The 41,169-nt window shown below is 68.1% G+C and carries 42 protein-coding genes and 1 pseudogene; 29 read left to right on the top strand and 14 right to left on the bottom strand.

From position 1 onward, the window contains the following. Nucleotides 1-362, top strand: a 362-nt coding sequence (locus FN976_RS28120; protein WP_186511261.1) for a hypothetical protein, incomplete at its 5' end; no start/stop codon positions are given. A 29-nt stretch (nt 363-391) separates the two neighbouring features. On the opposite strand, the gene FN976_RS28115 is transcribed toward FN976_RS28120, so the two are convergent. Continuing rightward, on the bottom strand, nt 392-874 hold the full coding sequence (locus FN976_RS28115; RefSeq protein ID WP_145897306.1) for an NUDIX hydrolase: 483 nt from the start codon (nt 872-874) through the stop codon (nt 392-394). A 59-nt stretch (nt 875-933) separates the two neighbouring features. Between FN976_RS28115 and FN976_RS28110 the strand changes: the two genes are divergently transcribed. The 3 genes from FN976_RS28110 to FN976_RS28100 are packed head-to-tail and all read left to right on the top strand — an operon-like array spanning nt 934 to nt 2,553. After that, nucleotides 934-1,692, top strand: coding sequence for a MotA/TolQ/ExbB proton channel family protein (locus FN976_RS28110; RefSeq protein WP_145897304.1), 759 nt, complete (start codon nt 934-936; stop codon nt 1,690-1,692). Beyond that, nucleotides 1,692-2,117 carry an ExbD/TolR family protein gene (locus tag FN976_RS28105; protein ID WP_145897302.1) on the top strand — a complete coding sequence of 142 codons (426 nt, stop codon included), beginning with the start codon at nt 1,692-1,694 and terminating at the stop codon, nt 2,115-2,117. The genes FN976_RS28110 and FN976_RS28105 overlap by 1 nt, the downstream gene beginning before the upstream one ends. A gap of 10 nt (nt 2,118-2,127) precedes the next feature. Continuing rightward, complete coding sequence (locus FN976_RS28100; RefSeq protein WP_145897300.1) at nt 2,128-2,553, top strand: ExbD/TolR family protein; 426 nt, start codon at nt 2,128-2,130, stop codon at nt 2,551-2,553. 12 nt (nt 2,554-2,565) lie between these two features. Here FN976_RS28100 and FN976_RS28095 read toward each other — a convergent pair whose 3' ends face one another. Further along, nucleotides 2,566-3,288 carry a hypothetical protein gene (locus FN976_RS28095; protein WP_145897298.1) on the bottom strand — a complete coding sequence of 241 codons (723 nt, stop codon included), beginning with the start codon at nt 3,286-3,288 and terminating at the stop codon, nt 2,566-2,568. Nucleotides 3,289-3,536: 248 nt separating this feature from the next. On the opposite strand from FN976_RS28095, the gene FN976_RS28090 reads away from it, so the two are divergent. After that, complete coding sequence (locus tag FN976_RS28090) at nt 3,537-4,013, top strand: pilin (RefSeq protein ID WP_145897296.1); 477 nt, start codon at nt 3,537-3,539, stop codon at nt 4,011-4,013. A 62-nt stretch (nt 4,014-4,075) separates the two neighbouring features. Here FN976_RS28090 and FN976_RS28085 read toward each other — a convergent pair whose 3' ends face one another. Further along, nucleotides 4,076-5,212: a metallophosphoesterase gene (locus FN976_RS28085; RefSeq protein WP_145897294.1), complete on the bottom strand. Its 1,137-nt coding sequence runs from the start codon at nt 5,210-5,212 to the stop codon at nt 4,076-4,078. A gap of 118 nt (nt 5,213-5,330) precedes the next feature. On the opposite strand from FN976_RS28085, the gene FN976_RS28080 reads away from it, so the two are divergent. From FN976_RS28080 to FN976_RS28070, 3 genes are all read left to right on the top strand, one after another. Further along, nucleotides 5,331-6,992, top strand: coding sequence for a Re/Si-specific NAD(P)(+) transhydrogenase subunit alpha (locus tag FN976_RS28080; protein ID WP_145897292.1), 1,662 nt, complete (start codon nt 5,331-5,333; stop codon nt 6,990-6,992). Between the two features lie 20 nt (nt 6,993-7,012). Further along, nucleotides 7,013-8,428 (top strand): Re/Si-specific NAD(P)(+) transhydrogenase subunit beta, encoded by a 1,416-nt coding sequence (pntB, locus tag FN976_RS28075; protein ID WP_145897290.1) that lies wholly within the window; start codon nt 7,013-7,015, stop codon nt 8,426-8,428. Between the two features lie 119 nt (nt 8,429-8,547). Beyond that, nucleotides 8,548-10,239 carry a long-chain-fatty-acid--CoA ligase gene (locus tag FN976_RS28070; protein ID WP_145897288.1) on the top strand — a complete coding sequence of 564 codons (1,692 nt, stop codon included), beginning with the start codon at nt 8,548-8,550 and terminating at the stop codon, nt 10,237-10,239. 10 nt (nt 10,240-10,249) lie between these two features. Here the strand turns inward: FN976_RS28070 and FN976_RS28065 are convergent, their stop codons facing one another. After that, nucleotides 10,250-11,050 carry an SDR family NAD(P)-dependent oxidoreductase gene (locus FN976_RS28065; protein WP_145897286.1) on the bottom strand — a complete coding sequence of 267 codons (801 nt, stop codon included), beginning with the start codon at nt 11,048-11,050 and terminating at the stop codon, nt 10,250-10,252. A gap of 28 nt (nt 11,051-11,078) precedes the next feature. Between FN976_RS28065 and FN976_RS28060 the strand changes: the two genes are divergently transcribed. Next, a complete protein-coding gene (locus FN976_RS28060; RefSeq protein ID WP_145897284.1) occupies nt 11,079-11,777 on the top strand; it encodes a 5'-methylthioadenosine/adenosylhomocysteine nucleosidase in 699 nt (232 codons plus the stop codon). 15 nt (nt 11,778-11,792) lie between these two features. Here FN976_RS28060 and FN976_RS28055 read toward each other — a convergent pair whose 3' ends face one another. Then, complete coding sequence (locus tag FN976_RS28055; RefSeq protein ID WP_145897282.1) at nt 11,793-12,476, bottom strand: PA4824 family protein; 684 nt, start codon at nt 12,474-12,476, stop codon at nt 11,793-11,795. A 31-nt stretch (nt 12,477-12,507) separates the two neighbouring features. Between FN976_RS28055 and FN976_RS28050 the strand changes: the two genes are divergently transcribed. After that, complete coding sequence (locus FN976_RS28050) at nt 12,508-14,619, top strand: TonB-dependent receptor (protein ID WP_222432899.1); 2,112 nt, start codon at nt 12,508-12,510, stop codon at nt 14,617-14,619. A gap of 25 nt (nt 14,620-14,644) precedes the next feature. On the opposite strand, the gene FN976_RS28045 is transcribed toward FN976_RS28050, so the two are convergent. The 4 genes from FN976_RS28045 to FN976_RS28030 form a co-directional block, all read right to left on the bottom strand. Beyond that, nucleotides 14,645-15,505, bottom strand: coding sequence for a hypothetical protein (locus tag FN976_RS28045; protein WP_145897278.1), 861 nt, complete (start codon nt 15,503-15,505; stop codon nt 14,645-14,647). A gap of 16 nt (nt 15,506-15,521) precedes the next feature. Then, entirely contained in the window at nt 15,522-16,097 is a 576-nt protein-coding gene (locus FN976_RS28040) for a hypothetical protein (protein WP_145897276.1), read from the bottom strand. Between the two features lie 651 nt (nt 16,098-16,748). Continuing rightward, on the bottom strand, nt 16,749-17,735 hold the full coding sequence (gene corA, locus FN976_RS28035; protein ID WP_145897274.1) for a magnesium/cobalt transporter CorA: 987 nt from the start codon (nt 17,733-17,735) through the stop codon (nt 16,749-16,751). A gap of 36 nt (nt 17,736-17,771) precedes the next feature. Beyond that, on the bottom strand, nt 17,772-18,989 hold the full coding sequence (locus FN976_RS28030; protein WP_145897272.1) for a patatin-like phospholipase family protein: 1,218 nt from the start codon (nt 18,987-18,989) through the stop codon (nt 17,772-17,774). A 205-nt stretch (nt 18,990-19,194) separates the two neighbouring features. Here FN976_RS28030 and FN976_RS28025 point away from each other — a divergent pair, with 205 nt between their 5' ends. The 6 genes from FN976_RS28025 (at nt 19,195) to hprK (ending at nt 23,000) form a co-directional block, all read left to right on the top strand. Continuing rightward, nucleotides 19,195-19,386 carry a hypothetical protein gene (locus FN976_RS28025; RefSeq protein WP_145897270.1) on the top strand — a complete coding sequence of 64 codons (192 nt, stop codon included), beginning with the start codon at nt 19,195-19,197 and terminating at the stop codon, nt 19,384-19,386. Nucleotides 19,387-19,406: 20 nt separating this feature from the next. Continuing rightward, nucleotides 19,407-19,574 (top strand): hypothetical protein, encoded by a 168-nt coding sequence (locus FN976_RS29075; RefSeq protein WP_186511258.1) that lies wholly within the window; start codon nt 19,407-19,409, stop codon nt 19,572-19,574. A gap of 129 nt (nt 19,575-19,703) precedes the next feature. Continuing rightward, nucleotides 19,704-20,933 carry an MFS transporter gene (locus tag FN976_RS28020; RefSeq protein ID WP_432417897.1) on the top strand — a complete coding sequence of 410 codons (1,230 nt, stop codon included), beginning with the start codon at nt 19,704-19,706 and terminating at the stop codon, nt 20,931-20,933. Between the two features lie 165 nt (nt 20,934-21,098). Continuing rightward, the gene (hpf, locus tag FN976_RS28015; protein WP_145897268.1) at nt 21,099-21,428 is read left to right on the top strand and encodes a ribosome hibernation-promoting factor, HPF/YfiA family; all 330 of its coding nucleotides are present in this window, start codon (nt 21,099-21,101) and stop codon (nt 21,426-21,428) included. Between the two features lie 132 nt (nt 21,429-21,560). Next, nucleotides 21,561-22,028, top strand: a complete 468-nt coding sequence (locus FN976_RS28010; RefSeq protein WP_145897266.1) for a PTS sugar transporter subunit IIA — start codon at nt 21,561-21,563, stop codon at nt 22,026-22,028. A 21-nt stretch (nt 22,029-22,049) separates the two neighbouring features. After that, nucleotides 22,050-23,000, top strand: coding sequence for an HPr(Ser) kinase/phosphatase (gene hprK / locus FN976_RS28005; RefSeq protein WP_145897264.1), 951 nt, complete (start codon nt 22,050-22,052; stop codon nt 22,998-23,000). Between the two features lie 74 nt (nt 23,001-23,074). Here the strand turns inward: hprK and fur are convergent, their stop codons facing one another. Beyond that, entirely contained in the window at nt 23,075-23,494 is a 420-nt protein-coding gene (gene fur, locus FN976_RS28000) for a ferric iron uptake transcriptional regulator (RefSeq protein WP_145897262.1), read from the bottom strand. Between the two features lie 37 nt (nt 23,495-23,531). On the opposite strand from fur, the gene FN976_RS27995 reads away from it, so the two are divergent. The 11 genes and pseudogenes from FN976_RS27995 (at nt 23,532) to gshA (ending at nt 35,420) form a co-directional block, all read left to right on the top strand. Beyond that, the gene (locus FN976_RS27995; RefSeq protein WP_145897260.1) at nt 23,532-24,083 is read left to right on the top strand and encodes an outer membrane protein assembly factor BamE; all 552 of its coding nucleotides are present in this window, start codon (nt 23,532-23,534) and stop codon (nt 24,081-24,083) included. 7 nt (nt 24,084-24,090) lie between these two features. Beyond that, nucleotides 24,091-24,972 (top strand): 4-hydroxy-tetrahydrodipicolinate reductase, encoded by an 882-nt coding sequence (gene dapB / locus FN976_RS27990; RefSeq protein WP_145897258.1) that lies wholly within the window; start codon nt 24,091-24,093, stop codon nt 24,970-24,972. Beyond that, nucleotides 24,969-25,628, top strand: coding sequence for a MotA/TolQ/ExbB proton channel family protein (locus FN976_RS27985; RefSeq protein WP_145897256.1), 660 nt, complete (start codon nt 24,969-24,971; stop codon nt 25,626-25,628). The genes dapB and FN976_RS27985 overlap by 4 nt, the downstream gene beginning before the upstream one ends. A 2-nt stretch (nt 25,629-25,630) precedes the next feature. Next, nucleotides 25,631-26,050, top strand: coding sequence for an ExbD/TolR family protein (locus FN976_RS27980; protein ID WP_145897254.1), 420 nt, complete (start codon nt 25,631-25,633; stop codon nt 26,048-26,050). 46 nt (nt 26,051-26,096) lie between these two features. Then, on the top strand, nt 26,097-28,724 hold the full coding sequence (gene leuS, locus FN976_RS27975) for a leucine--tRNA ligase (RefSeq protein ID WP_145897252.1): 2,628 nt from the start codon (nt 26,097-26,099) through the stop codon (nt 28,722-28,724). Next, nucleotides 28,721-29,218 carry an LPS-assembly lipoprotein LptE gene (locus FN976_RS27970; RefSeq protein WP_145897250.1) on the top strand — a complete coding sequence of 166 codons (498 nt, stop codon included), beginning with the start codon at nt 28,721-28,723 and terminating at the stop codon, nt 29,216-29,218. Before leuS ends, FN976_RS27970 begins: the two co-directional genes overlap by 4 nt. Nucleotides 29,219-29,298: 80 nt before the next feature. Next, nucleotides 29,299-30,594 carry an ornithine--oxo-acid transaminase gene (gene rocD, locus FN976_RS27965; protein WP_145897248.1) on the top strand — a complete coding sequence of 432 codons (1,296 nt, stop codon included), beginning with the start codon at nt 29,299-29,301 and terminating at the stop codon, nt 30,592-30,594. A 93-nt stretch (nt 30,595-30,687) separates the two neighbouring features. Beyond that, the gene (gene holA, locus FN976_RS27960; RefSeq protein WP_145897246.1) at nt 30,688-31,743 is read left to right on the top strand and encodes a DNA polymerase III subunit delta; all 1,056 of its coding nucleotides are present in this window, start codon (nt 30,688-30,690) and stop codon (nt 31,741-31,743) included. A gap of 7 nt (nt 31,744-31,750) precedes the next feature. Beyond that, nucleotides 31,751-33,032: pseudogene (locus FN976_RS27955) on the top strand (glutamate-5-semialdehyde dehydrogenase). Nucleotides 33,033-33,034: 2 nt separating this feature from the next. Next, nucleotides 33,035-34,045 (top strand): DUF6352 family protein, encoded by a 1,011-nt coding sequence (locus FN976_RS27950; protein ID WP_145897244.1) that lies wholly within the window; start codon nt 33,035-33,037, stop codon nt 34,043-34,045. Between the two features lie 91 nt (nt 34,046-34,136). After that, on the top strand, nt 34,137-35,420 hold the full coding sequence (gshA, locus tag FN976_RS27945) for a glutamate--cysteine ligase (protein ID WP_145897242.1): 1,284 nt from the start codon (nt 34,137-34,139) through the stop codon (nt 35,418-35,420). 6 nt (nt 35,421-35,426) lie between these two features. On the opposite strand, the gene FN976_RS27940 is transcribed toward gshA, so the two are convergent. Genes FN976_RS27940 through FN976_RS27930 form a run of 3 tightly spaced genes read right to left on the bottom strand, consistent with a single transcriptional unit; the run spans nt 35,427 to nt 37,817 of the window. Continuing rightward, on the bottom strand, nt 35,427-36,209 hold the full coding sequence (locus FN976_RS27940; RefSeq protein WP_145897240.1) for an MHYT domain-containing protein: 783 nt from the start codon (nt 36,207-36,209) through the stop codon (nt 35,427-35,429). Nucleotides 36,210-36,228: 19 nt separating this feature from the next. Further along, nucleotides 36,229-36,957, bottom strand: a complete 729-nt coding sequence (locus tag FN976_RS27935) for a transglutaminase-like domain-containing protein (protein ID WP_145897238.1) — start codon at nt 36,955-36,957, stop codon at nt 36,229-36,231. Then, a complete protein-coding gene (locus FN976_RS27930) occupies nt 36,954-37,817 on the bottom strand; it encodes a DUF4399 domain-containing protein (protein WP_145897236.1) in 864 nt (287 codons plus the stop codon). Before FN976_RS27930 ends, FN976_RS27935 begins: the two co-directional genes overlap by 4 nt. 168 nt (nt 37,818-37,985) lie before the next feature. Between FN976_RS27930 and FN976_RS27925 the strand changes: the two genes are divergently transcribed. Continuing rightward, complete coding sequence (locus FN976_RS27925; protein WP_186511256.1) at nt 37,986-38,945, top strand: MerR family transcriptional regulator; 960 nt, start codon at nt 37,986-37,988, stop codon at nt 38,943-38,945. A gap of 115 nt (nt 38,946-39,060) precedes the next feature. After that, nucleotides 39,061-40,929: a potassium transporter Kup gene (locus tag FN976_RS27920; protein ID WP_145897232.1), complete on the top strand. Its 1,869-nt coding sequence runs from the start codon at nt 39,061-39,063 to the stop codon at nt 40,927-40,929. On the opposite strand, the gene FN976_RS27915 is transcribed toward FN976_RS27920, so the two are convergent. Beyond that, on the bottom strand, nt 40,930-41,169 hold a 240-nt coding region (locus FN976_RS27915; protein ID WP_284699201.1), incomplete at its 5' end, for a type II secretion system protein N.

The following is a 41,169-nucleotide window of genomic DNA, read 5'->3' as shown; positions in this document are numbered from 1 at the left end:
CGGGCACCGCAGCGCCCGGGGCGCCGGCCCCCGCGGCACCTGGCTGGGGCGCGCCCGGCGTGGCGCCGCCAGCGGCTGCCCGGCCGGCTCCGGCCTTGCCGCCCGCCCCGCTGATCCTGCCCGCGCCGCCCAGCATCACGGTGCCGGGGCCGTTCCGCGACCGCCGCCGCAGCCTGGCGGACATGGCGAACGAGCAGCTGCGGCGCGGCAAGCCCAAGGATCCGCTGGCGGAAGGGATGGAGGGGGCCGGCCGCGACGACTGCCTGCACGGCAGCACCGGCAGCGGCACGCCCACCGTGGGCGGATTGCTGAACGCGCCCAGCGTCATCGGCCGGGCACTCACGGACAAATGCGCTCGCTGAGCGCGCCACCGCGTCCGTTCAGGCGGGCCTCAACCTACCTCGTAGACGCTCGGGTCGCAGTAGATGGACGACAAGGGCAGGCGCACGCCGGCCAGGTAGTCCTCCAGGCAGCGCAGCAGCAGCGGGCTGCGGTGCCGGTCGGCACTGGCGCGCAGCTCGTCGGCCGTCATCCAGACGGTGCGCACGATGCCTTCGTCGAGGGGCCGTTCCGGCGCGTGCGCCCCCAGTTCACCGCAGAAGGCGAACCGCAGGTAGGTGACGTCCTCGCCGTCGGACTTCTTGATGAAGCGGGAGAGATAGACGCCGACCAGGTGCGTGGGGCGGAAGTGCCACGCGGTTTCCTCCAGCGCCTCGCGCGCGCAGCCTTCGGCCGGCGATTCGCCCGGGTCCAGGTGGCCGGCGGGGTTGTTCAGGCGCAGGCCGCCCGAGGTCTCCTCCTCCACCAGCAGGAAGCGGCCGTCCCGCTCGATGATCGCCGCGACCGTGACACTGGGCCGCCATCGTTGATTCATGCGGCATTATCTTGAACCTTTGCCAGAATGGGCGTCCGCAAGACGCATCTTCCGCATCCATGCAACGACTCCTCCTCGCGTTTCCCTTGCTCCTGGCCGCTGGCGCGGCTGTCGCGCAGACCGCCGGCCTGCCGCCCATCCAGGCCCCGGCGGCCGCGGCCAACCCCTACGGACTGGGCGCGCTGTGGAGCCAGGGCGACTGGGTGGCGCGCGTCACGCTGCTGATCCTGGTGCTGATGTCGGTGGCAAGCTGGTACGTGCTCATCACCAAGCTGATCGCGCAGTCGCGCATGGGTGGCCAGGGCCGGGCGGCCAGTGCCAGCTTCTGGAAAGCCGACACCGTCCGCCAGGGCGCCGACACATTGCAGAAGGACAGCCCGTTCCGCTTCATTGCCGAGTCGGCCCTGGAGGCGGGGCGCAAGCACGACGGCCTGATCGGCCAGGTCGATCTCCACACGTGGATGGGCCAGAGCATCGAGCGCGCGGTGGGCACGGTGCACAGCCGCACGCAGGAGGGGCTGGCCGTGCTGGCCACGGTCGGGTCGACCGCGCCCTTCGTCGGTCTGTTCGGCACGGTCTGGGGCATCTACAACGCGCTGGTGCGCATCGGCGCCACCGGGCAAGCCTCCATCGACAAGGTGGCCGGGCCGGTCGGCGAGGCGCTGATCATGACGGCGATCGGCCTGGCCGTGGCGGTGCCGGCCGTGCTGGGCTACAACTGGCTGGTCCGCCGCAACAAGGTCAACATGGACGCCGTGCGGGCTTTCGGTTCGGATCTGCACACCGTGCTGCTCGCCGCGGGCACCCGGTCGGCCTGATGGCGATCCGCTACCGCGATGCGCAGCAGGGCGACGACGCCCTGATCGCCGAGATCAACACGACGCCACTGGTCGACGTGATGCTGGTGCTGCTGATCATCTTCCTCATCACCATTCCGGTGGTGAACAGCTCCATCGCGGTCACCCTGCCGCGCGAGCCGAACCGCTCGCAGGACGCGAACGCCGAGAACGTGATCATCACCGTGGATGCGCAGGGAGGCATCTACTGGTTCGAAACGCGCCTGCCCGACGCGCAGGCGCTGGGCGAGCTGCTGGGCCGCATTGCGGTGATGCGTCCCCAGCCCGAGGTGCACATCCGCGGCGACGTGCGGGCCGACTACCAGTCGGTGGGCCAGGTGGTGCTGGCGGCGCAGCAGGCCGGGATCGCCAACGTCGGCTTCCTCACCGAGCCGCCGGGGCGATGAAAGCAAGCGCATGGGCCTGAACATTCGCGCCGGCGTCGAGCCGGACCCGGAGCCGATGGTGGACATCAACACCACGCCCCTGGTCGACGTGCTGCTGGTGCTGCTGGTCATGCTCATCATCACCATCCCGATCCAGCTGCACGCGGTCAACCTCGAGATGCCGGGCCGCAACGCGCCGCCCCCGTTGACGCCGCCCCAAGTGGTGCGGCTCGATGTGAATCCCGGCCCGCAATTCGTCTGGAACGACGAGGTGCTGGCGGACCGGGCCGCGCTGGAGGCGAAGCTGCGTGATGCCGCGGGCCAGGCCGAGGTGCCCGAAATCCACGTGCGCCCGCATGCCCGGGCCAAGTACGAGGCGGTGGCGCAGGCGTTGTCCAGCGCCCAGCGCGCTGGTCTCGTGAAGATCGGCCTGGTCGGTTCTGAGCAATTCCGCTAGGGGCGCGCGCGTTCAGGCGTCGTATTCCGGCGCACCCAGCACCCACAGGAAGGACTGCAGGTCGATCATGTCCTTCGCCTTGAAACCGGGCTTGCGCGCCAGGTCACGCCGGATCACCGCCGCGAAGGTCAACAGGCTCTGGTAGCCCGCCCACGCGGGCCGGCTCTGGTAGGCCAGGTCGTAGCCATAGGCCTGGGCCGCCTTGCGGGTCACGCGGGGCTTGAAGAAGATGTGGCGGTCCGGCCGCGCGATGAAGCCGAACACGGTGGCCACCGGCCAGGTCAGCACCGGGCTGCGGCGTTGCGGCAGATCGGCCAGGGCCTCGATCCAGTCGCCGAAGCGCCGCTGCGGCGAGCCATGGCCATAGAGGAAGGCGTAGAGCTCGGTCGCGAACAGCCGGGCGCCCGCCGGCGTCTTCAAGGCGTCGCGCAGGGCCATCTTCTCGAACGAGAACAGCATGCTGGTGCGCGACTCGATGCGCACCGCGATGTCCGCGATCTGGCGGAATTCGCCGCGGGCCAGCAGCTTGCGGTATTGGGGGGCGGCCAGCTCGGCCTCCCACTCGAGACGGGCGCGTTCCTTGCCGGAACGTTCGGCCACCAGGTAGGTCTCGTCCTCGAAACCGTCCGGGTAGAACAGTTCGAAGCGGCGCCGGCAGCGGGCCGCACCGAGGTAGTTCACGTTGGAAGCCGCGGGTCCGGAAAGGGAGGAGGGGAGGAAAGCTGCTCGTGCCATGCGGCCAGTGTTCGCCGCCCGGCTGGCTCAGCCATGTGGGACGGGACGCCGCCGGCCTGTAGGCTCCAGGCGGACAGGTCGCGCGTTTAGTAACCTGGAGACATATTTGTCGTTAGTGAGGGCGCACAAACGTCATGTCCGGGCTCCCAGGTGTCCGGAACGCAGGCACAAGTACCTAAAACCTTCGTGGCACAGCCCTTGCGTCACCCCATCGCTATTCCATGCACATACACACACCGGAGAGTTTCATGAAGCGACAGCTGCAAAAGGGTTTCACCCTGATCGAATTGATGATCGTCGTGGCGATCATCGGCATTTTGGCCGCCGTGGCCCTGCCTGCTTACCAGGACTACACCAAGCGCGCCAAGATGTCGGAAGTGGTGCTGGCCGCGTCGGCCTGCCGCACGACCATCACCGAGGTGTACCAGTCGGCTTCCGTCACCTCCATCGCCGCCGGCGGCTGGGGCTGCGAGCAGACCACCCAGGCCAGCAAGTACGTCAAGAGCGTGAACACCGACGGCGTCGGCACCATCACCGTGACGGCCACCGGCTTCAACGACAGCGCCATCGACGACATGACCGTCACGCTGACCCCGTACCACGACGCCTCCGTCGTCAAGAACCCGACGACCGCCAACCACATGGGCTCCCCCGTCTACAAGTGGATCTGCGGCCCGGGCACGATGCCCGCCAAGTTCCTGCCCGGTTCCTGCCGCGGCGGTTGATGAGAGCGCCTGCGCAAGCGGGCCTCCCATGACCAGCAAAGGCCCGCTCATGCGGGCCTTTTTCATGGGGCCGCCGGTTTTGCGGCCAACCGGAGCTGCGTGATCTCCGAAGGCGCCCCCAGCCGCTTTGGCGGCCCCCAGTAGCCGGTGCCCCGGCTGACATAGACCAGCAAGCCGTCCAGCGCATGCAGCCCGGCCGTGAACGGCTGCTGCAGCCGGACGAAGAAAGACCAGGGCAGGAACTGGCCGCCGTGGGTGTGGCCCGAGAGCTGCAGGTCGAAGCCGGCCCGCGCGGCCGCCGGCGCGCTGCGAGGTTGATGGGCCAGCAAGACTTTCGTCAGCCCGGCAGGGGCGCCGCGTGCCGCCGCCACCGGATCACTGGCGTGGCGCGCATCGAAATGGCCGCCGCTGAAGTCCGTCACGCCCGCCAGCACCAACCGCGCCCCGTCATGCTCGAGCACCACATGCTCGTTGTGCAGGACCCGCACGCCCAGCCGCCGCAGCTCCGCCACCCAGCCTTCCACCCCCGAGTAGTACTCGTGGTTGCCGGTCACGAAGAAGCTGCCGTGCCGGGCCCGCAAGCGCGCGAGCGGGGCGACATGGGCCGCCAGTTCGGCCACCGATCCGTCCACCAGGTCGCCGGTGATGGCCACGATGTCGGGCTCCAGCCGGTTGACGGCGTCGACGATGGCCGCGAGATAGCGGGCCTTGATCGTCGGGCCCACGTGGATGTCGCTGATCTGCACGATCCGCAAGCCCGCCAGCGCGGGCGTCAGCTGCGGCAGTGGGACGTCCACATGGACCACCCGCGCCGTGCGCCGGGCATTGAGAAGTCCGATGGCGGTGGCGGCCAGGGCCAGCAGCGGCACCGCTTGGGCGGAAACCTGCCGCCACTGGGCCCAGGGCAGCCCGGTGAACCAGCCGTCGACCACCCAGGCCATCAGCAGCAGCGCGTCGCGCAGCAGCGTGAGCACCAGCAGCGAGGAAAAGAGGCCCATGCACAACATGCCCGCCCATGTCAGCCGGTCGGCCAGCGCGCGGCTGCGCACCCGCCGCGCCATCAAGCCCAGGGGCATGAGGATGGCCGAAGCCGCCAGCAACAGCGCCAGGGCGAGGCCGGCCGTGGGAGGCAGCGCCGGCCCCAGGCGTGAGCCGATGTAGAAGTGCAGGCCCAGCGAGACGAAGACGGCGAAGAGCATGGAGAGGGCAGACTAAAGCCAGATGCGCGGTCCCGCCGGCGGCGGCGCGTGGCAGTCTTTCATGTAAGCTTAGGTTCAGCTAATACAAGAGCGGCCACCCCCGCGAGGAGAAGCGTCCATGCAGACTGGCGTTCCCGCCGAAACGACGGCGGGCGAACCCCCTGTTGCCCCCAACCCCGAGACGAAGAAGCCCTTGCGCATCGGCGTCCCGAAAGAGACCGTGGCGCTCGAGAAGCGCGTCGCCACCGTGCCCGACGTGGTGGAAAAGCTCGTCAAGCTGGGCTTCTCGGTGGCCGTCGAGAGCGGCGCCGGCGACGCCGCCAACTTCTCGGACGAGACCTACCGCAGTGCGGGCGCCGAGATCGTCCCGACCGCCGCGGCGCTCTGGTCCACCTCCGACATCGTCTTCAAGGTGCGTCCGCCCAGCCCCGAAGAAGTGGGCCTGCTGCGGGAGGGTGCCACGCTCATCGGCTTCGTCTGGCCCGCGCAGAACCCCGAGCTGATGCAGCAGCTGGCTGCCCGCAAGGTGACCGTGCTCGCCATCGACGCCCTGCCGCGCCAGTTGTCGCGTGCGCAGAAGATGGACGCCCTGACTTCGATGGCGGGCGTCAGCGGCTACCGGGCCGTGATCGAGGCCGCCAACGCGTTCGGCCGCTTCTTCAACGGCCAGATCACCGCCGCCGGCAAGATCCCGCCGGCCAAGGTGTTCGTCGCCGGCGCCGGCGTGGCCGGGCTGGCCGCGATCGGCACGGCCGCCAACCTGGGCGCGATCGTTCGCGCCAACGACACGCGCGCCGAAGTCGCCGACCAGGTGGTTTCGCTGGGCGGTGAATTCGTCAAGGTGGACTACGAGGAAGAGGGCTCGGGCGGCGGCGGCTACGCCAAGGTCATGAGCGAGGGCTTCCAGCAGGCACAGCGCGAGATGTACGCGAAGCAGGCCAAGGAATCGGACATCATCATCACCACGGCGCTGATCCCGGGCAAGCCCGCGCCGAAGCTGATCACCGCCGAGATGGTGCAGAGCATGAAGCCGGGCAGCGTGATCGTCGACATGGCCGGCGAGCAGGGCGGCAATTGCGAACTCACCGAGCCCGGCCAGGCCGTGGTGAAGCACGGCGTCACCATCATCGGCTACACCGACCTCGTGAGCCGGCTGGCCAAGCAGTCCTCGACCCTGTACTCGAACAACCTGCTGCGCCTGGCCGAGGAGCTCTGCAAGACCAAGGACGGCGTCATCCACGTCAACATGGACGACGACGCGATCCGGGGCCTGACCGTCATCAAGGACGGGGCCATCACCTGGCCGGCGCCGCCCATCAAGATGGCCGCGGCGCCTGCCAAGCCGGCAGCGGCGGTGGCCGCGCCAAAGGCGAAGGGCCACGGCCACGGCGCCCCCAGCGAGCCGATGTCCGCGCAATCGCTGGCGATCGTGTTCGGCGTCGGCGCGCTGCTGTTCGCGTTGGTCGGCCTGTTCGCGCCGGCGAGCTTCCTGTCGCACTTCACGGTGTTCGTGCTGGCCTGCTTCATCGGCTACATGGTCGTGTGGAACGTCACGCCTTCGCTCCACACCCCGCTGATGAGTGTCACCAACGCGATCTCTTCGATCATCGCCATCGGCGCGCTGATCCAGGTCGCGCCGCCGCTGACCGGCGCGGCCGCCACCGGCCGGCCCTCCGGACTCATCCTCGGCATGGCCGTCGTCGCGCTCGCGCTCACGGCCGTCAACATGTTCGGCGGCTTCGCGGTGACGCGGCGCATGCTGGCCATGTTCCGCAAATAAGAACTCGGGATATCCGGAACATGACCGACAGCCTGGCCACCGTCTCCTACATCGGCGCCACCATCCTCTTCATCCTCAGCCTGGGCGGCCTCGCGAACCCCGAAACGGCGCGGCGCGGCAACCTGTTCGGCATGATCGGCATGGCCATTGCCGTGCTGGCCACCATCCTCGGCCCGCGCGTCACGGCCGCCGGCATCCCGTGGATCGTCGGCGCGCTCGTCGTTGGCGGGGCCATCGGCCTCATCGCCGCCAAGAAGGTGCAGATGACGCAGATGCCGGAACTCGTCGCGCTGATGCACAGCCTGGTGGGCCTCGCCGCCTGCCTGGTCGGCTTCGCGAGCTACGTCGACACGTCCACCGTGTTCGCGACGCCCGCCGAGAAGGCGATCCACGAAGTCGAGATCTACCTCGGCATCCTGATCGGCGCCGTCACGTTCTCCGGTTCCATCATCGCCTTCGGCAAGCTGTCGGGCCGCATCGGCGGCAAGCCGCTGCTGCTGCCCGGCCGCCACCTGATGAACCTGGCCGGCCTGCTGGTCGTGCTCTGGTTCGGGATCGTCTTCGTGAAGGCACCGAGCATCGACGCCGGCATGATGCCGCTCATCATCATGACGGTGATCGCGCTGCTGTTCGGCGTGCACATGGTGATGGCGATCGGTGGCGCCGACATGCCGGTGGTGGTGTCGATGCTCAACAGCTATTCGGGCTGGGCGGCGGCGGCCACGGGCTTCATGCTCAGCAACGACCTGCTGATCGTGGTCGGCGCGCTGGTCGGCTCCTCGGGCGCGATCCTCTCGTACATCATGTGCCGCGCCATGAACCGCAACTTCATCAGCGTGATCGCCGGCGGTTTCGGCACCGGTGGCGGCGCGCCCGCGGCGGCGGGTGGCGCGGCCCAGCCGGCGGGCGAGGTGTCGCCGATCAGTGCGGTGGAAACCGCCGAGCTGCTGCGCGAAGCCAAGAGCGTCATCATCGTGCCGGGCTACGGCATGGCGGTGGCGCAGGCCCAGCACACGGTCTACGAGATCACGAAGTTCCTGCGCGAGAAGGGCGTCAACGTGCGCTTCGGCATCCACCCGGTGGCTGGCCGCATGCCCGGGCACATGAACGTGCTGCTGGCCGAGGCCAAGGTGCCGTACGACATCGTGATGGAGATGGACGAGATCAACGACGACTTCCCGGCGACCGACGTCACCATGGTGATCGGTGCCAACGACATCGTGAACCCGGCGGCGCAGGACGACCCCACGAGCCCTATCGCGGGCATGCCGGTGCTGGAAGTCTGGAAGGCGAAGACCTCCATCGTCATGAAGCGCAGCATGGCCTCCGGCTATGCCGGCGTCGACAACCCGCTGTTCTACAAGGAGAACAACCGGATGCTGTTCGGCGACGCCAAGAAAATGCTCGACGAAGTGCAGGCGGCGCTGAAGGCCTGAGCCGCCGTCGAGGCGGCCTAGAGCCGCCACTCTGGAATCCCATAGGGAAAACCGGGGGAAACCCGAGGGGGGACCCGGCCGACAATCCGGCAGCCCGACCATTGGATGGAGAACACAAGATGAACGCCGTACTCAACGCCGACCGCCCCTGGCTCAAGTCCTATTCCCCTGGCGTTCCCGCCGACATCGACCCCGGCCAGTACGCCTCGCTGGTGCAGTTGATGGAGGAAAGCTTCCAGAAGTACGCCGCGCGCCCGGCCTACTCTTTCATGGGCAAGGAAGTCAGTTACGGCCAGACCGATTCGCTCAGCCGCGCGCTGGCCGCCTACCTGCAGGGCCTGGGCCTGGCCAAGGGCGACCGCGTCGCCATCATGATGCCCAACTGCCCGCAGTATCCGGTGGCCGTCGCCGCCATCCTGCGGGCCGGCTTCGTGATCGTCAACGTGAACCCGCTGTACACGCCGCGCGAGCTCGAGCACCAGCTGAAGGACTCGGGGTCGAAGGCCATCGTCATCATCGAGAACTTCGCCAACACTTTGCAGCAGTGCATCGCCAACACGCCGGTCAAGCACGTGGTGCTGGCCGCCATGGGCGACCTGCTGGGCATGGTGAAGGGCGGCATCGTCAACTACGTCGTGCGCAACGTGAAGAAGATGGTGCCCGCGTACAACCTGCCGGGCGCCGTGAAGTTCAACGACGCGATCGCGAAGGGCACCCGCGGCACGCTGAAGAAGCCCGAGATCAAGTCCGACGACGTCGCGGTGCTGCAGTACACCGGCGGCACCACCGGCGTCTCGAAGGGCGCCGTGCTCCTGCACCGCAACATCATCGCCAACCTGCTGCAGTCGGAGGCTTTCAACCAGCCGGTGATGGACAAGGTGCCGGCCAACGAGCAGCCCACCAGCGTTTGCGCGCTGCCGCTGTATCACATCTTCGCGTTCACGGTCGGCATGATGCTGTCGATGCGGGTGGGCGGCAAGCTGATCCTCATCCCCAACCCGCGCGACCTGCCGGCCGTCCTGAAGACCCTGTCGAAGGAAACCTTCCACAGCTTCCCGGCGGTCAACACGCTGTTCAACGGCCTGGCGAACCACCCCGACTTCAACACGGTCAATTGGAAGAACCTCAAGGTTTCCCTGGGCGGCGGCATGGCGGTGCAGGGCGCCGTGGCCAAGCTGTGGCTCGACAAGACAGGCTGCGCGATCTGCGAGGGCTACGGCCTGTCGGAGACGTCGCCGTCGGCCAGCTGCAACCCGACCACCAGCACCGAGTTCACCGGCACCATCGGCGTGCCCTTGCCCAACACCTACTTCAAGCTGCTCGACGACGACGGCAACGAAGTGCCCATGGGCACGCCGGGCGAGATCGCCATCAAGGGCCCGCAGGTGATGGCCGGCTACTGGCAGCGCCCCGACGAGACCGCCAAGGTCATGACGCCGGACGGCTTCTTCAAGACCGGCGACATCGGCACGGTCGACGAGAAGGGCTTCTACAAGATCGTCGACCGCAAGAAGGACATGGTGCTGGTCTCCGGCTTCAACGTCTACCCGAACGAAGTCGAGGACGTCGTCGCCAAGCTCGAAGGCGTGATGGAGTGCGCCGTGGTCGGCGTGGCCGACGAGAAGACCGGTGAAGCGGTGAAGCTGGTGGTCGTCAAGAAAGACCAGGGCCTGACCGAAGAGAAGATCCGCGAGTACTGCAAGGCCAATCTCACGGGTTACAAGCAGCCGAAGGTGATCGAGTTCCGCACCGACCTGCCGAAGACGCCGGTCGGCAAGATCCTGCGGCGCGAGTTGCGGGACAAGAAGTGACAACGGCCGGCTACGCCGGCCCCGCGAACTGCGCGCGGAACGTCGGCAAGCCGACGCCCGCCGCATCGAAGCCGCCATCCACGGCCAGCACCTGCCCGGTGATGTAGCTGGCGGCGCTGCCCGCCAGGAAGCCCACGGCAGCCGCGATCTCCTCCTCCAGCCCGTAACGCGCCAGCGGCACGGACGCGTGATAGTCGGCGCGGATCTCCGCCGTGTGCACCTGCTTCGCCATCGCGGTCTCCACGGGGCCGGGCGCGATGGCATTGCTGCGGATACCGAAGCTCGCCAGCTCGACCGCCTGCTGCTTCGTCAGGTGGATCAACGCCGCCTTGCTCGTCCCGTAGGCCACGCGCAGGGTGCTGGCCCGCAGGCCGGAGATGGACGCGATGTTCACGATGCTGCCGGCGCCGCTGGCGCGCAGCAGCGGCAGGAAAGCCTGGGCGCAGAGGAACGGCCCGTCCAGGTTGGTGGCCATCACCCGTCGCCAGTCTTCGAAGCTCGTGCCGCTGATGGGCTCGAAGATCGCAACACCCGCGTTGTTGACCAGCGCATCGGTCCGGCCGAAGCGCTCGCGGACTTTTTCCGCCGCGTCTTGCACCTGGGCCGGCAGCGATACGTCGCAATGCAACGCGAGCACGCGTTCACTGTGGTCGGTTGCGAGCAGACCGGCCGCCGCGTCGAGGCGGGGCGCATCGACGTCGATCAGGGCCACGCGATGGCCGTGCGCGAGAAACCAGCGGGCAATGGCCAGTCCGATGCCGCGCGCGGCGCCGGTGACGACTGCGACAGGAGCGTGGGTGCTTGCGTTCATGCGTTCATTGTCGCGGCACAATCCGCCCATGTCCCCCATCGCCATCGTCTCCGCCATGCACGAGGAGCTGTCCGCCGTGCTGGCCCTCATGCCCGACGAGACGATGCAGACCGTTGCCGGCCGCGACTTCTATGCCGGCCACCTGCATGGCCAGGAGGTCGTGGCGGTCCTGTCGCGCATCGGCAAGGTGGCTGCTGCGACGACCGCGACGGTGCTCATCGAGCGCTTTCAGGTCGAGCGCGTGCTGTTCACCGGCGTCGCTGGCGGCCTGGCGCCTGGGGTGAAGGTCGGCGACGTGGTGGTGGCCGACAGCTTCGTCCAGCATGATCTCGATGCCTCGCCGATCTTTCCGCGTTACGAGGTGCCGCTCTACGGCATGAGCCGCTTCCCGACCTCCGCGACGCTCAGCGACAAGCTGGCCGAGGCGGCCCGCCGGGCACTGCCAGGGGCCACGCTGCATCGCGGCCTGGTCGCCAGTGGCGACCGTTTCGTGGCGAGCGCGGCCGAGAGCCGCGTTTTGCAGGCCGCCTTGCCCGATGCGCTGGCGGTGGAGATGGAGGGCGCGGCCTTTGCCCAGGTGTGCCACGACTACGGCGTGGCGTTCGCGGCCGTGCGCACTGTCTCCGACCGGGCCGACGACGAAGCCCATGGGGACTTCCTGCGCTTCATCGAAGAAGTGGCGAGCCGCCATTCGGCCGCCATCGTCGAGGCTTTTCTGCGCGGCTGAGGCGCAGGCGGCGCGCTACTTGCGCTCCAGCAGCCAGGTGGCGCCCAGCGTCCAGTTCGACACGCCGGGGCCGGTGAGACGGTGCGCGCGGCTCAGGTCGACGCTCCAGTTTTCGCCCGCCAGCCAGCGCGCCCCCACGCGAGCGAAGTGCGTCTGCGACTCCTTGTAGCGCTCCGCCACCAGCGACCAGCCGGAGATGCCGGTCCACTCCGCGGACACACCGTAGCGGTTCTCGTCATCGCCCCGGTGCACGAAGTCGCGCCCCGCGTTCAGGTGCAGCGCCACGTTCTCGTGCGCCACCCAGGTGGCCAGGCCGGCCAACGTGGCGCCCTGGTAGCGCGGCCGCGCATGCGCGGCCCAGACGGGTGAGAGCGCGAGGCCGACACTGAAGCCTTTGGCGACTTCCTGCGCCCACTTGGCCTGCAGCCCCCATGCCGACTCGGAACCGGCGCCGCGCGGGCGCGCGTGTTCGCCGGCGACGCCGAGCTCCAGCGGGCCGACCCGGCAGCCGGCGCCGGCATGGAACACGCGCTCACCGCCGCGCGCGCGCGTGAACCAGCCCTCCAGCTCGCATTGGCCCGGCTCCAGGATGGCGGCGTCGTCCACCGCGTGGTGGCCGCCGGCGGCAAAAACAGGACTGCAACCGATGACGAAGCTGAATCCGACTGCTGAGCCGGCACGTAAGATCGTGGCAAACATCGATTTTCTTTCTTCGCCTGAGGGAGCTCCCTTGATTGTCCGTCGCTTTGGTGCGTTCAGCGTCACCCTGTCCCTTGGCCTTGTCGTCCCGCTGCAACCCGCATCGGCCCAGACATCAGGGGAGTTGAAGCCGGTCACCATCCAGAGCACGCGGGAGGACCTGCAAGGCAGCGCCACCAGCGCCAGCGAAGGCGTCGTCACCTCGAAGCAATTGCGCACCCGTCCCGTCCTGCGCGCGGGCGACATCATGGAGGCGGTCCCAGGACTGGTTGCCACGCAGCATGCGGGCGAAGGCAAGGCCAACCAGTACTTCATGCGCGGCTTCAACCTGGACCACGGTACGGACCTGGCGACTTTCGTCGATGGCGTTCCCATCAACTTCCCGACGCACGGCCATGGCCAGGGCTACACCGACCTGTACTTCCTGATCCCCGAACTGGTCGATTCGGTGCAGTACCGCAAAGGCCCCTACTACGCGCAGGAAGGCGATTTCGCCACCGCGGGCAGCGTCCGCATCCGCACGCTGCGCAAGCTCGAGCAGCCGTTCGGCCTGCTGGAGATCGGCCGCTTCGGCTACCGGCGCATCCTGGCGGCCGGCTCCGTCGTGGCCGGCGGGGGCGATCTGCTGTTCGCCGCCGAACGCGGCGGCGACGACGGCCCCTGGACCGTGTCGCAGGACCTGCGCAAGACCAACCTCACCGCCAAGTACTCGCTGGGCACGCCCGACAACGGCCTGGTGCTGGGCGCCACCCACTACGAGGCTTCGTGGATCTCCACCGACCAGGTACCCAAGCGCGCGATCGACAACGGGACCATCGGCCGCTTCGACACGCTCGACCCCACCGCCGGCGGCCGGACCCGGCGCACGGGAATCAATGGGGAATGGACACGCTCGGAGGGCGGTGTGCAGACAGCCGTTTCCGCCTACGCGCTGCGCTACAGCTTCGACCTGTTCTCCAACTTCAGTTACTACACCCGGGGCTGCGACGCCGACCCGCTGCCGGCCGCATGCAACGGCAACGTTGCACTGGACCAGTTCGAGCAGGTGGACCGCCGCAACGTCTTCGGGCTGGGCGCGCGCCAGAGCCGGCCGCTGAAGCTGGGCGGGCTGGATGGCCAGCTGAGCTTCGGTGCCGACCTGAGGCGCGACAACGTCGGTGAGGTCGGCCTCTACGACACCTTCCAGCGCGCGCGCACCTCCACCGTCCGCAGCGACGAAGTCCAGCTCACGGCCCTGGGCCTCTGGGGCCAGGCCGAGTTGCAGCTCACGCCGCAGTGGCAGGCGATCGCGGGCCTGCGCTGGGACCAGCGGGACATCGACGTCACGAGCTCCGTCGCCGCGAACAGCGGCTCGACCCGGGCGTCGCGCGCCAGCCCAAAGGCTTCGCTGATCTACAGCCCGTCGGACCGGCTGGACCTTTATGCGAACTGGGGCCGCGGCTTCCACAGCAACGACGCGCGCGGCACCGTCATCCGCGTGGATCCGCGCGACGGCGTGACGCCGGTCGAGCGCGCCACGCCGCTCGCGCCCGCCACGGGCTACGAGATCGGCGCGCGCCAGAAGTGGGGCACGACGCTCACCACGACGGCGGCGCTGTGGGCGCTCGACCTGGATTCCGAGCTGCTGTTCGTGGGCGACGCCGGCACGACGGAAGCGTCCCGGCCGTCCCGGCGCCGGGGGATCGAACTGACGGCGAACTGGCGACCCGCGCCGGCCTGGGAAGTCGACGCGGACCTGTCGCTGACGCGCGCGCGTTTCGGCGACAGCGATCCGGCGGGCGACCGCATTCCCGGCGCGATGGAACGGGTGGCGACGCTGGGAATCACTTACGTGTCCGGTCCCTGGACGGTGGGGGCGCGCGTGCGCCACTTCGGCGCGCATCCCCTGATCGAGGACAACTCGATCCGCGGCGAGGCCAGCACGCTGGTCAACACGCGCGTTTCCTACCGCTTCAGCCGCGCGGTGGAACTGTCGCTGGATGTCTTCAACCTGTTCGACCGGCGGGCCAGCGACGTGCAGTACGCCTATGCATCGCGGCTGCCCGGCGAGCCCGCGTTCGCGGACGGCGTGACACCGGCGTCGGTGCACCTGCACCCCTCGATGCCGCGCACGGTGCGCGTGGGCGTGAAGGTGAGCTTCTAACCAACCATCCGTTCCAGCCCTTTCCCTAATGCGGGCCGAAGGTGCCTGCGGGCGCCTGGATGAAGGTCGACAACGCGCGGCAGGTCTTGGGGTTCCACGGCGGGGAGCGGTTGCAGGCCTCGCGAACGTGCTCTTGCGTGCGGCCGGTGATGGTGGGTGCAAGAACGCTGGCGAAAATTCTGGCGCGCTCCACGCCCTGGACCGTATCGGTCGTGGTGTCTTCGCTGAAGCGCATCGCCTCGCCAACGGCAATTTCCAGCAAGTTCTTGCGGTACACGCCCTCGCCCTCTTCGTACCGGGTGTCGGCGCCGCGCTCGACATACAGGCTCACGAGTTCCGGCGCCTTGCACATGTGCAGGATCGGCCGATCGCGGTACGTCGCGTTGAGGTTCACCTTGCGCGAATCCAGCAGCAACGCGACGGCGGCGCGGCGGCGGGCCAGTTCCCCTGACGCGGGCGAGTAGATGAAGTCGCAGGCGTTGAAGAGGACATACGGCGGAATATCGGGCTTCACCCCCAAGGGCGAGCCGGTCAGGAAGCGCACCACTTCCAGGTTGCCGGCGCGGATGGCGGCCGGCAGCAGCGGACCGGGCGCGCACACTTCATCCTCGCTGCTCAAGCCGCTGAACATCAGGCCCTGCAGCCACCTCTCCCGCCAGCGCTGCTTCGCGAGGCCGGAGGCAAAGTGTTTGAGCGACTGAAGCAAGCTCACCTCCTTGGCTTTCGCGTCCAGCCATGTGGTGATCTCGCGCTGAACGTCCGCCGGCGTGCCCGACGTGGCTGCCTTGCCCATCGGCCTTTCGAGCCAGTCGCCGCAACCCCCTCCGATCGCGTGCGCGGCAGAGGTCATCGAGGCGGCCACAGCGATGGCCAGGGCGAGCTTCATCACGGGGGCCATAGTGTCAACGCCGCGCCTGGTGGTGGAGGTACAGGGCGCGCACCAGCGGGACCAGAGCCCAAACCGGCGCCGCGAAGATCACGATCCAGACGAGCGTCAAGAACGTCTCGGCGCCACCGGAAAGCAGGGCTGAGAGCAGCGCAAGCGCGAAGACGACAACGAAGACGATTCCCCCGACCAGCAATCGCACGACAACCGACCCGACCGCGCCAGCGATGGATGGCAGCTCGCCGCCTGGCGCGGTCGCGCTGCCGGAGGGCCGCGGCGTGCTGGCGGTGCGTGTCCGAGCGCGCTTGGGGGCAGGAAAGCGGAGCGTGAACCGCCAGTAGACCGCCGGGGGAATCGCGATCGTACCGACGATGCCGGCCACGAGCACCCACTCCGACAGGTTGAACGACGCCGAGGGCTTCTCGCTGCGGACCAGCAGGTTCACCGCCAGGCCAATCAGCAAGACGAACGCAATGACGCCGGCAACGCTGGCCGAGGCCCAGCGGATTCTCTGCTGCCGTGTGCCGCCCTTGCTGAGCAGGATGAGGAAAACGGGAATGGCAACGATCAACAGGAGAGTCAGCGACACCACGTCTTTGGCTTTCTCATGGAGACGACCAGTGCGATGACCAGGCCCACGAACCCGGCGGCATACAGCGCCAGGAAGCCGAGAATCGCGAAGGGGTTGAAGGGCAGTGGTGCTGCCGCTTGGCACGCGCCGTCGTCAGCGCAACGCTGCCCGCCACCAGCCGCGTCCGGCCGAAGATTTCAACGGTCCCCGCCATCAAGCCATTCCTGAAAATGCATACTTTGGGCTGATTCTAGCGCGGGTCTTCGGGAACGAAGATCGCCTGCGGCAGCAGGACGTCGTGGACCACCAGGCGATTGCGCCGGCGGTCCAGGCGCAGCGTCCAGACCGACTCGCCGGCCGGGAGTTCGGCCGGCAGGTCCCCCGCAAGTGAAACTCCAACAGCCGGGTCGTGCCGGCTGCGAGATGCACCGGCGCGACGGCATCCAGCCAGATCTCGCCCGAACGAGCCGGCAGGCGTGCCTCGAGCATCCCAGCGCCGATCCAGGCGGATCCGTAGTAGCGATCGACGGCAAACTCCAGGCTCCCCGTGAGCGTCGCGCTCCCTGCGATGCCCGTCACCAGCAGCGCGCCCAGCAGGCCGAAGATCAGCCCGAGAAGGCCCGCACGAACAGGTCGCCTGCGTGCGAGAGCTGCGGCACGTCGACGCGGCGGCTAGCGCAGCCAGCCGCGCTTGCGGAAGTACCACATCGGAACCAGCGCCGAGGCCACCATCAGCCCCAGCGCGAACGGATAGCCGGACGCCCAGTCGAGCTCCGGCATGAACTTGAAATTCATGCCGTAGATGCTGGCGATCAGCGTGGGCGGCAGCAGCGCGACGCTGGCCACCGAGAAGATCTTGATGATCTTGTTCTGGTTGATGTTGATGAAGCCGACGGTGGCGTCCATCAGGAAGTTGATCTTGTCGAACAGGAAGGCCGTGTGGTTGTCGAGCGATTCGATGTCGCGCAGGATGCCCCGCGCCTCCTCGAATTGGTCGGCGTTCAGCATGCGGCTGCGCATCATGAAACTCACCGCCCGCCGCGTGTCCATCACGTTGCGGCGGATGCGGCCGTTCAGGTCTTCCTGCCGTGCGATGTCGGCCAGCACCTCGCCCGCCAGCGTGTCCGTCACCTCGCCGGACAGCACCTGCTTGCTGACCTTCTCCAGCTCGTCGTAGATGCCTTCCAGCGTGTCGGCGGAATACTCCGCGTCGGCGTCGAACAGCTTCAGCAGGACCTCCTTCGCATCCTCGATCAGCCCGGGCGCCCGGCGCGCGCGCAAGCGGAGCAGGCGGAACACGGGGACGTCCTCGTCGTGGATGGAGAACAGCACGCCGTGGCTCTTCAGCGTCTGGTTCACCAGGTTCAGGATGAAGGCCACGCGCACGGTGCGCGGCTCGTCGTCGCCGGCGATCAGGAAGTCGCTGCGGATGTGCAGGTCGCCGTTGTCTTCCTCGTAGAAACGCGCCGACTCCTCGATGTCCTCGTCCATCGCGTCTTCGGGAATGGAGAGGCCGTAGTACTGCTTGACCCAGCGCTTCTCTTCCGGCGTCGGCGACTCCAGGTCCACCCAGATCGGCTGGAACCGCGACAGCTCCTCCAGCGACTCGATTTCCTCCTGGAAGAGGCGGCCGTTGGCGAGGGTGAAGATGTTCAGCATGGCAGTCGGGCGCGATTATGCCGCCCGGCCATGACTTCAGCTGGAGAAGAACGCCATCAATTCGTCCTTGCGCGCATACGCGTCCTGCTCGCCCAGCTTCACCAGGGCCTGCACGAACTGCTGCTCGAACAGCAGGTAGCTGGCCAGCGAGCCGCCGCCGCCCCGCAGCGCGCCCAGGCCGCCGAGGGCCCGCCGCAAGGTGGTGGGCAGCAGGTGGATGTGCTTGGCGGCCACGGCGTCGAGCGACTGCGTGGGCTGGATCGCCAGCACCTCGATCGCGCGATACGGCATCACGGCGGCCACTTCACGCGGCAGCTGCTGCAACGTGCGGGCGATGCGCTGGGTCTGTTCCACGTCGGCCTGCAGCGTGTCGTGGAACACGCTGGCCATGGCATGGCCGGCGATGCCACCCATGGTCGGCGCGCGCGCGCCGACGCCGGCGCTGGTGGCCGTGTCGTCGCCGCCCATGCCGGAACGCTGCGGCTGCCCGACACCGACCACCAGGACCTTGTGCGCTCCCAGGTGCACCGCGGGCGACAGCGGCGACACCTGGCGCATGGAGCCGTCGCCGAAATACTCGCGCCGGCCGTCCACCCACAGCGGGGTCGCGGGAAACAGGAAGGGAATGGCGCTGGAGGCCACCAGGTGTTCGATGGTCAGCGGCTGGAATTCGGCGCGCCGGCCAGGGCGCTGCCAGGCCTCGTGCTTGCGGTCGTTGCCGGTGTGGCAGAAGGTCCAGTGGACGCCCGTGCTGTAGCTGGACGCGGTGACCGCCACGGCGTCGATGGCGCCGGCCTGGAAGGCTTCTTCGATGCCGCCCAGCGAGATCGCGTGGTGCAGCGTGTCCACCAACGGCATGTTGTCCAGGATCGCGCCCTGCTTGCGCGCCTGCCCCCACAGCTTGACGGCGGCCAGCAGCCGGCTGAAGCGCACCCAGCTCGGCACGCCCTCCATGCGGTAGACGTGGTCCGAGTCGATCCGGCTCCAGAACTGGCTCAGCAGTTCGAAGGAACCCAGGCCGGCGGCCGCGGTGCTGGCCAGGTAAGCCACGTTGAGCGCGCCGGCCGACGTGCCCACCAGCACCTGGAAAGGGAAGCGGCCGGGCCGGTCGGGCTGGATCTTCAGCATGGCGCCGACCGCCTGCAATACGCCGACCTGGTAGGCCGTGCGGGCCCCGCCGCCCATGAGGACCAGCGCATGGACGAGGCGGTCCGGGCGGGTGAGGCCGGCGTGGATGATGGTTCCGAGGCTCATGAAGGCCTGCCCATGGTAGAGCTTGCCGGGCCGGTGGCAACTAGCAACTGCCCGCTCCCGGCCCGATCGAGCTCGGCTGTGGGGTTCGCAGGACAAGTCCTACATGGCTGGGCCAGAACGTCCGACAGAACGGCCGAGAAGCGCCCCCTACATTGACTGGACCGGAGGCGAGGCCCCCGGGAGAGCAAGCCTTGAAGGAGCCGAGATGATCCAGCTAGCGACCGACCCGAACGCCAGCCGCCTGAACTGGCGGCCCGCCGCGGCCGAAGCCAAGACGGACAGCCCGCTGGCCCGCAAGGGCCGCACCGGCCACGCGTGGCCCTTCATCAGCCGCCAGGCCGACCGCCCCGCCACCGCGCAGCCCGCCAAGCGCACCCCCAGCAGCCACGGCAGCTGAGCACCGAACAGGAGCCGACCATGTACAAAGAACCCAAGTCCACCAACCGCTACAACGACACGCCCCGCGACAAGCCGCAGGCCGAGCGCGTGGAGCACGCCAACCTCGAGCGCCCCGGCGCGCAGGCCCACCCCCGGGCTGGCGGCTGGAACCGGCTCGACGCCGCGGCTGCCTGGCGCCTGCGCTGACGCCCTGGCGCCGTCGCGCCCGGAAAGCGGCCCTGCGGGGCCGCTTTTTATTTGGGGCGGCGTCCAGGCCCGTGGGCCTGCGCGGCCCCACACCGGCCGGCGTTTTGCTTTTTCTGTTGCAATGCCCGCTTGACTCCCGCTCCCACGCTGACACCGCGCCGTGAACTGTGGCTGCTGATGACCCTGGCCGGCATCCAGTTCACCCACATCCTCGACTTCATGATCATGATGCCGCTGGGGCCCCAGTTCCGGGCCCTGTTCGGCATCAGCGACGCCCAGTTCGGCTTGCTGGTGAGTGCGTACACGCTCGCCGCCGGGGCCTCGGGGCTGCTCGCCTCGACCTACGTCGACCGCTTCGGCCGCAAGAAGCTGCTGCTCACGCTCTACGTGCTGTTCGGGGTGGCCACGCTGGCCTGCGGACTGGCGCCCAGCTATGTGCTGCTGATGGCGGCACGGGTGGCCGCCGGCCTGTTCGGCGGCGTGCTGTCCGCGCTGTGCCAGACCATCGTGGCCGACACGATCCCGTTCGAACGCCGCGGCCGCGCCATGAGCGTGGTGATGACCTCGTTCTCGGTTTCCACCGTCGCCGGCGTGCCTCTCGGCCTGTTCCTGGCGGCGCATTTCAGCTGGCATGCGCCGTTCTTCGGGATCGCCGCGCTGAGCGGCGTGCTGGTCGTGATGGCGGCCCTGACCATGCCGCGGCTCGACCACCACCTGCAAGGGGTGCGGCCTTCCACCTGGAGCGGCCTGTCGCAGGTGCTGGCGGACCGCAACCACCAGAAGGCCTTCGCACTCACCGCGCTCATGATGTCGGCCGGGTTCACCGTGGTGCCCTACATCACCCTCTACATGACCGCCAACGCCGGCCTGCGGGCGGAAGACATCCCCTACATCTACCTGTGCGGGGGCGTCGTGACGCTCTTCAGCGCGCGCTGGTTCGGCCGCGCGACGGACCGCCTGGGCAAGGTGCGCACCTTCCGCTGGCTGGCGCTGGGGGCCGTCGTTCCCATGGTGGGCGTGACGCTGGTCGGCGGGCTGCCGCTGGCGGCGATCCTGGTGGTCACCACGCTGATGTTCATGTTCATGAGCGGCCGGATGATCCCCGGCATGGCGATCATCACCTCGGCGGCCGAGCCGCGGCTGCGCGGCACCTTCATGACGCTCAACGCGTCCGTGCAGGCTGCGGGCATGGGCATCGCGGCCTTCGTGGGCGGCCAGTTGATCAGCCGCGACCCGCAGGGACTGGTGCGCAACTATTGGCAAGCCGCGCTGGTCGGCGCTTTGGCGAGCTGCGCGGCCGTCTGGCTGGCGCCTCGCCTCACCCTCCATGGTGCCACCGCCGCGCCGGCAAAAAGCTGAGCCACATCAAGCACTTGCGCGGTGCTTTCAATTTGCTGCATCGCATGAGCGGAATTCGATTGCTTTTCAGGGGGGGCGGGGGCATAGTGGATCGACGACACGGTTTTTCCTTCTCCGGGCGTCATCCTGGCGCCCACTTCCCACCCGAGTGCAACAGGAGGCTCCATGAACCTGACGATCAGCGGTCACCATCTCGAAGTTACCCCGGCTCTGCGCAACTACGTGACCACCAAGCTCGATCGAATCACCCGCCACTTTGACCAGGTCGTCGACATCAAGGTCCTGTTGACCGTCGAAAAGCAAAAGGAGAAGGAACGAAGGCAGCGCGCCGAATGCAAGATCCACGTGAAGGGGAACGACATGTTCGCCGAGAGTTCCCACGAGGACCTGTACGCCGCGCTCGACGAACTCGTCGACAAGCTGGACCGCCAGGTCGGCCGGCACAAGACCCGCCTGCAGGACCACCACTGCGCTTCCCCCAAACGCCTCATGTGAAGCACGGGTAAAAGGCACCAGACAGAGGCCCCATCCGGGGCCTTTTTCATGCCCGTTGTCCTCCTGTGGCGCGGGAGGCACGTTTTGTTGCAGTGCACCGTCCCAGGTGCATAATCGCCCCCAGCCACCGCCATGAATCGCCTCGCGTCCATTTTGCCGTCCACCCAGGTCCTGGTGGGCGTCGATGCCACCAGCAAGAAGCGCGCATTCGAAGAGGCCGGCCTGCTGTTCGAGAACCTCCACGGCCTCTCCCGCGCCCTGATCACCGACAGCCTGTTCGCGCGCGAAAGGCTGGGTTCGACCGGCCTGGGCCATGGCGTCGCCATTCCGCACGGCCGCATCAAGGGCCTGAAGGCGCCGATGGCTGCGCTGTTCCAACTCGCGCACCCCATCGGCTTCGACGCGCCCGACGAACAGGCGGTGAACCTCCTGATCTTCCTGCTGGTGCCCGAGGCGGCGACTCAGAAGCACCTGGAGATCCTGTCCGAGATCGCCGAGCTGCTGAGCGATGCGCCCCTGCGCGACAAGATCAAAGCGAGCCCGACCGCCGCCGACCTGCACCAGCTGATCGCCAGCTGGCAGTCGGCTCAACCCGCCTGAGCACAGCCCCGGCGCCCAGGCTTGAAACCCACCGTCGTCAGCGCCGACGTCCTGTTCGAAGACCACCGGGCGCAGCTCAAGTGGGAATGGGTCGCCGGGCTGGGCGCCTCCGAACGCCGCTTCGACGAGGTGGCGGTGCGGGCGGCGCGCTCCGGCGCCGACCTGGTCGGCTACCTGAACTACATCCACCCGTACCGCGTGCAGATCCTGGGGGTGCGCGAGGTGGCTTACCTTTCCAACGCCACGGCCGAGGACTGCGCGCGCCGCATCTCCCGCATCGTCACGCTGGAGCCACCGGTGCTGGTGCTCACCGACAGCCAGGTCGCGCCGGACGCGCTGCTGTCGATGTGCGAGCGGGCGCAGATCCCCATGTTCGCCACGCAGGAGCCCTCGGCCTTCGTGATCGACGTGCTGCGCGCCTACCTGTCCAAGCATTTCGCCGAACGCACGTCGATGCATGGCGTGTTCATGGACATCCTGGGCCTGGGCGTGCTGATCACGGGTGAATCCGGGCTGGGCAAGAGCGAGCTGGGGCTGGAACTCATCACCCGCGGCAACGGACTGGTGGCCGACGACGCGGTGGACCTCTATCGCGTCAACCAGACCACCATCGAAGGCCGCTGCCCCGAGCTGCTGCAGAACCTCCTGGAGGTGCGCGGCATCGGCCTGCTGGACATCCGCGCCATCTTCGGCGAGACGGCGGTGCGCCGGAAGATGCGGCTGCGCCTGATCGTGCACCTGGTGCGCCGCGAGACGATGGAGCGCGAATACGAACGCCTGCCCTACGAGCCGCTCACCCAGGACGTGCTGGGCGTGCCGGTGCGCAAGGCGGTGATCCCGGTCGTGGCCGGCCGCAACATCGCCGTGCTGGTCGAGGCGGCGGTGCGCAACACCATCCTGCAACTGCGAGGCGTCGACACTTACCAGGAATTCGTCGAGCGGCACCGCCGGGCGATGGAGCAAGGCGGGTAGAGAACGCGTTGTTGCTGGGGTGGGGGGGGGGGGGGGGCGCGCCCCCCCCCCCCCCCCCACCCCCGCAACACCGGCTAGCGTTTCGATGCGCAGTTCGCGCAGAGTCCGTACAGCGACATCGCATGGTCCTGCAGGATCCAGCCCTTGGCCTTGGAGACGATCTGCTGGCGCTTCTCGATCTCGGCGTCGTAGAACTCCTCGACGCGCCCGCACGAGGTGCAGACCAGGTGGTCGTGGTGGGTGCCTTCGTTGAGTTCGTAGACGGCCTTGCCGCTGTCGAAATGGCTGCGCGACAGGATGCCGGCCTGCTCGAACTGGGTGAGAACCCGGTAGACGGTGGCCAGGCCGATGTCGGAGCGCTCCTCCAGCAGCACGCGGAAGACATCTTCGGCCGTCATGTGGCGCTGCGTCCCGCGGTGGAACACATCGAGGATTTTCATCCGCGGCAGCGTCGCCTTCAGGCCCGTGCTCTTGAGTTCGTCCAGATTGGTCATGGCTACAATGCGCCGATCATATCGCCAGCCCTTCCCCATGCATTTCCCGCCTGATCGCACGCCGCGAATCGCCCTGGCCGCCGCCGCGGCGCTGGTCCTGGCCGGCTGCGGCTCCTTCAACATGAAGGAGCGGGTGACCGGCCTGTTCTCGCCTTACAAGATCGAGATCGTGCAGGGCAATTTCGTCTCGCGCGAGCAGGTCGAGGCCCTCAAGCCCGGCATGTCGCGCCAGCAGGTGCGTGACATCCTGGGCACGCCGCTGGTGACCAGCCTGTTCCATGCCGACCGCTGGGACTACGTCTTCACCCTGAAGCGCCAGGGCGTCGAGCCGCAGCAGCGCAAGCTGACGGTGTTCTTCAAGGGCGACGCCATGGACCGCGCCCAGGGCGACACCATGCCCAGCGAAGCCGAATTCGTCGCCACGCTCGACAACAAGCGCAAGACCGGCGCCATCCCGCCCATGGAAGCCAGCGAGGACAAGCTGCGCGAGTTCAGCGGCAAGTCGGGGGCGGCATCCACCCCCATGCCGGCGACGCCGCCGACCGCTCCGGCCGCCAGTTACCCACCGCTCGAACCGCCGGCGCGTTGAGCCGTCCATGGCCAAGTCTCCGGAAACCCTGAAGAAGGTGGCGGTGGCCGGTGCGACGCAGCCGCCTCCCGCCGCGGCCTCCCAGCACCGGATCGCCGTCGCCGGCGCCTCCGGCCGCATGGGGCACATGCTGATCGAGGCCATCCGCCATGCCGACGACTGCCTGCTGGCCGGCGCGCTCGACATCGCGTCCAGCCCCAGCATCGGCAATGACGCGGCGGCCTTTCTCGGCCACGCGAGCGGGGTGCCGGTGTCGGCCGATCTGCGCACCGGCCTGGCCCGGGCGCAGGTGCTGATCGACTTCACGCGGCCCGACGGCACGATGGCGCACCTGAAGGCCTGCCGCGAACTCGGGGTGAAGGCCGTGATCGGCACCACCGGTTTGAGCGATGCGCAAAAAGCGCAGATCGCCGACCTGGCGCGCGACATGGCCATCGTGATGGCGCCCAACATGAGCGTGGGTGTCAACGTCACACTGAAGCTGCTGGAAATGGCGGCCCAGGCGCTGGCCACCGGCTACGACATCGAGATCATCGAGGCGCACCACCGGCACAAGGTGGACGCGCCCTCGGGAACGGCGCTGAAGATGGGCGAGGTGATCGCCGCGGCCATCGGGCGCGACCTGAAGCAATGCGCGGTCTACGCGCGCGAGGGCATCACCGGCGAGCGCGACCCCTCCACCATCGGTTTTTCGGCCATCCGCGGCGGCGACATCGTCGGCGACCACACCGTGCTGTTCGCCGGCACCGGCGAGCGCATCGAGATCACGCACAAGTCATCCAACCGCACGTCCTATGCGCAGGGCGCCCTGCGCGCGGTGCGGTTCCTGGCGGACAAGAAGACGGGGCTGTACGACATGTTCGACGTCCTGAACCTGCGCAACTCATGAGCCTCTGGGCGCTGCTGAGCCAGGGCGACTTCGTCACCCAGGGCGTGGCGCTCCTCCTGCTGGCGATGTCGGTCGCGAGCTGGGTGGTGATCCTCTGGAAAGCGCGCCTGCTGCACCGGGCCAGTGGCGACGTCGCCCGCAGCACCGCGGCTTTCTGGCAATCCGCATCGTTGCAAGAGGCGACACAGAAGGTCGGCGCGTTCGACCGTGAAGCCCTGGTGCTGCCGCTGATCGCCGCCACCCAGGTGCAGGCGCCGGGCTCGCTGGCCGCTTCCGGTGACAAGTCGCAGCAACTCACCCGCGTCCTGCGCGACGCCTTGCACCGCGTGCTGGACAAGCTGCAGTTCGGCCAGGTGCTGCTGGCCACCGTGGGCTCGACCGCCCCGTTCGTCGGCCTGCTGGGCACCGTCTGGGGCATCTACCACGCGCTCACCGGCATCGCCACCGCGGGCCAGATCACCATCGACAAGGTGTCGGGCCCGGTGGGCGAGGCGCTCATCATGACGGCCGCCGGCTTGGCCGTGGCCATCCCCGCCGTGCTGGGCTACAACATCTTCGGCCGGCTGATCGGCCGCATCGAGGCCGACCTGGAGGGCTTCGCGCGCGACCTGCGCGAGCTGCTGACCCACGGAACGGCGCCCGCCGGCGGCAGCTGACCATGGCTTTCGGCCGCCTCGAACGCACCCAGCTGCCACAGCCGATGAGCGAGATCAACGTCACGCCCCTGGTGGACGTGATGCTGGTCCTGGTGGTCATCTTCATCATCACCGCGCCGCTGCTGACCAGCGCCATCCGCCTGGAGCTGCCCAAGGCCGAGGGCGGCCAGGCCGGCGACGCGCCCCGCTTCGTCACGCTGGCGCTCGACAAGGCGGGCGGGCTGTTCCTGAACGACAAGCCGGTCACGCCGGCCCAGCTGAAAGAGCAGCTGACGGCCACTGCCAAGCGCAATCCCGACACCGAAGTCCAGCTGCGCGCCGACCAGGCCGTGCCCTACGGCCGCGTGGTGGAGGTGATGGGCGCGGCGCACGCGGCGGGGCTCACGCGCATCGGTTTCGTGGCGGAGCCGCTGGGGAAATAGCCCGCCGGCCAGGGAAGGCGGCCCCGCCGCCTACAATTTCCCCATCATGCAAGACAAGTACAACCACCTCGAGGTCGAGCGCGCCGCCCAGGCCGGCTGGACCGCGCGCGATGCCTATCGCGTGACCGAGGACGCAGGCAGGAAGAAGTTCTACGCCTGCTCGATGCTGCCCTACCCGAGCGGCAAGCTGCACATGGGGCACGTGCGCAACTACACCATCAACGACATGCTGACGCGCTACCTGCGCATGAACGGCTACAACGTGCTGATGCCGATGGGTTGGGACGCCTTCGGCCTGCCGGCGGAGAACGCGGCGCTGAAAAACAAGGTACCGCCGGCGAAGTGGACCTACGACAACATCGCCTACATGAAGCAGCAGATGCAGGCGATGGGCCTGGCGATCGACTGGTCGCGCGAGGTCGCCACCTGCGACCCCAGCTACTACAAGTGGAACCAGTGGCTGTTCCTGAAGATGCTGGACAAGGGCATCGCCTACCGCAGGACCCAGGTCGTCAACTGGGACCCGGTGGACCAGACCGTGCTGGCCAACGAGCAGGTGATCGACGGCAAGGGCTGGCGCACCGGCGCGGTCGTCGAGAAGCGCGAGATCCCCGGCTACTACCTGAAGATCACCGACTACGCCGAGGAGCTGCTCGACCACGTGCAGCAGAAGCTGCCCGGCTGGCCCGAGCGCGTGAAGCTGATGCAGGAGAACTGGATCGGCAAGAGCGAGGGCGTGCGCTTCGCTTTCCCGCACGCCATCCGCGGCGATGACGGCGAGCTGATCGGCGATGGCCGCATGTACGTCTTCACGACGCGGGCCGACACCATCATGGGCGTGACCTTCTGCGCAGTGGCGCCCGAGCATCCGCTGGCAGCTCATGCGGCCAAGACCAACCCCGAGCTCGCCACCTTCATCGAAGACTGCAAGAAGGGCGGCACCACCGAGGCCGAACTCGCGCTGCGCGAGAAGGAAGGCATGGACACCGGCCTGGTCGTCCAGCATCCGCTGAGCGGCGAGGAAGTGCCGCTGTGGGTGGGCAACTATGTGCTCATGAGCTACGGCGATGGCGCGGTCATGGGCGTGCCTGGCCATGACGAGCGCGATTTCGAGTTCGCGATGAAGTACCGGCTGCCCATCATGCAGGTGGTTCACGTGGACGGCGAGCGCTACGACTACAAGCAGTGGCACGAGTGGTACACCGACAAGGTCAACGGCGTCACCATCAACTCCGACATCTACAGCGGCTTCGGGTACCAGGAAGCGGTGAACGCCGTGGCGCACGCGTTGCAGCAGAAGGGCCTGGGCGAAAAGAAGACCACCTGGCGCTTGCGCGACTGGGGCGTCAGCCGCCAGCGTTACTGGGGCACGCCGATTCCCATCATCCATTGCGCCGAGCACGGCGCGGTGCCGGTGCCGGAGAAGGACCTGCCGGTGGTGCTGCCGCAGGACTGCGTGCCCGACGGCAGCGGCAACCCGCTGAACAAGCGCGAAGACTTCCTCGCCTGCGCCTGCCCCGTGTGCGGCAAGCCCGCGCGGCGCGAGACGGACACGATGGACACCTTCGTCGACAGCGCCTGGTACTACATGCGCTATTGCGACCCGAAGAACGACCAGGCGATGGTGGCGGAGGGCGCCGACTACTGGATGCCGATGGACCAGTACATCGGCGGCATCGAGCACGCCATCCTGCACCTGCTGTACGCGCGCTTCTGGACCAAGGTGATGCGCGACATGGGGCTGGTGAAGGTCGACGAGCCATTCACCAAGCTGCTCACGCAGGGCATGGTGCTGAACGAGGCCTTCGTGCGTGTCGACACGGGCAAGCACTACTACTGGGCGCACGACCTCGACATCGTGCGCGATGAACACCAAAAGGTGGTCTCCGCGACGGCGAAGTCGGACGGCCAGCCGGTGACCTACGAGGGCTGGACCACGATGTCCAAGTCCAAGAACAACGGCGTCGACCCGCAGGACCTGATCGAGAAGTACGGCGCCGACACGGCCCGCCTGTACACCATGTTCACGGCGCCGCCGGAGGCCACGCTGGAGTGGAACGACGACGCGCTGGAGGGCAGCTACCGGTTCCTGCGCCGGGTCTGGCAATTCGGCGTGAAGCTGAACGTCGCTGGCGTGGTCGCGGACAAGCTCGCGGGCAATGCCTACGGCAAGGCGGCCCAGGCCCTGCGCCGCGAAATCCACACCGTGCTGCGCCAGGTCGACTACGACTACCAGCGCATGCAATACAACACGGTCGTCTCCGGCGCGATGAAGATGCTCAACGCGCTGGAGGACTTCAAGGGGGCGGCGGAGCCGGGCGCCGACGCCGCGCTGCGCGAAGGCTTCGGCATCCTGCTGCGCGTGCTCTACCCCGCCACGCCGCACATCACCGCGGAACTGTGGCGAGCCCTGGGCTACACCGCGCAGTCCGGCGACCTGCTCGATGCCCCCTGGCCCAAGCTCGACGAAAGCGCACTGGTGCAGGACGAGATCGAACTCGTGCTGCAGGTGAACGGCAAGCACCGCGGCTCCATCCTGGTGCCGGCGGGCGCCGACAAGGCGGCGATCGAGAAGATCGCGGTCGCGAGCGAGGCTTTCACCAAGTTCGCCGCTGGTGCCGCACCGAAGAAGGTCATCGTCGTGCCCGGGCGCCTGGTGAACGTGGTCCTATGAACCGCCGCCTCCTCGTGCTCGCGGGTGCGGCCGCGCTCCTCGCCGGCTGCGGCTTCCAGCTGCGCCAGGCACCGGACTTCGTGTTCCGCTCCATCGTCATCGGCGCCGGGCCGACCTCGCCGCTGGGCAACGAGCTGCGCCGCAGCTTCGCGGCCGACGGCAAGGTCGAAGTCATCGTCGATCCCACGCGCATGCTCGGGGCCGACGTCGTGCTTCACGTGCTGCAGGAACAGCGCGAGAAGGTCGTGGTCGGCCTGACCGCCACCGGCCAGGTGCGCGAGTTCCAGCTGCGCACGCGGGTCAAGTTCAAGGTGGTGACGCCGAAGGCGAAGGAGCTGATCCCGGACACCGAGCTCCTGCAGACGCGCGACATCAGCTTCAACGAATCCGCGGTGCTCTCCAAGGAAGCCGAGGAAAACCTGCTTTACCGCGACATGCAGTCGGACATCGTGCAGCAGTTGATGCGCCGCCTGGCGGCGATCAAGACGCTGTAAGACGCGGCCAGCGGAAGGCGTCCTACAGCGCTGGCGCCGGGGTGGTGCCATACCTGAGGCATCCCGTCGCAGGAGCACGCATGGCCGCCGCCCCCTCGACCGGCACAGCTGCCGGCATTCCCGACTACATCGGCCAGGAGGCCCGCTTCGGCGCGCGCAACTACGCGCCGGTGCCGGTCGTCGTCGATCGCGCCCTGGACTGCCTGGTCTGGGATGTCGAAGGCCGCGAATACATCGACATGATGAGCGCGTATTCCGCCGTCAGCCATGGCCACCTGCACCCGCGGCTGGTGGCCGCCGCGCAGCGGCAGCTGGCGCGCGTCGCCGTCACCTCCCGCGCCTACTACGGCACCACGCTGGGCCCGTTTCTCGAGAAACTCAGCGAGGTCACCGGCTTCGAGCGCGCGCTGCCCATGAACACCGGTGCCGAGGCGGTGGAGACGGCGATCAAGTGCGCGCGCCGCTGGGGCCATCGCGTGAAGGGCATCGTGGATGGCCGCCAGCAGATCCTGGTCGCGCGCGGCAACTTCCACGGCCGCACCAGCACCATCATCGGCTTCTCCAGCGAGGCGGGGTACCGTGTGGGCTTCGGCCCGTTTGCCGACGGCTTCCAGCACTTCGATTTCGGCGACATGGAGAGCATCAAGGCGGCCGCGACCGCGGACACCTGCGCCGTGCTGATCGAGCCGATCCAGGGCGAGGCCGGCGTGCTGCTGCCGCCGCCCGGCTTCTTCCTGCAGCTGCGCGTCTGGTGCACCGAGAACAACGTCCTCCTGATCGACGACGAGGTGCAGGCCGGCCTGGGCCGCACGGGCAAGTGGTTCGCCTTCGAGCACGAAGGCATCCGGCCCGACGCGCTGATCCTCGGCAAGGCGCTGGGCGGCGGGCTGCTGCCGGTGAGCGCCTTCGTGGCCGATGCGGCCGTGATGGACGTGTTCACGCCCAACAGCCATGGCTCCACCTTCGGCGGCAATGCGCTGGCCGCGGCGGTGGCGCTGGAGGGCCTGCGCGTGCTGGAGGATGAAAAGCTGGTCGAGCGCAGTGCCGAATTGGGCGCCTACCTCATCGCGCGGTTGCGTGAAGTGCAAGCCGAAGTCCGGCCGCTGATCCGCGACGTGCGCGGACGCGGGCTGTGGGTCGGCGTCGACATCGACCCGGCGTGCACCACCGCGCGCGACCTGGTGGAGCGGCTGGCGGCCGCTGGCGTGCTTTCCAAGGAAACGCATGACACCGTGATCCGCTTCGCACCGCCTTTGACGATCAGCCACGAGCTGGTCGACCGGGCCGTGGAGACTTTCCGGCGCGTGGCACACGAGAGCCATCGCAAACTGGGTTTGGCAACCATCCCACCGACGCCGGAACATGTCGCTGCGTAGGCTGGGGTGAGCCCGCAAGGCGAACCCCCCCTTGCGCCCCGGCAAAAACCCGGCGGGTCGCCGCGCGGGCCGACCCCCCCCTACACTGGAGGCATGCAGCTCGCGCCCGCCCAACTGACCCCGCACCTGCAGCGCGGCCTGAAGCCGCTGTACACCCTGCACGGCGACGAGCCGCTGCTGGTGCAGGAGGCCGCGGATGCCATCCGCGCGGCGGCGCGCGTGCAGGGCTACACCGAGCGCACCGTGCACACCGTGGCCGGCGCGCACTTCGACTGGAGCGCCGTGCTGGCGGCCGGCGGCTCGCTCAGCCTGTTCGCCGACAAGCAGATCGTCGAAGTCCGCATCCCTTCCGGCAAACCCGGCAAGGACGGCAGCGCGGCCCTGCAGCAGCTGGCCGAAAGCGCGGTGGGCAACGACTCGACACTCACCCTGGTCCTGCTGCCCAAGCTGGATTGGGCCACCCTCAAGGCGGCCTGGTTCACGGCGCTGGAAGGCGCGGGTGTCGCGATCAAGCTGGATCCGGTCGAGCGTGGCCAGTTGCCGCAGTGGCTGACGCAGCGCCTGGCGCAGCAGGGCCAGCGCGTCGCCGCGGGTGAGGAGGGCCAGCGGACCTTGCAGTTCTTCGCGGACCGCGTCGAAGGCAACCTGCTGGCGGCGCACCAGGAAATCCAGAAACTCGCCTTGCTCTACCCGGCGGGTGAGCTGGGCTTCGAACAGGTCGAAGGCGCGGTGCTCAACGTCGCCCGCTATGACGTCTTCAAGCTCTCCGAGGCCGTGCTGGCCGGCCAGGCCGTGCGGGCGCAGCGCATGCTCGACGGCCTGCAGGCCGAGGGCGAGGCCGAGGTGCTGGTGCACTACACGCTCTCGGAGGACATCCGCGCCCTGAAGCGGGTGAAGGATGCGATGGCGGCCGGCCGGCCCCTGCCGCTGGCGCTGCGCGAACAGCGCGTCTGGGGCCCGAAGGAGCGGCTGTTCGAGCGCGTGCTGCCCAAGCTGTCGATCGCCGCCGTGGACGGCCTGCTGCAATCCGCCCACATCGTCGACGGCATCGTGAAGGGCCTGAAATCGCCCGGTTGGCCCAGCGACGGCTGGCAGGCGCTGCACCGGCTGGCCATGGACCTCTGCAGGGAATGCCGCGCTCCGGGATAATTCAGGGATGAACGCGCTGAACATTGCTGAATTGATGCACAGCCTCGGCTTGCAGGCGCGGGAGGCCTCCGCGCGCATGGCGGCGGCGAGCGCGGCCGAGAAAAGCGCGGTGCTGTCGACCCTCGCGAAGCTCCTGCGCGAAAACATCCAGGCTCTGCAAGCAGACAACGCCAAGGACCTGGAGCGCGCGACGGCGGCAGGCTTGTCCGCGCCCATGATGGACCGCCTCAAGCTCACGCCCAAGATCATCGAAACGCTTGCCGTCGGCTGCGAGCAGCTGGCCGTGATGCCGGACATCATCGGCGAGATCCTCGGCCTGCAGCAGCAGCCCAGCGGCATCCGCGTGGGCCGCATGCGGGTGCCGCTCGGCGTGTTCGGCATGATCTACGAGAGCCGTCCCAACGTCACCATTGAGGCCGCCAGCCTCTCCATCAAGAGCGGCAACGCCTGCATCCTGCGCGGCGGCTCCGAGGCCATCGATTCCAACAAGGCGCTGGCGCGCCTGGTGCGGCAGGCGCTGGCGCAGGCCGGCCTGCCCGAAGACGCGGTGCAGCTGGTGCAGACCACCGACCGCGAAGCCGTCGGCCACCTGATCACGATGCCGCAATATGTCGACGTGGTCATCCCGCGCGGTGGCAAAGGGCTGATCGAACGCATCAGCCGCGACGCCAAGGTGCCCGTCATCAAGCACCTGGACGGCAACTGCCATGTGTACGTGGATGATCCGGTCGACATCGCAATGGCCGTGAAGGTCGCCGACAACGCCAAGACGCAGAAATACAGTCCGTGCAACGCCAGCGAAGGCCTGCTCGTCGCACGTGGCGTGGCCCTGGATTTCCTGCCGAAGATCGGCGCGATCTACGCCGCCAAGGGCGTGGAGATGCGCTGCGACGCGGAAGCGAAAGCGATCCTCGCGGCGGTGCCGGGCGCGAATCTGCAGGAGGCCACCGAACAGGATTGGTCCGAGGAATACCTCGCGCCCATCATCAGCGTGAAGGTGGTCGCCGGCATCGACGAAGCCATCGCCCACATCAACCGCTATTCCTCGCACCACACCGACGCCATCCTCACGCGCGACCACCTGCATGCGGCAGCGTTTCCTGCGCGAGGTGGATTCGGCCAGCGTGATGGTCAACGCGAGCACCCGGTTCGCTGACGGTTTCGAGTACGGGCTGGGCGCGGAAATCGGCATCAGCACCGACAAGTTCCACGCGCGCGGCCCGGTCGGTATCGAAGGCCTCACTTCGCTCAAGTGGGTGGTGCTGGGCAACGGCGAAGTGCGCGGCTGAAAATGCACGACTTCTGGCCAGCCTGCGGGTACCGCCTGCTGGATCACGACAGCGACGGCCACCTGGTCGTGACCGATGCCTTTCTCGCCAGCCTGCTGGCGCGGCCTGAGCTGGCACCGGTGCCGGAGTCGTGCGCCGCCGAACTGGCACTGCACGCGCGCCTGCTCGCGAGCCCGCGCGACATGGTCACCGAGCAGGTGGCGCAGGTGCGCGACGAGGACGCCCGCGCCAACTACGCCGTCTGGTTGCGCTTCCGGGATCGGCTGCTGGCCCGGCCGACGCTGGAAGGCAGCTACCTCGCGCTGTTCCAGGGCGACGTCGACGTGCCGCCGGTGTTCGTGCACCAGCTCACCCAGATCCTGCTGCGCAACGTGCTCGGCGACGACGCCACGGCGCTGCAGGCGCGCGCGGCCGAGATGCTGTTCCGGCCGCAGAAGATCGCGATCCAGGAGGACGGCCAGGTGATGGCGGCCGACGACCAGACGGTCGAGCGGCACGCCCTGGCCGGCACCTTCGGCACCATTGGTGAGTTGTTGAAGCAGGGCGGCGCCGTGCTGCGGACCGCCGAACTCGACGTCCTGCGCGAAGACAACGCGGATGTCTACTGGGAACGCAGCGAGGCGCACGACCTGGTGGTGAGCCTGACGCACGGCCAGCCGGCGCTGGACGCCTTGTGCCGGGTGATGGAGCGCTGGGTGCGGCACTTCCTTGGCGTGACGGTGACCATCGCCACGGAACGCGAGATCGACGACGAGCAGTGGGTCTGGCACGTCGGGCTGGATGCCCAGGCCAGTGCCGTGCTCAATGCGCTCTACCAGGGTGAAGAGGTGACGCAGGAGCAGATGGCCCGCATGCTGTGCCTGTTCCGCCTGGAATTCGCCCAGGCATCGGACATGCGCGCGGAAGTGGCGGGCCGGCCGGTCTACCTGGCCATGGCGATGGATGCCGACAAGCGGTTGAAGCTCAAGCCCCAGAACCTGCTGCTCAACCTGCCGCTTGCCCGGCAGTCCTGAAGCCGCTGCCAGCCCGGCCGTGGGCTTGCAAGGCCGGGGCCCAGCCCCCAGGTTCTAGAATCAGCTCATAACTCCAAGGCACAAGAGCCGCATGGTCCCCCATCTCATCACGGCCCTGACCGGCCCGACCAACGAGCTCGAACAGCGCGTGCTCGACTCGATGCCCGCCATCGAGCGCTGGTTCCGGCTCGAGTGGATGGAGCACACGCCGCCTTTCTACACCGCCGTCGACATCCGCAATTCGGGCTTCAAGCTGGCCCCGGTGGACACCAACCTCTACCCGCGCGGCTGGAACAACCTCACGCCCGAGATGCTGCCGCTGGCGGTGCAGGCGGCCATGGCGGCCATCGAGAAGATCTGCCCCGAGGCCAAGAACCTGCTGATCGTGCCGGAGAACCATTCGCGCAACACGTTCTACCTGTCGAACGTGCTGCAGCTGAAGCGCATCTTCCACATGGCCGGCCTCAACGTGCGGATCGGCTCCATCAGTCCCGACATCAAGAAGCCCACCACCATCGAACTGCCGACCGGCGAGACGGTGGTGCTGGAACCGGTGGTGCGCAGCAAGCGCCGCCTCGGACTGAAGGATTTCGACCCCTGCACCATCCTCATGAACAACGACCTCACGGCGGGTGCGCCGGGGATCCTGGAGGACTTGCACGAGCAATACCTGCTGCCGCCGCTGCATGCGGGCTGGTCGGTGCGGCGCAAGAGCCGCCACTTCCGCAGCTACGAAGAGGTCGCCAAGCGTTTCGGCAAGCTGCTGGGCATCGACCCCTGGCTGATCACGCCCATGTTCAACCGCTGCGGCGAAGTCGATTTCACCCAGGAGCAGGGCATGGAGTGCATGCGCACCAACGTCGATGCGCTGCTCGCGAAGATCAGGAAGAAATACAAGGAATACGGCATCAACGAGAAGCCGTTCGTCATCGTGAAGGCCGACAACGGCACCGACGGCATGGGCATCATGACCGTGCGCGACGTGAAGGACCTGGACCACCTGAAGCAGAAGACGGTCAACAACAAGGACGGCCAGCAGGTGACGGACGTCATCATCCAGGAGGGCGTGCTCACGGCCGAACGCATGAACGAGGCGGTGGCCGAGCCCGTGGTCTACATGATGGACCGCTACGTGGTGGGCGGGTTCTACCGCGTGCACGCGGAACGCGGCATCGACGAGAACCTGAATGCGCCCGGCGCCAGCTTCGTGCCGTTGGCGTTCGCCGAGAGTACGCGCTTACCCCAGCCGGGCCAGAAGCCGGGCGCCAGCGCGCCCAACCGGTTCTACATGTACGGCGTGATCGGCCGGCTGGCGATGTTGTCGGCCAGCTATGAGCTGGAAGCGACCGACCCGGACGCCGAGACCTACGACTAGCCCTGGCTACCGGCGCGGCGTTCCGGCGGCCGCCAGCCGGTTGGCCCGGTGCCGATGTTCCAGGCGCTGGAACATCTGGTCGATGAAGATCACGAAGGCCATGCCGAAAGCAGAGATGCTCACGATCAGCGGCAGCTCCAGCGAGGTCATCAGCCAGTCGCCCTGCGGAAAGTTGAGCGACGCCGGCGTCGTGCAGATGAAGCTGCCCGCTTCCATGCCCGTGTAATGCATCGCGCAGACGGCGGTGGCCATCAGCACGGACGCCAGCAGCCGGGCCTGGAGGCTGCGCACGGCGAAGGCCAGCCAGAGCGCGGCCGTGGCCGCGAGGACGGCGATCACGATGGAGGCCGCGACGAGCGGCCAGGACCACTGCAGGAAGCCGCCGAAACGCATGCCCGCCATGCCGAGGTAGTGCATCGCGCTCACGCCGAGCCCGAGCAGCACGCCGGCGCCCAGCATGCGCGCCAGGCTGTCCGGACCGCGTGCCACCCACAGCAGGGCCATCGCGCTGCAACCGACAGCGGCGATCAAGGAAACCAGGGTTTCGGGCAGTGCATAGCTCACCGCCATGTCGACGCGCAGGGAGAGCATGCCCACGAAGTGCATCGCCCAGACGCCGATGCCGCCCAGCGCGGTGCCGCTGGTGACCGCGTTGAACACGCTGATGCGGCGGCCGGCGCGGACGATGCCGGCGGAGGCCGTGAGCGCGACGAAGGCGCCGACGACGGCGATGACGAAGGAAAGCGCCACGAGCGAGGGCGCGTAGCTGGCGGGCATGAGGAGGTTCATGGAAGTGCGAGGTTCAGGGTCAGGGTTGGGCTGCCATGGGGGGCAGCGGCAGGGGAAAGCGCGACTGCCGCACCCGCGCGACGCGCAGGTTCACCAGGCGGGTGGCAATGGCGTACTGCAGGCGGCCGAGCCAGCCTCGCGTGCCGGCCGGCCGCGTGGCATGGAAGGCGGCGGGCTCGTGCCAGGCACCGTGGTGGTCCACCACGTCGCCGGCGCGGAACTGCTGCAGGCAATCGCCCTGGCCGTCCCAGGCGCCAGCTGCTTCCTGCACGATGCCCCAGCCGCTGTCGAGGCCGTGGTCGTGCAGCAGGTGCTTGGCGTGGGCGAACAGCACGGGGTCGACGACGTAGCCGTCGGTGCTGTGCCAGCCGTCGGGAAGCAGCACTTGCCCCACGGCGTGCGGCAGCACGGCCGGCCCCCGGTCGAGGATCCCCGCGAGGAAGCGCGGCCGCACGTCGACGAACACCAGGCGGGCGGGCAGGCCGGCGGCGCGGCACAAGGCGGTGAACAGCACGCCCTTGGAGTGGCAGTCACCGCTGCCGCGGCGCAAGACTTCGCTGGCGCGCACGCTGTGGCCATCGGCGCTGGCCGAGAACGGCAGCCCTCGCACGAACGCCTGAATAGCGGCCGCGCGTGCCGGCAGGGATTGCCGCGCCTGCGTCAGCTTCTGGGCCGTGATGCGCAATTTCGGGTCGCTCAGGTCGAGCTGGCGCGTCTCGACCAGCCACGGGTCGGCCGCCGGGCTCACCGCTGGGCCACTTTGGCTGCCGGCACGACGCGCTCGCCGTTTTCCCGCACCACATCACTGCGGATGCGGATGTCTGGCGCGGCGGAGATGACCTTGCCGGTGGCGTTGTCGACCAGTTCCAGCTTCATCTGGTAGTCGCCCGCGGGCGGCTCCAGCCAGGTTTCGGTCTGCCCGCCGCGGAAGGCCAGCACTTCGGCCCGCGCGCCCTTGCGCTGCAGGGTCAGCCGGAAATGCCCGGTCCCCGGCGCCTTGGCGTCCGCATGCGAGACGTTCAGCCCGCTGGCATGGAACACCACGCGGAAAGCGTTCTGCAGCGCCGCGCCGTCGGCGGGGCTCAGGATCTCCACGCGCGGCCGGCCCTGCACCGTGGCGCGCGGCAACGCCGTGTTGCGCCTGGACACCACGATGTTCACGGGCTTGCTGAAAACGAAGAAGGGGATGTGGCCCTGGTCGGCGAGCAGCAGGCTCAGGTTGTAGGTGCCGGGCTTGAGGTCGAGCACGGCCTCCATCTGGCCCTGGCCGAAGTGCACGTACTGGTCGGTGAAGGGCAGCGGCTTGCTGAAATCCATCGGCAACGGCTGGTTGATGAGCAGGTGGTGGTGGCCCGCCCGGCCGGCCTGTTTGCCCGCCGGCACCAAGCCGCGCATGGACAACCCGAAGCGCGCCACGAAGGGGGACTCCACCGTGTCCCCGTCCTTGAGGTTGGTGAAGTACGCACTGGGTTGCAGGTTCACGGGCGGCACGACCCAGGGGTGGACATGCACATCCCCGGCGTCAGGCGCTGCATGGATGCAGGCGCTGCCTGCCAGGGCGGCGATGCCGACCGCCAACTGGTGCAGCCACTGTTTGCAGGTGTTCATAGTTGAGTAGAATGTGAAAACGTTGAAGACGTAAATGTCCTTCAGTTGTGTAGATTTGTCACAAGAGATGGCGAAATCTCTGGAGAATACTGGGCAATAGCTATGCAAGATCTACTCGATAATCGGTTTGATAGTGAGGAAGCTGCCGCGGTCCACCGGATCGGGGCGGTGTCCCGCCTGGCGGGTGTGCCCGTGACCACCTTGCGGACCTGGGAGCAGCGCTACTCAGCCTTCGCGCCGGCCAAGACGTCCGGGCGGCACCGGCTCTACCGGGACGCCGACGTGATCAAGGCCAGGCTGCTGCGCCAGCTGGCTGAATCGGGGCAGGGCATTGGCGGCATCGCGCATCTGCCCATCCAGCATTTGCAGCAACTCTTGGGAACGGCCCAGGAGCCCACGGCCGCCGCGCTGGCTCCAGCCCGGCGGGTCGCGGCCGTGATCGTGGGTGCCGCCACTGCTGCCCGCTTCAATGCGCCGGGATGGCGCGACCACGACCTGGATGGCGCGCTGCATGTGCGCCAGGTGTTCGTGGACCTGGAGGAGGCTGCGGCGGGCAACGACACGGCGCGAGGCGGTGGTGAAGGGGAAACCGGCATCCTGCTGGTGCGGCTCAACACGGTGCATTCCCGCACGTACGGGCAGTTGATGGCGGCCATCGAGCGGCAGCGGGTGCAGCGGGTCATCGTCCTCTACAACTATGGGCCCCCGGCGCTCGTCGAGGCGCTACGCAACGCCGGCCTGATGGTGCGGCGGGAGCCTGTGCCCGATGCCGAGCTGGCCGAGCTCATCCGCTCGGTGGTGCTGCTGGACGCCGCTGCCGCGTTTCCCGCCGCCGCGGGTGCCCTGATTCCCCGGCGCCGGTATTCCGAGGCGAGCCTGGCGCAAGTGGCCGCCAGCCCGAGCAACGTGGTGTGCGAGTGCCCCCGCCACATCGCGGAGATCATCGGCCAGCTCGTGAGCTTCGAGGAATACAGCGAGCAGTGCCTGAACGACACGACGGAGGATGCCCGCCTGCACGCCTACCTGCGGTCGGTCGCGGGTTCGGCCCGTGTCCTGTTCGAGCACGCCTTGCAGCGGGCGGCGCGGCATGGCGGCATCGCGCTGGCCGAGGACGCCGCCGGGCCCTGAGGGCGTTGCTGCAGTGCAACATGATGGTGGGCGGGGGCTTCCGGTGGGCGCACAATAGCCGTCCCAAAGTCAAGACCCCGCCGGCTTGGGACATGGAGCCGGGACGGGGCCGTTCGTGCAGAACCAAAAATCCTCGCTCGCGGCATTGACGATCGCCGCCATCGGCGTCGTCTACGGCGACATCGGCACCAGCGTGCTGTATGCCGTGAAGGAAGTCTTCGGCTCGGGCCATGTCCCGTTCACGCACGCCAACGTCTACGGGGTCCTCTCGATCTTCTTCTGGACGTTGACCGTCATCGTCTCGATCAAGTACGTCGTGCTCGTGCTCCGGGCCGACAACAACGGCGAGGGGGGGCTGATCGCCATGCTGGCGCTGGCTTCGCAGGCCGTGAAGGACCAGCCGCGGCTGCGCCAGGTCCTGCTGGGCATCGGCATCTTCGGCACGGCGCTGTTCTACGGTGACGGGGTCATCACGCCCGCCATCTCGGTGCTCTCGGCGGTCGAAGGCCTCGAGGTGATCTCCCCCGCCTTCAAGGACTGGGTGATCCCGCTCACCATCGTCATCCTGCTGGCGTTGTTCATGGTGCAGAAACGCGGCACCAGCGGCATCGGCCGCTTCTTCGGGCCCATCACGCTGGTGTGGTTCTTCGTGCTGGCCGTGCTCGGCCTTTCGCACATCGTGCATCACCCTGAAATCCTGCAGGCCCTGAGCCCTCACCACGCGCTGCGCTTCATCTGGCAGCAGCCGGGCACGACCTTCATCATCCTCGGCGCGGTGGTCCTGTGCGTGACGGGGGCTGAAGCGCTGTATGCCGACCTGGGGCATTTCGGCAAGAAGCCGATTCGCATCGCCTGGTTCACGGTCGTGATGCCTGCCCTCACCATCAACTATTTCGGCCAGGGGGCCCTGCTGCTGTCGACGCCGGAGGCGGTGAAGAACCCGTTCTATCTGATGGCCCCCGACTGGGCGCTGATCCCCCTGGTGGTGCTGGCCACCCTCGCCACCGTGATCGCGTCGCAGGCGCTGATCACCGGAGCATTCAGCGTGACCAAGCAGGTGGTGCAACTGGGCTACCTGCCGCGGCTCGACGTGCAGCACACCAGCGTGCGCGACACCGGGCAGATCTACATCCCGGCCGTCAACTGGGGCCTGTTCATCGCCATCGTGCTCGCGGTGGTCATGTTCCGCTCCTCCAGCAACCTGGCTGCGGCGTACGGCATTGCAGTGACGCTCGACATGCTGATCACCACGGTGCTCACCTTCTTCGTCATCCGCTATGGCTGGAAGTACCCGCTGGCGCTGTGCGTTGCCGCCACCGGCATCTTTTTCATCGTGGACCTGGCGTTCTTCGCGTCCAACCTGCTCAAGCTGCTGCAGGGCGGCTGGTTCCCGCTGCTGATCGGCGGCCTCATCTTCACGCTGATGATGACGTGGAAGCAGGGCCGCGCGATCCTGAACGAAAAGCTCAAGTCCGACGCGATCGACCTGCGCAGCTTCCTCGAGTCGGTGTTCGTCAGCCCGCCCGTGCGGGTGGAGGGGACGGCGGTGTTCCTGACCGCCGAACCGGGCACGGTCCCCAACGCCATGCTGCACAACCTCAAGCACAACAAGGTGCTGCATGAGCACAACCTGTTCGTCACCGTGCGCCACCACGAGGTGCCGTGGATCGGCCTGGACCGCCGGGCCGAGATCGAGTCACTCGGGCATGACTGCTGGCAGGTCGTCCTGCACTACGGTTTCAAGAACGACCCCGACGTGCCCCGCGCGCTCGACCAGATCCGCACGCGCGGGTGCGAGATCGAGCCCATGACGACCAGCTATTTCCTCTCGCGCGACGTGGTGGTCCCCACCATCGGCGGCGGCATGGCGTCCTGGCGCGAGAAGCTGTTCGCGCAAATGCACCACAACGCCAGCGGCGCGGCCGACTTCCTGAACCTGCCGAGCAATTCGGTGGTGGAGCTGGGCTCCAAGGTCGAAATCTGACTATTTCTTGAGGGGCGGCAGTTCCAGCGTGACCGCTGGGGCGCCGCCTGCCGCCGGCGCCAGCACCGCTTTCCGGCCTTCCACGGACTGGACCACCAGCGTGTCGTCGACCGCCGCGCCCACCCGGAACGGCCGGGCCGGCTTGCCATCGACCGCAATGACGGCGGCCCCTTCGCGCGAGCGCACGGCATCCACCACGCCCACCAGCACGAAGCGGCTGGAGAGCGCCGGCGCCGGCGC

The organism is Caenimonas sedimenti (assembly GCF_007833165.1).
In the GTDB taxonomy this organism is placed as follows: domain Bacteria; phylum Pseudomonadota; class Gammaproteobacteria; order Burkholderiales; family Burkholderiaceae_C; genus Ramlibacter; species Ramlibacter sedimenti.
This window is presented reverse-complemented; position numbering and strand designations above follow the sequence as displayed.

What these genes read in the sequence shown, in the direction of transcription:
- FN976_RS28115 (WP_145897306.1), bottom strand. Translation starts at nt 874, where the DNA reads ATGAATCAACGATGGCGGCCCAGTGTCACGGTCGCGGCGATCATCGAG.
- rocD (WP_145897248.1), top strand. Translation starts at nt 29,299, where the DNA reads ATGGCCGCCGCCCCCTCGACCGGCACAGCTGCCGGCATTCCCGACTAC.
- FN976_RS28025 (WP_145897270.1), top strand. Translation starts at nt 19,195, where the DNA reads ATGATCCAGCTAGCGACCGACCCGAACGCCAGCCGCCTGAACTGGCGG.
- hpf (WP_145897268.1), top strand. Translation starts at nt 21,099, where the DNA reads ATGAACCTGACGATCAGCGGTCACCATCTCGAAGTTACCCCGGCTCTG.
- FN976_RS28055 (WP_145897282.1), bottom strand. Translation starts at nt 12,476, where the DNA reads ATGTTTGCCACGATCTTACGTGCCGGCTCAGCAGTCGGATTCAGCTTC.
- FN976_RS28065 (WP_145897286.1), bottom strand. Translation starts at nt 11,050, where the DNA reads ATGAACGCAAGCACCCACGCTCCTGTCGCAGTCGTCACCGGCGCCGCG.
- FN976_RS28070 (WP_145897288.1), top strand. Translation starts at nt 8,548, where the DNA reads ATGAACGCCGTACTCAACGCCGACCGCCCCTGGCTCAAGTCCTATTCC.
- pntB (WP_145897290.1), top strand. Translation starts at nt 7,013, where the DNA reads ATGACCGACAGCCTGGCCACCGTCTCCTACATCGGCGCCACCATCCTC.
- leuS (WP_145897252.1), top strand. Translation starts at nt 26,097, where the DNA reads ATGCAAGACAAGTACAACCACCTCGAGGTCGAGCGCGCCGCCCAGGCC.
- FN976_RS27980 (WP_145897254.1), top strand. Translation starts at nt 25,631, where the DNA reads ATGGCTTTCGGCCGCCTCGAACGCACCCAGCTGCCACAGCCGATGAGC.
- FN976_RS27940 (WP_145897240.1), bottom strand. Translation starts at nt 36,209, where the DNA reads ATGAACCTCCTCATGCCCGCCAGCTACGCGCCCTCGCTCGTGGCGCTT.
- FN976_RS27950 (WP_145897244.1), top strand. Translation starts at nt 33,035, where the DNA reads ATGCACGACTTCTGGCCAGCCTGCGGGTACCGCCTGCTGGATCACGAC.
- FN976_RS27930 (WP_145897236.1), bottom strand. Translation starts at nt 37,817, where the DNA reads ATGAACACCTGCAAACAGTGGCTGCACCAGTTGGCGGTCGGCATCGCC.
- FN976_RS28085 (WP_145897294.1), bottom strand. Translation starts at nt 5,212, where the DNA reads ATGCTCTTCGCCGTCTTCGTCTCGCTGGGCCTGCACTTCTACATCGGC.
- fur (WP_145897262.1), bottom strand. Translation starts at nt 23,494, where the DNA reads ATGACCAATCTGGACGAACTCAAGAGCACGGGCCTGAAGGCGACGCTG.
- FN976_RS28030 (WP_145897272.1), bottom strand. Translation starts at nt 18,989, where the DNA reads ATGAGCCTCGGAACCATCATCCACGCCGGCCTCACCCGCCCGGACCGC.
- FN976_RS28105 (WP_145897302.1), top strand. Translation starts at nt 1,692, where the DNA reads ATGGCGATCCGCTACCGCGATGCGCAGCAGGGCGACGACGCCCTGATC.
- FN976_RS28060 (WP_145897284.1), top strand. Translation starts at nt 11,079, where the DNA reads ATGTCCCCCATCGCCATCGTCTCCGCCATGCACGAGGAGCTGTCCGCC.
- FN976_RS28090 (WP_145897296.1), top strand. Translation starts at nt 3,537, where the DNA reads ATGAAGCGACAGCTGCAAAAGGGTTTCACCCTGATCGAATTGATGATC.
- FN976_RS28095 (WP_145897298.1), bottom strand. Translation starts at nt 3,288, where the DNA reads ATGGCACGAGCAGCTTTCCTCCCCTCCTCCCTTTCCGGACCCGCGGCT.
- gshA (WP_145897242.1), top strand. Translation starts at nt 34,137, where the DNA reads ATGGTCCCCCATCTCATCACGGCCCTGACCGGCCCGACCAACGAGCTC.
- FN976_RS29075 (WP_186511258.1), top strand. Translation starts at nt 19,407, where the DNA reads ATGTACAAAGAACCCAAGTCCACCAACCGCTACAACGACACGCCCCGC.
- FN976_RS28100 (WP_145897300.1), top strand. Translation starts at nt 2,128, where the DNA reads ATGGGCCTGAACATTCGCGCCGGCGTCGAGCCGGACCCGGAGCCGATG.
- holA (WP_145897246.1), top strand. Translation starts at nt 30,688, where the DNA reads ATGCAGCTCGCGCCCGCCCAACTGACCCCGCACCTGCAGCGCGGCCTG.
- FN976_RS27970 (WP_145897250.1), top strand. Translation starts at nt 28,721, where the DNA reads ATGAACCGCCGCCTCCTCGTGCTCGCGGGTGCGGCCGCGCTCCTCGCC.
- FN976_RS27985 (WP_145897256.1), top strand. Translation starts at nt 24,969, where the DNA reads ATGAGCCTCTGGGCGCTGCTGAGCCAGGGCGACTTCGTCACCCAGGGC.
- FN976_RS28080 (WP_145897292.1), top strand. Translation starts at nt 5,331, where the DNA reads ATGCAGACTGGCGTTCCCGCCGAAACGACGGCGGGCGAACCCCCTGTT.
- FN976_RS28110 (WP_145897304.1), top strand. Translation starts at nt 934, where the DNA reads ATGCAACGACTCCTCCTCGCGTTTCCCTTGCTCCTGGCCGCTGGCGCG.
- FN976_RS27995 (WP_145897260.1), top strand. Translation starts at nt 23,532, where the DNA reads ATGCATTTCCCGCCTGATCGCACGCCGCGAATCGCCCTGGCCGCCGCC.
- FN976_RS28045 (WP_145897278.1), bottom strand. Translation starts at nt 15,505, where the DNA reads ATGAAGCTCGCCCTGGCCATCGCTGTGGCCGCCTCGATGACCTCTGCC.
- corA (WP_145897274.1), bottom strand. Translation starts at nt 17,735, where the DNA reads ATGCTGAACATCTTCACCCTCGCCAACGGCCGCCTCTTCCAGGAGGAA.
- FN976_RS28010 (WP_145897266.1), top strand. Translation starts at nt 21,561, where the DNA reads ATGAATCGCCTCGCGTCCATTTTGCCGTCCACCCAGGTCCTGGTGGGC.
- dapB (WP_145897258.1), top strand. Translation starts at nt 24,091, where the DNA reads ATGGCCAAGTCTCCGGAAACCCTGAAGAAGGTGGCGGTGGCCGGTGCG.